Annotated in this window: 56 protein-coding genes (1 of these 56 running past the window's edge); 29 read left to right on the top strand and 27 right to left on the bottom strand. The window is 64.5% G+C overall.

The genetic code is table 11. The features are described 5' to 3' along the window. The 6 genes from BLV04_RS08420 to BLV04_RS08395 all read left to right on the top strand — a co-directional run. On the top strand, positions 1-392 hold the 3' portion of the coding sequence (locus BLV04_RS08420) for an LPS-assembly lipoprotein LptE (RefSeq protein ID WP_245731801.1). The gene continues 166 nt to the left of window position 1, outside the view; the window shows 392 of its 558 coding nt (coding positions 167-558); its start codon lies off the left edge, out of view; its stop codon occupies positions 390-392. Between the two features lie 25 nt (positions 393-417). Then, a complete protein-coding gene (holA, locus tag BLV04_RS08415) occupies positions 418-1,452 on the top strand; it encodes a DNA polymerase III subunit delta (RefSeq protein ID WP_093030006.1) in 1,035 nt (344 codons plus the stop codon). A 200-nt stretch (positions 1,453-1,652) separates the two neighbouring features. Continuing rightward, positions 1,653-2,927 (top strand): glutamate-5-semialdehyde dehydrogenase, encoded by a 1,275-nt coding sequence (locus tag BLV04_RS08410; RefSeq protein ID WP_093030004.1) that lies wholly within the window; start codon positions 1,653-1,655, stop codon positions 2,925-2,927. Positions 2,928-2,985: 58 nt separating this feature from the next. Further along, a complete protein-coding gene (nadD, locus tag BLV04_RS08405) occupies positions 2,986-3,615 on the top strand; it encodes a nicotinate-nucleotide adenylyltransferase (RefSeq protein ID WP_093030002.1) in 630 nt (209 codons plus the stop codon). Positions 3,616-3,759: 144 nt separating this feature from the next. Continuing rightward, positions 3,760-4,116, top strand: coding sequence for a ribosome silencing factor (rsfS, locus tag BLV04_RS08400; protein ID WP_093030000.1), 357 nt, complete (start codon positions 3,760-3,762; stop codon positions 4,114-4,116). Between the two features lie 10 nt (positions 4,117-4,126). Further along, positions 4,127-5,092 (top strand): helix-turn-helix transcriptional regulator, encoded by a 966-nt coding sequence (locus BLV04_RS08395; protein ID WP_093029998.1) that lies wholly within the window; start codon positions 4,127-4,129, stop codon positions 5,090-5,092. Positions 5,093-5,227: 135 nt separating this feature from the next. On the opposite strand, the gene BLV04_RS08390 is transcribed toward BLV04_RS08395, so the two are convergent. Further along, positions 5,228-5,674 carry a DUF29 domain-containing protein gene (locus BLV04_RS08390; protein ID WP_093029996.1) on the bottom strand — a complete coding sequence of 149 codons (447 nt, stop codon included), beginning with the start codon at positions 5,672-5,674 and terminating at the stop codon, positions 5,228-5,230. Between the two features lie 123 nt (positions 5,675-5,797). Between BLV04_RS08390 and BLV04_RS08385 the strand changes: the two genes are divergently transcribed. Next, positions 5,798-6,337 (top strand): dihydrofolate reductase, encoded by a 540-nt coding sequence (locus BLV04_RS08385; RefSeq protein ID WP_093029994.1) that lies wholly within the window; start codon positions 5,798-5,800, stop codon positions 6,335-6,337. Here BLV04_RS08385 and BLV04_RS08380 read toward each other — a convergent pair. Both BLV04_RS08380 and apaG read right to left on the bottom strand, forming a co-directional pair. Further along, entirely contained in the window at positions 6,313-7,170 is an 858-nt protein-coding gene (locus BLV04_RS08380) for a symmetrical bis(5'-nucleosyl)-tetraphosphatase (protein WP_093029992.1), read from the bottom strand. The two genes, BLV04_RS08385 and BLV04_RS08380, sit on opposite strands and share 25 nt — an antisense overlap. Before the next feature lie 26 nt (positions 7,171-7,196). Beyond that, positions 7,197-7,571: a Co2+/Mg2+ efflux facilitator ApaG/CorD gene (gene apaG, locus BLV04_RS08375; RefSeq protein ID WP_139191884.1), complete on the bottom strand. Its 375-nt coding sequence runs from the start codon at positions 7,569-7,571 to the stop codon at positions 7,197-7,199. Positions 7,572-7,729: 158 nt separating this feature from the next. Between apaG and BLV04_RS24855 the strand changes: the two genes are divergently transcribed. Further along, a complete protein-coding gene (locus tag BLV04_RS24855) occupies positions 7,730-7,897 on the top strand; it encodes a hypothetical protein (RefSeq protein WP_175534544.1) in 168 nt (55 codons plus the stop codon). A gap of 120 nt (positions 7,898-8,017) precedes the next feature. After that, positions 8,018-8,953, top strand: coding sequence for a Gfo/Idh/MocA family protein (locus BLV04_RS08370; protein ID WP_093029988.1), 936 nt, complete (start codon positions 8,018-8,020; stop codon positions 8,951-8,953). A 386-nt stretch (positions 8,954-9,339) separates the two neighbouring features. Here BLV04_RS08370 and BLV04_RS08365 read toward each other — a convergent pair whose 3' ends face one another. Both BLV04_RS08365 and BLV04_RS08360 read right to left on the bottom strand, forming a co-directional pair. Then, entirely contained in the window at positions 9,340-9,654 is a 315-nt protein-coding gene (locus BLV04_RS08365) for a type II toxin-antitoxin system HicA family toxin (RefSeq protein WP_281241828.1), read from the bottom strand. Between the two features lie 75 nt (positions 9,655-9,729). Continuing rightward, positions 9,730-13,200, bottom strand: coding sequence for a class I SAM-dependent DNA methyltransferase (locus BLV04_RS08360; protein ID WP_093029984.1), 3,471 nt, complete (start codon positions 13,198-13,200; stop codon positions 9,730-9,732). A 181-nt stretch (positions 13,201-13,381) separates the two neighbouring features. On the opposite strand from BLV04_RS08360, the gene BLV04_RS08355 reads away from it, so the two are divergent. After that, positions 13,382-14,158: a L,D-transpeptidase gene (locus BLV04_RS08355; protein WP_093029982.1), complete on the top strand. Its 777-nt coding sequence runs from the start codon at positions 13,382-13,384 to the stop codon at positions 14,156-14,158. 60 nt (positions 14,159-14,218) lie between these two features. Here the strand turns inward: BLV04_RS08355 and BLV04_RS08350 are convergent, their stop codons facing one another. The 4 genes from BLV04_RS08350 to BLV04_RS08335 form a co-directional block, all read right to left on the bottom strand. After that, the gene (locus BLV04_RS08350) at positions 14,219-14,749 is read right to left on the bottom strand and encodes a hypothetical protein (RefSeq protein WP_245731799.1); all 531 of its coding nucleotides are present in this window, start codon (positions 14,747-14,749) and stop codon (positions 14,219-14,221) included. Between the two features lie 1,138 nt (positions 14,750-15,887). Further along, positions 15,888-16,859: a 4-hydroxythreonine-4-phosphate dehydrogenase PdxA gene (gene pdxA, locus BLV04_RS08345; protein WP_093029980.1), complete on the bottom strand. Its 972-nt coding sequence runs from the start codon at positions 16,857-16,859 to the stop codon at positions 15,888-15,890. Further along, complete coding sequence (locus BLV04_RS08340; protein ID WP_093029978.1) at positions 16,856-18,211, bottom strand: peptidylprolyl isomerase; 1,356 nt, start codon at positions 18,209-18,211, stop codon at positions 16,856-16,858. Before BLV04_RS08340 ends, pdxA begins: the two co-directional genes overlap by 4 nt. Next, on the bottom strand, positions 18,192-20,777 hold the full coding sequence (locus BLV04_RS08335) for an LPS-assembly protein LptD (protein ID WP_093029976.1): 2,586 nt from the start codon (positions 20,775-20,777) through the stop codon (positions 18,192-18,194). Before BLV04_RS08335 ends, BLV04_RS08340 begins: the two co-directional genes overlap by 20 nt. Positions 20,778-20,967: 190 nt before the next feature. Here BLV04_RS08335 and BLV04_RS08330 point away from each other — a divergent pair, with 190 nt between their 5' ends. After that, positions 20,968-21,963: an aminoglycoside phosphotransferase family protein gene (locus tag BLV04_RS08330; protein ID WP_093029974.1), complete on the top strand. Its 996-nt coding sequence runs from the start codon at positions 20,968-20,970 to the stop codon at positions 21,961-21,963. 47 nt (positions 21,964-22,010) lie between these two features. On the opposite strand, the gene BLV04_RS08325 is transcribed toward BLV04_RS08330, so the two are convergent. After that, on the bottom strand, positions 22,011-23,138 hold the full coding sequence (locus tag BLV04_RS08325) for a S1C family serine protease (RefSeq protein WP_093029972.1): 1,128 nt from the start codon (positions 23,136-23,138) through the stop codon (positions 22,011-22,013). A gap of 256 nt (positions 23,139-23,394) precedes the next feature. On the opposite strand from BLV04_RS08325, the gene BLV04_RS08315 reads away from it, so the two are divergent. The 6 genes from BLV04_RS08315 to BLV04_RS08290 all read left to right on the top strand — a co-directional run bounded on the left by BLV04_RS08315 (position 23,395) and on the right by BLV04_RS08290 (position 28,259). After that, positions 23,395-24,147 (top strand): Nif3-like dinuclear metal center hexameric protein, encoded by a 753-nt coding sequence (locus BLV04_RS08315; RefSeq protein WP_093029969.1) that lies wholly within the window; start codon positions 23,395-23,397, stop codon positions 24,145-24,147. 178 nt (positions 24,148-24,325) lie between these two features. Continuing rightward, positions 24,326-24,919 (top strand): ubiquinol-cytochrome c reductase iron-sulfur subunit, encoded by a 594-nt coding sequence (gene petA, locus BLV04_RS08310; protein ID WP_093029967.1) that lies wholly within the window; start codon positions 24,326-24,328, stop codon positions 24,917-24,919. Then, positions 24,919-26,163: a cytochrome b gene (locus BLV04_RS08305; RefSeq protein WP_093029965.1), complete on the top strand. Its 1,245-nt coding sequence runs from the start codon at positions 24,919-24,921 to the stop codon at positions 26,161-26,163. The genes petA and BLV04_RS08305 overlap by 1 nt, the downstream gene beginning before the upstream one ends. After that, positions 26,160-26,888, top strand: coding sequence for a cytochrome c1 (locus BLV04_RS08300; protein WP_093029963.1), 729 nt, complete (start codon positions 26,160-26,162; stop codon positions 26,886-26,888). Before BLV04_RS08305 ends, BLV04_RS08300 begins: the two co-directional genes overlap by 4 nt. Positions 26,889-27,099: 211 nt before the next feature. Next, positions 27,100-27,735, top strand: coding sequence for a stringent starvation protein SspA (gene sspA / locus BLV04_RS08295; RefSeq protein WP_093029961.1), 636 nt, complete (start codon positions 27,100-27,102; stop codon positions 27,733-27,735). A gap of 11 nt (positions 27,736-27,746) precedes the next feature. Further along, positions 27,747-28,259 carry a ClpXP protease specificity-enhancing factor gene (locus tag BLV04_RS08290; protein ID WP_093030323.1) on the top strand — a complete coding sequence of 171 codons (513 nt, stop codon included), beginning with the start codon at positions 27,747-27,749 and terminating at the stop codon, positions 28,257-28,259. Positions 28,260-28,294: 35 nt separating this feature from the next. Here the strand turns inward: BLV04_RS08290 and BLV04_RS08285 are convergent, their stop codons facing one another. Continuing rightward, complete coding sequence (locus BLV04_RS08285) at positions 28,295-28,609, bottom strand: DUF3301 domain-containing protein (protein WP_093029959.1); 315 nt, start codon at positions 28,607-28,609, stop codon at positions 28,295-28,297. A gap of 129 nt (positions 28,610-28,738) precedes the next feature. On the opposite strand from BLV04_RS08285, the gene BLV04_RS08280 reads away from it, so the two are divergent. Both BLV04_RS08280 and BLV04_RS08275 read left to right on the top strand, forming a co-directional pair. Further along, positions 28,739-29,119, top strand: a complete 381-nt coding sequence (locus tag BLV04_RS08280; RefSeq protein ID WP_139191883.1) for a hypothetical protein — start codon at positions 28,739-28,741, stop codon at positions 29,117-29,119. 187 nt (positions 29,120-29,306) lie between these two features. Further along, positions 29,307-29,633 (top strand): DMT family transporter, encoded by a 327-nt coding sequence (locus tag BLV04_RS08275; RefSeq protein ID WP_093029955.1) that lies wholly within the window; start codon positions 29,307-29,309, stop codon positions 29,631-29,633. A 273-nt stretch (positions 29,634-29,906) separates the two neighbouring features. On the opposite strand, the gene BLV04_RS08270 is transcribed toward BLV04_RS08275, so the two are convergent. After that, on the bottom strand, positions 29,907-30,974 hold the full coding sequence (locus BLV04_RS08270; protein ID WP_093029953.1) for an AI-2E family transporter: 1,068 nt from the start codon (positions 30,972-30,974) through the stop codon (positions 29,907-29,909). Between the two features lie 8 nt (positions 30,975-30,982). After that, positions 30,983-31,423 (bottom strand): hypothetical protein, encoded by a 441-nt coding sequence (locus BLV04_RS08265; protein WP_245731798.1) that lies wholly within the window; start codon positions 31,421-31,423, stop codon positions 30,983-30,985. A gap of 185 nt (positions 31,424-31,608) precedes the next feature. Between BLV04_RS08265 and BLV04_RS08260 the strand changes: the two genes are divergently transcribed. Next, positions 31,609-32,814 (top strand): TraB/GumN family protein, encoded by a 1,206-nt coding sequence (locus tag BLV04_RS08260; RefSeq protein WP_093029951.1) that lies wholly within the window; start codon positions 31,609-31,611, stop codon positions 32,812-32,814. A 38-nt stretch (positions 32,815-32,852) separates the two neighbouring features. On the opposite strand, the gene BLV04_RS08255 is transcribed toward BLV04_RS08260, so the two are convergent. Beyond that, on the bottom strand, positions 32,853-33,437 hold the full coding sequence (locus tag BLV04_RS08255; RefSeq protein ID WP_093029949.1) for a YqiA/YcfP family alpha/beta fold hydrolase: 585 nt from the start codon (positions 33,435-33,437) through the stop codon (positions 32,853-32,855). A gap of 50 nt (positions 33,438-33,487) precedes the next feature. Further along, positions 33,488-34,465 (bottom strand): hypothetical protein, encoded by a 978-nt coding sequence (locus tag BLV04_RS08250; protein ID WP_093029947.1) that lies wholly within the window; start codon positions 34,463-34,465, stop codon positions 33,488-33,490. A 304-nt stretch (positions 34,466-34,769) separates the two neighbouring features. Here BLV04_RS08250 and BLV04_RS08245 point away from each other — a divergent pair, with 304 nt between their 5' ends. Further along, complete coding sequence (locus BLV04_RS08245) at positions 34,770-35,513, top strand: spermidine synthase (RefSeq protein ID WP_342721897.1); 744 nt, start codon at positions 34,770-34,772, stop codon at positions 35,511-35,513. A 136-nt stretch (positions 35,514-35,649) separates the two neighbouring features. Next, positions 35,650-35,784 (top strand): hypothetical protein, encoded by a 135-nt coding sequence (locus tag BLV04_RS25860; protein ID WP_281241823.1) that lies wholly within the window; start codon positions 35,650-35,652, stop codon positions 35,782-35,784. A gap of 93 nt (positions 35,785-35,877) precedes the next feature. Here BLV04_RS25860 and BLV04_RS08240 read toward each other — a convergent pair whose 3' ends face one another. From BLV04_RS08240 to thiD, 11 genes are all read right to left on the bottom strand, one after another. Then, entirely contained in the window at positions 35,878-36,618 is a 741-nt protein-coding gene (locus BLV04_RS08240) for a sulfite exporter TauE/SafE family protein (RefSeq protein WP_245731797.1), read from the bottom strand. Positions 36,619-36,827: 209 nt separating this feature from the next. Then, positions 36,828-38,021, bottom strand: coding sequence for a 2-methylaconitate cis-trans isomerase PrpF (gene prpF, locus BLV04_RS08235; protein ID WP_093029943.1), 1,194 nt, complete (start codon positions 38,019-38,021; stop codon positions 36,828-36,830). Between the two features lie 29 nt (positions 38,022-38,050). Beyond that, positions 38,051-38,398 carry an endonuclease domain-containing protein gene (locus BLV04_RS08230; RefSeq protein ID WP_245731809.1) on the bottom strand — a complete coding sequence of 116 codons (348 nt, stop codon included), beginning with the start codon at positions 38,396-38,398 and terminating at the stop codon, positions 38,051-38,053. A 154-nt stretch (positions 38,399-38,552) separates the two neighbouring features. Beyond that, complete coding sequence (gene acnD, locus BLV04_RS08225) at positions 38,553-41,159, bottom strand: Fe/S-dependent 2-methylisocitrate dehydratase AcnD (RefSeq protein ID WP_093029941.1); 2,607 nt, start codon at positions 41,157-41,159, stop codon at positions 38,553-38,555. Between the two features lie 142 nt (positions 41,160-41,301). Further along, positions 41,302-42,456 (bottom strand): bifunctional 2-methylcitrate synthase/citrate synthase, encoded by a 1,155-nt coding sequence (prpC, locus tag BLV04_RS08220; protein WP_093029939.1) that lies wholly within the window; start codon positions 42,454-42,456, stop codon positions 41,302-41,304. Positions 42,457-42,578: 122 nt separating this feature from the next. Then, entirely contained in the window at positions 42,579-43,463 is an 885-nt protein-coding gene (prpB, locus tag BLV04_RS08215) for a methylisocitrate lyase (RefSeq protein ID WP_093029937.1), read from the bottom strand. 232 nt (positions 43,464-43,695) lie between these two features. Beyond that, positions 43,696-44,382 (bottom strand): GntR family transcriptional regulator, encoded by a 687-nt coding sequence (locus BLV04_RS08205; protein ID WP_093029935.1) that lies wholly within the window; start codon positions 44,380-44,382, stop codon positions 43,696-43,698. 135 nt (positions 44,383-44,517) lie between these two features. After that, positions 44,518-46,413: a propionyl-CoA synthetase gene (locus BLV04_RS08200; RefSeq protein WP_093029933.1), complete on the bottom strand. Its 1,896-nt coding sequence runs from the start codon at positions 46,411-46,413 to the stop codon at positions 44,518-44,520. Between the two features lie 498 nt (positions 46,414-46,911). After that, the gene (hemL, locus tag BLV04_RS08195) at positions 46,912-48,195 is read right to left on the bottom strand and encodes a glutamate-1-semialdehyde 2,1-aminomutase (RefSeq protein ID WP_093029931.1); all 1,284 of its coding nucleotides are present in this window, start codon (positions 48,193-48,195) and stop codon (positions 46,912-46,914) included. Beyond that, positions 48,192-48,827 (bottom strand): thiamine phosphate synthase, encoded by a 636-nt coding sequence (gene thiE, locus BLV04_RS08190; RefSeq protein WP_093029929.1) that lies wholly within the window; start codon positions 48,825-48,827, stop codon positions 48,192-48,194. Before thiE ends, hemL begins: the two co-directional genes overlap by 4 nt. Beyond that, the gene (gene thiD, locus BLV04_RS08185; RefSeq protein WP_093029927.1) at positions 48,824-49,615 is read right to left on the bottom strand and encodes a bifunctional hydroxymethylpyrimidine kinase/phosphomethylpyrimidine kinase; all 792 of its coding nucleotides are present in this window, start codon (positions 49,613-49,615) and stop codon (positions 48,824-48,826) included. Before thiD ends, thiE begins: the two co-directional genes overlap by 4 nt. Before the next feature lie 226 nt (positions 49,616-49,841). Between thiD and BLV04_RS08180 the strand changes: the two genes are divergently transcribed. From BLV04_RS08180 to erpA, 6 genes are all read left to right on the top strand, one after another. Next, positions 49,842-50,006 carry a rubredoxin gene (locus tag BLV04_RS08180; RefSeq protein ID WP_093029925.1) on the top strand — a complete coding sequence of 55 codons (165 nt, stop codon included), beginning with the start codon at positions 49,842-49,844 and terminating at the stop codon, positions 50,004-50,006. A 143-nt stretch (positions 50,007-50,149) separates the two neighbouring features. Continuing rightward, positions 50,150-50,635, top strand: a complete 486-nt coding sequence (locus tag BLV04_RS08175) for a DUF5063 domain-containing protein (protein ID WP_245731796.1) — start codon at positions 50,150-50,152, stop codon at positions 50,633-50,635. 81 nt (positions 50,636-50,716) lie between these two features. Continuing rightward, positions 50,717-51,094, top strand: coding sequence for a HesB/IscA family protein (locus tag BLV04_RS08170; protein ID WP_093029920.1), 378 nt, complete (start codon positions 50,717-50,719; stop codon positions 51,092-51,094). Positions 51,095-51,203: 109 nt separating this feature from the next. Then, a complete protein-coding gene (gene argC, locus BLV04_RS08165) occupies positions 51,204-52,235 on the top strand; it encodes an N-acetyl-gamma-glutamyl-phosphate reductase (protein ID WP_093029918.1) in 1,032 nt (343 codons plus the stop codon). Positions 52,236-52,327: 92 nt separating this feature from the next. Next, positions 52,328-53,089 carry a DUF6776 family protein gene (locus tag BLV04_RS08160; protein ID WP_139191882.1) on the top strand — a complete coding sequence of 254 codons (762 nt, stop codon included), beginning with the start codon at positions 52,328-52,330 and terminating at the stop codon, positions 53,087-53,089. Positions 53,090-53,226: 137 nt separating this feature from the next. Continuing rightward, on the top strand, positions 53,227-53,577 hold the full coding sequence (erpA, locus tag BLV04_RS08155; RefSeq protein ID WP_093029914.1) for an iron-sulfur cluster insertion protein ErpA: 351 nt from the start codon (positions 53,227-53,229) through the stop codon (positions 53,575-53,577). Here erpA and BLV04_RS08150 read toward each other — a convergent pair. Beyond that, on the bottom strand, positions 53,574-53,840 hold the full coding sequence (locus BLV04_RS08150) for a hypothetical protein (RefSeq protein WP_139191881.1): 267 nt from the start codon (positions 53,838-53,840) through the stop codon (positions 53,574-53,576). The genes erpA and BLV04_RS08150 overlap by 4 nt on opposite strands. 197 nt (positions 53,841-54,037) lie before the next feature. Here BLV04_RS08150 and tyrS point away from each other — a divergent pair, with 197 nt between their 5' ends. Further along, a complete protein-coding gene (gene tyrS, locus BLV04_RS08145) occupies positions 54,038-55,246 on the top strand; it encodes a tyrosine--tRNA ligase (protein WP_093029910.1) in 1,209 nt (402 codons plus the stop codon). Positions 55,247-55,391 lie beyond the last annotated feature (145 nt).

Genomic DNA, 55,391 nt, shown 5'->3' with positions numbered 1-55,391 from the left:
ATCCGGTCTACATCCAGGCCGCCGGCAACTCGCCGGTACGCGCAGCCCTCGTCGATCAACTCGCGGGCGGCGACGTCGCCCTGGCGGCCACGGCGGGCGAGGCGAACCTGATTCTGCGGATCCTCTCGGAGAGTCGGTACTCGCAAGTGGTGGCCGTCGACTCGGGCGGTCGCGTCCTGGCCTACGAGCTTCACTATCTGGTGAGCTACGACGCCGTCACGCCCGACGGGGCACAGAAGGTGCCGGGCCAGTCGCTCGATCTGATCCGCAACTTCGACAATCCGGATGTTGAGGTCCTCGGCAAACAGCTCGAAGAGGAGCTGATCTATCAAGATTTCGCGCGCGACGCCGCAGATCGGATCCTGATGCGTCTGCGTGTGACGCTGCTCTGATCTGACTCGCCCGGACCCCGAGCCCATGCGCCTACGCTTCAACCAGCTCCAAGACGCCTTGTCCCGCGGCCTGGCCCCGCTGTACCTGGTCTGCGGCGACGAGCCCTACCAGCTCGGCGAGGCGGCGCGTCTGATCCGCGAGGCGGCCCGCCGTCAGGGTTTTACCGAGCGCGAGGTCCTGGATCAGGACGCCGCATTCGACTGGCACGCCTTGGCCGCCTCGGCCGATGCCATGTCGCTCTTCTCGTCGCGCAAGTTGATCGAGCTGCGCATCGGCACGGCGAAGCTCGGCAAGGACGGGGGTGCGGCGGTGCGCGCCTATTGCGATCGGCCCTGTCCGGACAATCTGCTGCTGATCATCGCGCCCGAGCTGGATCGCAAGGAGCTGCTGAGTCAATGGGCCAAGCGGGTCGAGTCGGTTGGTGCGCTGGTGCAGGTCTGGCCATTGAAGGGTCGGGAGCTGGTGCAGTGGCTCGGACAGCGTCTGCAATCGGTCGGGCTGCAGCCGGGGCCGGGCGTGGCCGAGCTGCTGGCCGAACGTGCCGAAGGCAACCTGCTGGCGGCGGTGCAGGAGATCGAGAAGCAGCGTCTGCTGCGCGACCCGGGGCCGCTCGCGCTCGCCGACCTGCTCGGAAACCTTGCCGACAGCGCCCGTTTCGACCTCTTTTCGCTGACCGACGCGGCCTTGACCGGAGACCGCGCGCGCACCCAGCGGGTGCTCACGGTTCTGCGCGCCGAAGGAACCGCGGACGTCCTGGTGCTCTGGGTCCTGGCGCGGGAGCTTCGGACCCTGGCCGAAGCGGCCGGGGCGCGGGCGGGCGGCGCGCGTGCACCGGGTGCGGGGGATGCGCGTATGCCGCCGCAACGTCTTGCGGCAATGGAACGCGCCCTGTCGCGTCTCTCGCCGACCCTGCTGCGCGCGCTGCTCCATCAGTGTTCGCTGATCGATCAGTCGATCAAGGGGCTCGCCGTCGGCGATCCCTGGCACCGCTTGGCCGTGGTCGCCGATGCCTTGGCCGCCGGCGGCTTTCGGGCCGGTCGGCCGGTTCCGCAGCGCTGAGACGGGTTCGGCCGGGTCTTCTCGTGTCCACGCAGCGGCCGCTTCCGTCTGATCTATAGCCCCTTTTCGGCTATACAGACCCCGGGCGGCGTCTTACACTGATTCCGAAAACCGCGCCGGCTCCAACGGTCGTCAAGTCTGCCGGGGCCGATCCCATCCAAAAACATCGCAAACCGCGCCGAGCGCGGTTTAGGTCCGAGATGAGCGAACGACAGATCACCGATATCGACGCCTACATGGCTGACCTTGGACGCCGCGCCCGTGCCGCATCGCGCGGTTTGGCGCGGGCGACGACTCGCCAGAAGAACGATGCACTGTCGGCGATCGCCAACGCGATCGATGCCCGGCGCGGCGCCATTGTCGCGGCCAACCGGATCGACCTCGAGCAGGGTGCGGCCAAGGGTCTGGATGCCGCGCTGCTCGATCGGCTCGAGCTGACCGAGGGGCGTATCGACACCATGATCGAGGGCCTGCGCCAGATCGCGGCCCTGCCGGATCCGATCGGCGCCATCACGGATCTGGATTACCGCCCGTCCGGCATCCAGGTCGGGCGCATGCGTGTGCCGCTGGGTGTCGTGGGCATCATCTACGAGTCGCGGCCCAACGTGACCGCGGATGCCGCCGGGCTCTGTCTCAAATCGGGAAATGCGACGCTGCTGCGCGGGGGATCGGAGGCCTTCGAGTCGAATCAGGCGATCGCGGCCTGTATCGGGCAGGGGCTGGTCGAGGCCGGTCTACCCGCCGACGGCGTGCAGGTGGTCGCCACGACCGATCGTGCGGCGGTCGGGGCCATGATTGCCATGCCCGAGTTCGTCGACGTCATCATCCCGCGCGGCGGCAAGGGTCTGATCGAACGGATCAGCCGCGATGCGCGGGTCCCGGTCATCAAGCATCTCGACGGCATCTGTCATGTCTTCATCGACGCCGATGCCGATCCGGACAAGGCGTTCGCCATCGCCATGAACGCCAAGACGCAACGCTACGGCACCTGCAACACCATGGAGACCCTCTTGGTCGACGAGGCCGTCGCGGCGACCATCCTGCCGCGTCTGGCGAGCGCTTATCGGGAGAAGGGTGTCGAGCTGCGGGGCTGCGCGCGCACCCGCGAGATCCTGCCCGGGACGATTGCCGCGACCGAGGCCGACTGGGACACCGAGTACCTGGCCCCGATCCTCGCCATCCGGGTCGTCTCCGGGCTCGATGCCGCCATGGATCACATCGCCGCGCACGGCTCGGCCCATACGGATGCGATCGTTACCGAGGACTACAGCCGTGCTCGACGCTTCCTGCGCGAGGTCGATTCGAGCTCCGTCATGGTCAACGCCTCCACGCGCTTTGCCGATGGGTTCGAGTACGGCTTGGGAGCGGAGATCGGGATCAGCACGGACAAGTTTCATGCGCGCGGCCCGGTCGGGCTCGAGGGTCTGACCTCGGTGAAGTTCGTGGTGCTGGGCGACGGCGAGGTCCGCACCTGATGGCCGAGGGACCGAGTGGGTTTGCGGATCGTGCCGCTGCTCGCGCGTCGACGCCTTGATGATCGGCATCCTCGGCGGCACCTTCGACCCCATCCACTTCGGACATCTGCGCCCGGCGCTCGATTGTCTCCAAGCTCTCGGCCTGGACGAGATCCGGCTTGTTCCGCTCAATGTCGCGGTGCATCGTGCACCGCCGGTCGCCCCCTCGGCGCAGCGCCTGGCCATGTTGGAGGCCGCAATCGTCGGGCAGCCGGGATTCGTCGCGGACGCCCGCGAGATCGAGCGGCCGGGCGGCTCCTACACCTACGACACCCTGGTCTCGCTGCGCGCCGAGCTGGGTCGAGAACGCCCCTTGTGTCTGCTGATCGGCGCCGACGCCTTTGCGGGCTTTCTGGACTGGCATCGCCCGGCCGACATCCTGGACCTGGCGCATCTCGTGGTGATGCGGCGCCCGGGTGCGTCCGACGCGCTGGATCCTGCCCTGCAGGCGTTCTGCGCGGGGCGTATCCGGGACCGGGCCGGCGACTTGGCAGAGACGCCGGCCGGCCGCATCCTCTTTCAGGATGTGACTCAGATCGATGTCTCGGCAACCCGTGTGCGCGAGCTGATCCGACAGGATCTAAGTCCCCGCTGGCTCCTGCCCGATGCGGTGATCTCGATCATCGCGGCGGAAGGTTTGTATCGGTAGGCCGGAGGCCCACCGAATTATATATTTTTTAATATCTTAAACCGCGCCAGCTCCAGCGGTCGTCAAGTCCGCCGGGGCCGATCCCATCGAAAAACATCGCATACCGCGCTGGGCGCGGTTTAATTCAAACGCAGAGGAGATCGCATGCAGCTTGAGACACTTCGGGAACTGGTCGTCGAGACCTTGAACGACATGAAGGCCCGCGACGTCGAGGTGATGGACGTGCGGGGTAAGACCGCCATCACGGACTATATGATCGTCGCCTCCGGCACCTCGGATCGGCATGTGAAGGCCATCGCGGAGACCGTGGCCTACAAGTCGAAGGAGGCGGGCGAGACCCCGCTGGGGATGGAGGGCGTCACCGAGGGCGAGTGGGCGCTGGTGGACCTCAACGGGGTCGTGGTGCATGTCATGCTCCCCAAGGTGCGCGACTTCTACAACCTCGAAAAGCTCTGGGCCGCACCGGCTGCCGTCGCGAAGGTCGCCGCCGTTCCCGTTTAGGGCCGACCCGGTGGACCGCTTCGACCGGATCTTCGAGCTCAATCGCATCCTTCAGGCGGCTCGACATCCGGTCTCGCGGCAGCGATTGGAGGAGGCGCTCGAGTGCTCGCGCGCGACCATCAAGCGGCTCATCGAGGACATGCGTCTGCACCTGAACGCCCCGATCGTCTACGACCGGGATCACAACGGCTACAAATACGATCTGGCCGACGGCGCGATGTACGAGCTGCCCGGTCTCTGGTTCAACGCCTCCGAGCTGCATGCCCTGCTGACGGTGCAGCAGCTCTTGACGAGCGTCGAGCCCGGTCTGCTCGACCCGCATCTCAAGCCGCTGCAGAAACGCATCGGCGATCTGCTCGAGCTGCAACGCCCGGGCTTCGACGGGCTTTCGGCACGGGTGCGCATCATGCAGGTGGGCGCGCGTCGCGGCGGTCGACATTTTCAGACGGTCGCCGGCGGCTTGGCGCAACATCAGCGGCTCTGGATCCGCTATTTCAATCGCGGCGACGATCGGCACAGCGACCGCGAGGTCTCGCCCCAGCGTCTCACCTACTACCGCGACAACTGGTATCTCGACGCCTGGTGCCATCTGCGCGAGGGTCTGCGGACCTTCGCCCTGGATGCCATCGAGGCCGCGCGTCCGCTGTCCACGCCTGCCTTGCCGGTGGCGGACGAGGATCTCGATCGACACTTCGCCGTCTCCTACGGGATCTTTGCCGGTGCACCGCAGCAGACGGCGGTGCTGCGATTCAGCCCCGAGCGCGCCCGCTGGGTCGCGAAGGAGCACTGGCATCGGGATCAGTCGGGGCGTTTTCTGGAGGACGGGCGCTACGAGCTGCGTATCCCCTACAGTCATGCGCACGAGCTGACGATGGATGTGCTCAGGTATGGGCCGGATGTCGAGGTCGTCGAGCCGGCGATCCTGCGCGATCTGGTCCGGAGTCGCCTCGCCGCGGCGCTGGCGCGGTACGGCTAAACCGCGTCCGGAGCGAAATGCATCGTTTTTGGATTGGAGCTGCCTCGGCCGGATCCTTGAGCGTCGGAGGTGACGCGGTTTAGGATTATTTATGGAAAAGGAGCCATCGTCGTGATTCGGCGACTGAAGTCGCCCCTACATGGCTTTCGGTTCGTTGCCCGGTCCCTCGTCGTTCAGGATCTGCTCGATGGTGAAGGGGCAGACCGGCGGGAATGTCTCCTCGGCGAGGCCGGTTTCGCGGGCCGCCTCTAGGATGGCATCGCCATACGCGTCAAGGACCGCTTGTTCCAACTTCGCCTTGAGACTCGGGTTCTGTGCGAGGTGCCGATGAAGACGTCGGCGCTGCTCCTTGATCGTCAGTGTCCAACTTCGACTGCGCCGATTGGGCTGGAATTGCCACTTGAGCAGATGCGTAAACAGCCGTGCGAGTCGGTTTTCAAGCTCCCGCAACTCGCTCTTGCCCATGCTCTCGATCTCCTCGGCGATGTGTTCAATGTCGGCCTGGTCGATCCGTCCGCTGCGCAGGAGCGCGGCTTGGGTGTTGGCCCAAGCATAGAAATCAAGGTCGTAGGTGCTCTGCATCTGTGTCCTCCGCGAATGGCTGCAGCGTTGCGGGTATGATGAGGTGCTGTCCGGGAAAGGAGCAACCGGCGTGTAGGTGCGAATGTATTCGCACGCCCAGCCCTTCAGACAAGATGATCCGCCATGACATCGACCGAACGCCAAGCTCCACCCCTCAGCCTGGTTGCCGCGATCGCGGACAACGGCGTGATCGGTCGGGAGAATCGCCTGCCTTGGCATCTTCCGGCCGACCTGGGGCATTTCAAACAGCTCACGCTCGACAAGACGATCGTCATGGGGCGACGGACCTGGGAATCCCTGCCCGGGGTCTTGCCGCGCCGACGCCACATCGTCCTCTCACGTGATCCGGCCTTTCGTCCGGAAGGCTGCCTCGTGGTGGATTCTCTGGATGCCGCGATCGAGGCGGCCGGGCCGGTGGCCGAACTGTTGATCGTCGGAGGGGCGGCGCTCTATGCCGAGGCGCTGCCGCGCGCCGACGGACTCTATTTGACATTGGTACATGCCGCTATCGAGGGCGATGCCTGGTTTCCGCGCTGGGATCCGGCGGATTGGGTCGAGGTAAGCCGGGTCGAGCGTCCGGCCGACGCGGGCAACGCGCATGCCATGACCTTCTTGGAGCTTCGCCGCGTACCCGCGCTTCACTCCGATCCGGGCCGCAGATAGCCAGCGCAGTCGATCTGGATGGGTGTGATCGACCTCTTTTCGTCTCCGTCTCCGGCGCCGTCGATCCGGATCGCGGTCAGCGCGCCGCCCCAGAGACAGCCGCTGTCCAGCCCCCAGACGTTGTGCTCGGCGAGATAGCCGATGGTGGACCAGTGGCCGAAGATGATCCGGGCGTCGCGGGAGCGCCGATCCGGCATCCGAAACCAGGGCAGACGCCCCGCCGATTGGCTGCCGATCTCGCCCTTCTCGCCCAACGCAAGTGCACCGTCGGACGCGCAGAACCGCAGTCGGGTCAGGCAGTTGGTGATGAAGCGCAAACGGTCCGTGCCGGTGAGATCGGGTGACCAGCGTTTCGGTTTGTTGCCGTACATCGCCATCAGATAAGCGCGGAAGTCCGGGCCGCGCAGGGTCGACTCCAGCTCCTGCGCGCAGGCCTGCGCGTCCGCAAGGCTCCATTGCGGCGGCAGACCGGCATGGATCATCGCGAAGCCGACGTCGGGATCATGGTGAAGCAAGGGGCGATGGCGCAGCCAGTGCAGGAGCGCGTCGCGGTCCGGCGCCCGCAGCACCTGGTCGAGCGTGCTCTTGCCGGCGTGCCGGGTGTTGCCCTCGGCCAGCGCAAGGAGATGCAGATCGTGGTTGCCGAGGACCGTGACGGCGCAATCGCCCAGATCGTGCACGAACCGCAGAACGGCGAGCGATTCCGGCCCGCGATTGACCAGGTCGCCGACGAGCCAGAGTCGGTCGACGCCCGGATCGAACCGGAGCCTGTCGAGCAGTTGCCGCAGCTCCCGATAGCACCCCTGGATGTCGCCGACGGCATAGATGGACATGGCCGCGTCGGTCCCGGCAGTCCGGCTCAGTGAATGGTCATTGCGGAGGCCAGCGAGAAGGCGGGGATATCGGCATCGAAGCGGGTTCCGTCGTCGCCGATCATGCCGTAGCTGCCGTGCATGCTGCCGATCGGGGTGGCGATGATGGTGCCGCTCGTGTACTCGAAACGCTCCCCCGGCTTCAGGTGCGGTTGCTCGCCGACGACACCCTCTCCCCGGACCTCTTGGGCCTTGCCGTCCGCGTCGGTAATGATCCAGTGCCGATCGAGCAGGCGTGCCGATTGGCCGCCGTGATTCTCGATCACGATCGTATAAGCGAACACATAGCGACCTTCGTCGGGGGAAGACCGCTCCGGTTGGTACTGACTATTGGCCGAAATCTTGATCGAAAACTCTTTCACCTGAACCTCCACGTCGCAGACAAGCGCATCGGATCGCGTGATAATACACATGGCCCCGTCGCGCGATCCAGGCGCATCGGAGCCCCTACTCACATTTCGGTGTCCCGCAAGAACAGCGAGCCACGCAACCACAGTCGCAACAACAGGTCGGCTTGCCCATGCGTCCCAAGTCATCTCCTCCGAAGCCCGATCTCGTGGTGTTGGTGATCGCTTTTGCGATCATCGGGATGGCGGCGACTTTGGCGTACCAGATCGGACTCTACTCGGGTGTCGAGCGCACCCCGATCGCCAAGCAGGCGGTCGCGCCGAACAATTTCGGCGGCTGAAGACGACCGCTTTCCGGGAGGATCGACGCGACATCAACCGATTCTCGGGAGGGAGCGCCGCACGCCGACGGCCTGTCCCGGAGAATCTCCGAGGCTCAACAACGCATCCGGTAGCAGCCTATGTCCGATAAACTCCGCGTCGCCGTCATCGGTGTCGGTTATCTGGGGCGCTTCCATGCCCTGATCTATTCGCGCATGCCGGATGTCGAGCTGGCGGGCGTGGTCGACGTCGACCCGGCCCGCGCCGCGGCGGTCGCCGCCGAGGCCGGATGTGCCGTCTATGCGCGGATCGAGGAGGTCATCGGACGGGTCGACGCGGTCAGCATCGTGGTCCCGACGACTGCGCATCTGGAGGCGGCGGCGCCTTTCCTCTCGCGTGGGATACCCGTTCTGCTCGAAAAGCCGATCGCGGCGAGTCTGGCCGACGGGATCGAGATCGTCCGCCTGGCGCGCGAGCATCATGCACTCCTGCAGATCGGTCATGTCGAGCGATTCAACGCAGGGGTCATGGCGCTCGCGCAGCGTATCCACGCGCCTGTATACATCGAGGCCCAACGGATGGGCGGATTCACCGAGCGTGCGACCGATGTCGACGTGGTCTCCGATCTCATGATCCACGACATCGACATCATCCTCTCGTTGGTCGGCGGCCGGATCGCGAACATCTCCGCCGTGGGCGCATCCGTGCTGACGGATCACGTGGATATCGCGAGTGCCCGACTGGAGTTCGACCAAGGCACCGTCGCAAACGTCGTCGCCAGCCGCGTCTCGGAGAAGACCACGCGCCGGATCCGGGTCTTCCAACCCGGCAGCTACCTCTCGCTCGACTTCATCGAGCAGACCATCGATATCGCCGCCCCCCGCACGACCGCCGGAGCGACACGCCCGGAGATCACGCGCGAGCGCATCAGTGTCGAGCCGGTGAAGCCGCTGGATCTGGAGCTCGCCGAGTTCGTGCGCTGTATCCGCGAGGGCTCCCCGCCGCTGGTGGACGGGCAGACGGGCTTGAACGCGCTCGAGGTCGCCCTGGAAGTCCGCGCCCGCACCGGGCACTAAAACTAAACCGCGTCCGGCTTGACATGCGTCGGGATTCTTTAGCCGCTGCGTCCGAGCCATCAATGGGCGCTGCAGCAGAAGCGGTTTAGGAATTCATTGTTTTTAAGATCATTTTGATTTTAGTTATGCCGTTCGAAGGGCTTTTTGGGCTGCCGTCGCCGATGCCGTAGGTTTTTGCCAAGTGCCAGTCCGGCGGTGCCTTCGGGTTCCGCGACCAGTTGCAGGATGCGATTCAACTGCTGGATCCGCCCTTCGACACCTCCTCCAAGCCCTGGCGAAACGCCGTGGCGCCGAACGTCTCCATCACGTCTCGATACGCTCGATCAGGCGCTGTTGTTCGTGTTCGATGCCCCGAACGGCAAGGGCAAGGCGGTTGTGCGCGTGAACTACAGCGGACATCTTAGGCGATTTCCGGAGCCTCTTGTCCCCGACCATAGCGACCTCGTCGCCTGGAACGACGCCCCCCGGCGCACTGTGGGTCGGACTTGAGTCCGATTCGGCGGTATCGCCATCCTGATGCGTTCTTGTCGGGCTGAAGCCCGACCCACAGTTGATATGCGGTTTCCCGGAAATCGCCTAGGCGCCTCTTTGCGCGGGTGCGGCCGATGAAAGTTGGCTTTACGGCCGTCTTTCTCGAAGGTGACGGCCGATCCGCTGCCTTCGATCACCAGGCAGCCGACGGCGACCAGCAGCGCTTCGATCCGCGACCACTCCAGGTCTAGTCCACCATCCGCTTCGATGCCGACCTGCCGGAGGCGTTGAAAGCCCGCGGGCCGTCAGCCCGCCGCCCGGTAACGATCGTTCGCGCGCTCGGCCCTGCCGAGATCCTCCAGCGCGGCCAGGGCTTCGACGATCAGGGGCGTGGTTTTCGCGGGGTCCTTGAAGCGGGCGGACAGTTCTTCCAGCGTCAGGGTCTGACCGCCGAGGCCGTCGAGCACGGCGGCGATCTGTTCGCGCATGCCTTTCGGCCAAGTCAGTTTGCGGACCTTGACGGCGGACGTCGCGGCGGTGGTATCGGAGGTGCTCACGTCGGCGGCGATCTGTTCGGGCGCGGCGGCGCCGGGATTCTGGTAGTCCGGGCGCAGCCAGCGGATCCGGCCGCGGGATTCCTCCGCGGCGCGCTCGGCGTTGAGCTCGACGAGGCGGCGCAACAGCTCTTCTTCCGCTTCGGTCTGGGCGGCGGGCTTGTCCGGCAGGGGTGTGGTGGCACCGGGCAGGCCGACCAGTCGCTCGGCCAGATCGTCCCAGCCATAGGCGGCGAAGACGGCGCGGTCGAGGTTGTCGTGCAGCTCGCGCAGGAGCGACACCAGCCCTTGCGTATGAATGGTCTTGTCCTTGGCGGTCAGCTTTGCGCCGGCGCGCAGTTTTTCCAGCAGGTTGTACATCCCGGTCAGGGTGAGCTCGGGATGGGCGGCCTGCCGGCGCTTGCGGTGGGCGTCGAGCTGTTCGGCGAGTGCACGGATGGTCGTCTGTTGCTCGGGCGTGGCGTCGGGGAAGGGAAAGGTCTCGAAGCAGCGGGTTTTGTTGTAGCGCGGATCGTTGCCGACACCGAGGCGACCGCCAGCGGCCAGCGCCCAAGCGACATGCAGGCGGCTCGACAGTACGCCGAGAATCGCGGCATCGTCGCTGGCGATGTTTATCAACATGTTGTCGGGCATGATCTTGGCGTCGAGAAACTGGAAGGTGCGGTGCTTGGCAGTCTCGACGGTCGCAATGTGGCGCGGCAGGCCAACGAGTTGCTTTCGCAGTTCTTGCCGAGGCTTTCCGAATATCCACCACAAAGCGGCATATCCGGCGCCGTCCTTGGTGTTTCCTTTCGCATCGCGCTCCGGTTTGACCCGCTCCAGTACCCATTGATAGACCGCCGGGAATTGAATGCGCACCTCATCGGCGGTCAGCCCGAAAAGATCGATGAGCATGGCGCCCCGGGGCGACTGGGTGAGATCACGGCCATTGCGATAGTCGCGGATATGCCGTTCCAAACCAGCAACCGAGCCAAGACCGAGTTGTTGGGCTTCCTCCGGCGTAACAATGAAACCGGCCCCATGCAGCTTGACGCCGGGCGAGCTGATGTTGAAGGTTGATCGCAGTGGCTGTGCCGACGCTACATTCGCGCCGGTTTTCAAATCGGCAAACATCCGTCCCTGGCGTTCCTGCAGCCTGAGCTCGATCTCATCCTGATCGCCGTTGATCTCCTCGCAAACCTGAAGCAAGCGGCCTTCCTGTTCGCCTTCCGTCCCCACGGTCATCGCAATCCGCACCTGCGCCCCATCCGCCGCATCTACCCAGGGATGATCGGGAATGGCGAAAGCGAGCGACAGCGGATTCTTGGCTTCGAGTTGCGCCTGAATCACCCGCCGATTGAAGGTCTGCCGAATCGAGTTGGTGGTGATGAAGCCAAAGCGTTTGGCCGCTCCTGCGCGGGCCTGTTCGGCGGCGATGTGCCACCAGTGCATGACGAAATCCGCGGACTCCGGCACCTCCGGCCAGGTGCGACGCACGGCGTCCACATAGCCATCGCCCAGGGCGCGACGCATGGTGGACGCACCGATGAACGGCGGATTCCCCACGATGAAATCCGCCTGCGGCCATGCGGCCTTGCGCGGGTTGAGATAGCGAAGCTGTTCGACCTGCGCCGTCTCGTCCGGGATCTTCTCGCCGGTGATCGGGCTGGTCTTGAAGGTGATGCCGTCCCAGCGCGTCACCGGCTGGCCGTCGGCGTCGCAAACCACTTCCACGGCGTCGTAGTCGATCAGGGCGTCGCGGTTTTCGATGTTGTGGAAGTCGCGCAGCACCGGCTCGGGCGGGTTGACCTTGCCGTAGGTGCGAAAGTGCCATTGCAGATAACCGATCCAGAGCACGATCTCGGCGATGCGCGCGGCGCGCGGGTTGATCTCCAGCCCGATGAACTGATGCGGATCGACGGTGAGCCCTTCCAGCTCGAAGGAGCCGGATTTGACCAGGCTGCCGAGCACTTCCAACACCTCGCCTTCCAGGCGCTTCATGTGCTCCAGGGCGACGTAGAGAAAGTTGCCGCTGCCGCAAGCCGGGTCGAGGACGCGCGTCCGGGACAACTGGTGGAGAAAGGCGCGGATCTCGGCCACCGCCTCCTTGATCTTGCGCTTCTGCCGGTAGGCCAGCGCGGCGGCCTGAACCTCGGCCCATTCGGCGCGCAACGGCTCGATGACGGTGGGCAGCACCAGCCGCTCGACATAGGCGCGCGGGGTGTAGTGGGCACCGAGCTTGTGACGCTCGCGCGGGTCGAGGGCGCGCTCCAGCAGGGTGCCGAAGATGGCCGGCTCGACCGAACGCCAGTCGGCGCAGGCCGCGTGAAGCAGCAATTCGATCTGCCGCGCGGTGAGCGCAATGACCCCGGAGTCGGCGAAGAGTCCGCCGTTGAAGCGCAGGACCTCGGCGTCGAGCGCAGGCGAGAAGCCGCCTGCGTTCATGGTCTGCCACAGGCTGCGCAGTTGCGGGCAGAACGACTCCGGCTTGGCCTTCAGCCGCTCCAGCAGCTCGACAAAGCTGCGCTCCGGCAGCAGACCCACGTCCTCGGCGAACATGGTGAAGAGACAGCGCATGAGAAAGGCGGCGACCGGCTCGGGGGCGTGTCCGTCGGCTTCGAGCGATTTGGCCAGGGTGGCGAGCCGGTCGGCGAGGGCGCGGGTGATTTTGCCGGCGTTGCGGGTGGGGTCGAGGCTGAGCGGATCCAGCCAGAGGGTGCGCAACAGCTCGCGCGTTTTGGGATCGCGCAGTTGCTCCAGGCGGATCGTGTGACGGCGCGCGTCCGGGAAGGCGACATAGTAGCCGCCCGACCGGCTGAACTCCGCGTAGAGCGTAAAGGTTCGGCCGACATCGACGACGACGATAAAGGGTGGGCGGCCCTCTTCGGGCGGCAGCAGACGGGCGTAGTTCTCGGATTGGTTCCGCGCCTTCACGATGGCCGCGTCCCAGCCGCTGCTGCCGGTCTGCTTGCCGGTGTCCTTGCCTTCGAGGATGAAGCAGCCGCGCCGGTAGAGGTCGGAGGAGCGCGCGGTCCGGCCGCCGTCGGCGGTGGGTTCGGTCAGCTTGCGCTCGAAGACGTAGCCGTTGTCGCCGACCTTGGCGCCGGACGGGTCGGGCTGAGGCAGATCGAGCAGGGTGCAGAGCTCGGTGATGAACATCTGCAGGTTGGCGCGCTCGTTGCCGCCGTAGCTGGTCCCGCCGCCCCAGCGCTTGATGAATGTCTCGACGGTTTGCTCGACCATGCCCGCTGCTCCCTGGACGCGAAAAGACCGCGATTATAGGCCGGGCGTCCCTGGAAAGCCGCCCGTCGTCTCATCCGAGTGATGGACATACGCCAAGCAGGGTATTCGCGACAAACTCATTGACCACGGGCACTGCATCGCTGGATCATGCGGAGGATCTGCCGTAGGGGAGGGTTTGGAAATGGGTGCAATAGAGCTACCAGCAACCGGCGGCCAGCGCCGGGCGCGCGGTCGTAACGGGATGCAGGCATTCAGTCTGTGTTGCGTTCTGTTGATTGTCGGGTGCGGCCCGCGCCTCGCTACGAAGGCGGACGACGCCGCTCAGCTGCTCAACCCGATGCTCAATGCAAGCTATACGCAAGAGGCCGAGGTTCCGTTCGTGATGGAACCAAAAACGGCCAGGCCATTGAGCTCCGGACGGGCCAACTTTGGGTCGGAGAACGCATCGCGCAGGACACGGGAGACGGCGGATTGGGTGGTCAGCTCAAGAGACAATCTCAACATGCCGTTCGCGATTGTCGATAAGGTCAACGCGAAGGTCTATGTCTTTAGCTCGGACGGACAGCTCAAGGGCGCGGCTCCCGTGCTGCTGGGTATGGGGATAGGTGATGACGTCGCCCCCGGCATCAGTGACATGCGGATGTCACATATCCCCCCCGCGGATCGTACAACCCCCGCGGGTCGTTTCCTGACGGCTATGGGCCGCAATTCCCATGGCAAGGAAATCCTCTGGCTGGACTACAAAAACGCCATCTCCATGCATCCGGTCGTGACGAGCATACCCGAGCAGCGCCGGCCGCAACGCCTGGCCAGTCCATCGCCGCTCGATAACCGTATTTCCTATGGCTGCATCAATGTTCCACCGGAATTCTTCACGGACGTGATACATCGCCTGTTTGCCGGGACGGCCGGCATCGTTTATGTCATGCCGGAAACGAAATCGCGCCCGGCGCTGTAGCTGGTGTTTCGGGATTGGAACAACCTCGGCAGCCTCTGTGACTGTCGGGGCGGGCGCGGTTTAATCGATTAAAACGTGTAAATTCGTTTTGCAGAGCTCGTCGATTGAGTGCGGGGTCGAATTCAGGCGTGCGAACGGCGGTTTCCAGGCTTTCTTCTTGTCGATCCAGCTTGCCAAGGGCATGACCATCGGCAGATGGCCGTTCGGACGATACCAGGAGTCAACGCTCCAGGGACGTCCGCTCGCGTTATCGATGATGACGGCCGTCCAGTGAACCGCCGTGAGATCGAAACGACTGCGCACTTTTGGCGATGCGACCGTCCAGCCGGGTAATTCCCGAATATCCCGAAGAATATGCAGATACGTCGTGGTGTTGCTGGCGCTATCGACGCAATCCATCCGCCCCTCGACTCCCGCCTCGAAATCGTTGATGGCAAGGTCGTTGGCCAACAACGGCTGATGCTTTTGTGCCAGCAATTGCATTTGCCAGATGCCGATACGCACATGCTGTAATCTATCGTGAAGACGTGTGCCCGGACAAACCGCCATATGGCTTTTTAGAAGTGCCATGTCGGTGGGAGTGAAGGTCATGGTCTGTCTGCGCGCACATGACCAGTTAAAGCAAACTCGCAGCGTGACGGACCCGTCCGGGTCGATCACGTACTCCGGTGGAAGTGGACTCGAAACCGACGATTCCCGAGCGTTATCTAAAATCGGATGTGACGATGCGGCGCCGACCAAACCTGTATGGCTGACGAGTAGAGTAAAGAAGCCGATCACGGCGGGCCGGAAAAGCATAAAGGTCACTATAAGAGTGCACAGAGGCTCTCGCCAACATGACGCTGAATGGCTTTATGCATCACCCGGGATTCCACCCTAGACGTTCGCTGTCAACTTGAAGTTGTCAATTTCAAAGTTGACAGCAAACACGATGGAAGCCGGGAATTTATCAATTGCGATCTGGTTTTGGCTCATACATCGGCGCGGCGGCGGCCGGCGCTGGCTCGTGCTTCGAGGCTGTGCTGCACGCCGAGAGCAGCAGCACCAAAGTGACGGTGATAAGAAGAGCGCTTGTAGAGATGTTGTTCATCTGTCGTTACCTGTTTTGGTTTTTATTGGAAACTCACGCTACTGAAAATACGGCGGCGATGTCGATGCTTGACTGCCGGCATCACCCACACAAATCCGTTTGTCTGTACACGACCAGCTCGGCATCCAATCTCAATGCCTGGCAATCAGTCTAGCCGTCAACGCGCCGTTTGTCAGTACGATGATGCACGTCGGACGCGCGCACCCAGCGGAGCCGTTGCAGACCGAAATCAGATCCGCGTTACCCGAGTCGCCGATCATGGCTATCCCTGGCTGATTCAATGGCTCTCTTACCGCGGCACCCACCACCGCGACCTGCATCTGCGCGGTGCCAAGGAAAAATGCGCCAGGCGACACCACATGTGCGGTAGCGTCCGGAAAGGGCGACCCCGCCGTCGTAGACTGCGGACGACATCAGGCAAACGTCCCGCCGGATTCAACCGGGTTGCCTCTGCCCAATCGCTGGATGGTCGAATCCGTCGAAGACCGTGTTTCGCAGGTCAAGGGTTTAATCCGCGAGCGCCGTAGAATCGCCCTTGCATACCGACGCAGCCAGAGTGACGTCGACTGTGATCGCCTGGCACGGCTCGATCGCGAGCTTGCCGGACACAACATCGATATTCCAGCTATCCAGCACCGGTTAGAACGCGGCCCTAATCAGAAATCGGGCCATGCTGACTGCAGCCATCAAGCTCCCGAGATCTGCCCGATTCGTCCCGGCCAGATCCAATGCGGTGCCGTGATCCACCGAGGTGCGGATGATCGGCAGGCCGAGCGTGATGTTCACCGCCTGACCGAATCCGAGGTGCTTGAGCACCGGCAGGCCCTGATCGTGGTACATCGCCAAGACCGCATCGGCGTCGGCGAGCTTGTCCGGGACGAAGGCGGTGTCCGCCGGCAAGGGCCCGCTCAGATGCCATCCCAGTCCTCGCAGTGCGTTCAGGACGGGCTCGATCACCTCGATCTCCTCGCGTCCCAGGTGACCGCCTTCGCCGGCGTGCGGGTTCAGCCCGCAGACCAGGATACGCGGCTCGGGGATCCCGAATCGGCTCGACAGGTCCCGATGGAGGATCCGGATGACGTCGGTGAGGTGCTCCGGGGTGATGGCGGCACTCACATCGCGCAGCGGCAAGTGTGTCGTGACCAAGGCCACACGCAGGCCGGGCGTGGCGAGCATCATGACCGGCTCGGCGCCGCAGCGCTCGGCGAGAAATTCGGTGTGACCGGTGAAGGGCAGTCCGGCGTCGTTGATGACGCCCTTGTGCACCGGGCCCGTCACCAGGGCTTCGAAGGTGCCCTCCAGGCAGGCGTCGCAGGCAATGCGCAGCGTGTCGATCACGTAAGGCGCATTGGCGGTGTCCAGGCGGCCCGGGGTGACCGTTTGCCGCAAGGCGACCGGCAGGACGGCGAGGTGTCCGGGCTGTGCCGGTGGGACCGCATCACCGGGCCCGAAGCGGTCGATGTGCAGCGGGAGCCCGAGCCGCCGGGCACGCTCGGCCAGAAGATCCGGGTCCGCGATTGCGACGATCGGCGTGTCGGACGACTCCTGCGCGAGCCGTACGACCAGATCCGGACCGATCCCGGCGGGCTCGCCGGGCGTGAGCCCAATCACTGCTGAGCGTCCTCGTCGAGTCGGATCTCCACATAGGCCTCGTCGCGCAGTTGGCGCAGCCACTCTTCGGTGGCCTCCTCGGCCTTGCGACGCTGCAACGCCTCGCGGGCCTTAATTCGCATGAACTCGCCCTCCTTGTCCTGGTTGCGGCGCTCGATCACCTGGACGATGTGCCAGCCGAAGGGGCTCTGGAACGGCTCGCTCACGCCGTTCGGAGGCAGCGCGTTCATGGCTTCCTCGAAGTCCGGGACGGTGTCGCCGGGATTGACCCAGCCGAGGTCGCCACCCTTCAGGGCGGAGCCGGTGTCGTCGGAATTGGAGCGGGCGAGGGTCGCGAAGTCTTCGCCCCCGACGATGCGCATGCGCAATTGCTCCAGACGCCGTTTCGCGTCGTCGTCGGAGACCAGCTCGTTGGTTCGGACCAGGATGTGGCGGGCGTTGGTCTGCACGACATCGGCCGGGGTGGCGGCCTTGATCTCGTTGAGCTTGATGATGTGATAGCCGCTGGGGCTGCTCAGGGGATCGCTGATATCGCCCTCGGCCATGGTGAAGGCGAGCTCGCTTACCAGACTCGGCACCGCGCCCATCTCGAACCAGCCCAGATCGCCGCCCTGCAGGGCGTTGCGCCCGTCGGACTCGGCGGCGGCGACCTTGGCGAAATCCTCGCCCCCGCGCAATCGCGCAACCAGGCGGGCGGCCTTGGCCTCGGCGGCTTGGACCTGGGCCGGGGTCGCGTTCTCGGGCAGGGCGATCAGGATGTGCTGCAGCCGGACTTGCTCGCGCTCGATGAGGCGGCTCGACTCGCGTTCCAGAAAACGGTCGATCTCCTGATCGGTGATTTGGATCTTGTTGACCACCTCCTGGTTCTGGAGACGGCTGGTGACGATCTGTGAGCGGGTGTCTTCGCGGAAATCGGCGAAGCGAATCCCCCCGGCCTCGAGCGTGGCCTGCAGCTCTTCGAGACTCAGCCCGTTGCGCTGGGCGATGTTGGTCAGTGCCTCGTTGAGTGTCGCCTCCTCGACCTGAATCCCCAGGTCGCGTGCGCGTTGTGCTTGCAGGCGTTTGAGGATGAGCCGGTCGAGCACCTGTTTTTCGAGCTGGGGGCGCGGCGGCGGCGGTGTGCCTGCCTTCTGCATCTGCGGAAGGATCAGGTCGATTTCGGTGTCGAGCTCGCTGCGCACGACGACATCGTCGTTGACCACGGCGATGATGGCGTCCAGCTCTTGGATGGGGGTCTGGCTCGCCGCCGGCGCCGATGCGATCAGTAGGCAGGCGAGGAGTGAGCCGACAGCGACGCGGCGGCGGCCGGCGCTCGCCCGATGATGTCCGCGGCTAGTCCGTGTGATAACCATAGATGCCTCGTTCCAGGAGTTTGTCGATCTGGTTTCCGAATGAGCCGAGTCCGGCAAGCTCGACCTGCAACATCAGGCTGGTGTTGCCGCTGTCGTTGCCGGTTTGCAGATGTTGGCCGAGTACCCGCAGACGCCAGCAACAGCGGCCGAACTCAACGCCGGCGAAGGCCTCGACGGTTTCCTCGTTGAGCATCGAGTAGAGCCAGCGCCCGACCAGCTTCACCTGCGAGCCGATCGGTACCTGCAGCGAGACGTCGGTGTCCTCGTAGCGCAGGTCCGGCTGGTCACCGTAATTGAAGCGGTAGGCGAGGTTCAGGCGGCTGCCTTCGGTCGGCGCGTATCTCAGTTGCAGGACTCGCTTCTCCCAGGGTGCTTCGGTGTCGTTGGGGTTCCACTGCAGGCTCGCCCGCGCGCTCCAATGGTCGCTGATCCGGGCCGCGAATTCGCCGGCGACGGAGGATTGGACATCGTCTTCCACCGAGTCGCCGGTCAACTGAACGCGACGATCCTCGAAGAAATAGATCTGACCGACACTCGCCCGGAAGAGCTCCTGTCCGGTCTGGTTGGCGATGGTGCGCGAGGTCAGGCCCAGCGTCAGCCGGTTCTCGTCGCCGATCCGGTCGTAACCCGTGAAGCGGTTCGGACGAAACAGGCTGGCGAAGGTGAAATCCAGCGGGGTGGTGTCGAACAAGGGTGCGTTTGATTGGTCCTCGAACGAGGTCAGCACATAGTAGATCCGCGGCTCCAGGGTCTGGAGTGTCGGGGTGCCGAACCAGGCGGTATCGCGCTCGAAGACGAGCGTGCCGTCCAGATCGAAGCTGGGGATCGCGTAGGACTGGCGCGACGGCAGATTCTCGGCCTGGTCGACCAGATCGTAGCCGGTGTAGTAGAGACGCGCCCGCGGGATGATCTGTCCGAAGCTGCGACGCATCGGCATGCGCAAGGTCGGGACCGCGACCAGTCGATTGCCGTGGACTCGGCTCCCGTGGTCGAAGAAGTCGTACTGACCGTTGAGGCTGTATTCGATCAGGTCGTTCCAGCGTTGCGGATAATAATCCAGCTCGACGTGCGGCATCTGCCCGTAAGGGCGATTCGCGGGCGCGATGGCGGCGTCGATCGTCTGAAACTGCTGCACGCGCGTAAGTGCGCGCCACCCCTCGCCGGCGTAATAGATGTCGCCGCGCTGTACCAGGTTGCGCAGGCTCGTGGCGTCCAGGCGATTGCCGAAGTCCTGCAGGTACTGATCATCCGAGACCGATGCGAAATCGATCGCGCTCGACCAGCGCGGGCCGAGCCGCCCCGTTTGCTCGATGCGCACGGCACCGCGCGTGCCTAGCTCGGTGGCCCGGCGGTCCTCGGGCAGGACCTCCGCGTTGATCTCCACCTGTTGAAAGCGATCGAGGTAGCGCAGCTGGGTGCCCATCATCAGGCCGCGTGTGCTCATGATGCGCGGGGTGATGGTCGCGTCGATGTTCGGGGCGATGTTCCAGTAGTAGGGGATGCTGATGTCGGTGCCGGTCGTGTTGGACGAGCCGAAGCTCGGGATCAGAAAGCCGCTGCGGCGCCGATCATCGATCGGAAAGAAGATGTAGGGGGTGTAGAGCACGGGGATCTTGCCGATGCGGATTCGGGCATGATGGGCGTAGCCCATCCCTGTTTCCTGGTCGAGCTTGAGATCGCGCGCCTTGATGGACCAGTCCGCGTTGCCGGGCGGGCAGGTGGTGTAGGTGATGTTGCGATAGCGGCTCTGCTGCTCGGAGAGGATCTCGGCCTCCTCGGCGGTGCCGAGCAGGTTTGCGCTGCCGGAGAGCCGATAGCGTGCCGTGCCGATCGTACCCTGCCGGGTCAGGACGTTGTAATCGGCTTTGTCCCCTTGGATGCGCAGTCCGGGCGTTTCGAGGAAGACATCTCCGCTCGCGTCGAGCCGGCCGCTGCGCCGGTCGTAGGTCGAGAGATCCGCGACCAAGTGTTGATCGGCTTGAACGACATCGACACCGCCTCGGAGCTGAATGACCTCGGTATTGCGGTCGTAGTCGACACGATCGGCAACGATCTGTACCGGGATGCCCGCGGTGCCCGTCGGGGCCGCGGGGCCGGTGAACCCGGCCGCGCCGGAGCGGGGACCACAGAACTCCCAGGGGAGATCGGCATGCAGTCGCGGGTCCCAGGCGTCCGGCAGCTCAAGTAAGCGCGGTGCGAATTCGACGGCCGGTGCCTCGGTCTGCAGATCGTCGGGCGACACGAGCAGCGGCAGCACCTCGGCGGAGTCGCCCCGCGGATCCGGGCGGTCGAGATCCTGCAGCATGCCGCCCTGCGGATCCGGTATCAGAGGTTGCAGCGGCGGCAAGGTTACGGGGACGGCGACGGTTGCGACGCTCGATGTCGGCGCGCTCGGATCACCGATCGCACCATCGGGCGCGCCCGTCGGCTCGCCCGGCAGGTCGGGGGCCGGGTTCGGACTCGCGGCGGCCTCCGGGGCAGCGGTCGTCTCGCCCGCCGGGCGATCATCGGCGCCCGCGGTCGCGGCGACGGCACAGAGGATGATGGCCAGTGAAGCGAGGCGCACGTTGGATGTCAGGTCGACTCAAGCCGGCGGCGGTCCAAGGTCGGGGTCTCGGATCGGTGGACGGGTTCGCATGAACCTGCAACCATGGCACATCTGTAGAAGCTCAGCAATCTTGAACCTGTCGCGGGCCGGTCGGTCCGCGGCGCCGACGCGACTGATCGGGGTGTCCGTGTCTGATCGATATGAATCGATGCGCCGCTGGGCGGCAGGGGTCTTGGGGTCGGAAGACTTCGAGCTTCAGCCCGCCTCGTCGGATGCGAGTTTTCGTCGCTATTGGCGGCTCTTTCATGCCGGTAACACGCGCGTGCTGATGGATGCGCCCCCGGACCTCGAGGACTGCGGACGTTTCGCCGATCTATCGCGACGGTTTCGCGCGGTGGGTCTCAATACGCCCGAGATCCACGCGGAGGATCGCGCCGAGGGCTTCCTCATGCTGACCGATTTCGGCGATCGGGTGTATCTCGGCGAGTTGACCGACGACACGGCCGACCGGCTCTACGGCGACGCACTGAGCGCCTTGGCGATCATCCAGGCGTGCGGCCCGACGGATGGCCTGCCGAGCTACGACGAGCCCTTTTTGCGCCGGGAGCTGGGTCTGTTCAGCGAGTGGTTTCTGGGGTCGTTGCCGGGTTTCGTGCTCTCGCCGGACGAATCCGCCGCGCTCGCGGTGGTGGAGGATCGGCTCGTGGCGAACGCCTTGGAGCAGCCGCGGGTCTGCGTCCATCGCGACTATCACTCGCGCAACCTGATGCTGACCGAGGCGGGCAACCCCGGCATCCTCGATTTTCAGGACGCGGTGGTGGGGCCCGTCACCTACGACCTGGTCTCCCTGCTGCGCGACTGCTACATCGCCTGGCCGGTCGAGCAGGTCACCGACTGGGCCTCGGGCTATTTCCACCTTGCGCGTCGGAGCGGCGTGCTGCGCGAGGATGATCTCCCCCGCTTTCTGCGTTGGCTCGACCTCATGGGCGTGCAACGTCACCTCAAGGCCTGCGGGATCTTCGCGCGGCTGAATCGTCGCGACGGCAAACCGCACTATCTCGCCGATATCCCGCGCACCTTGGGCTATGTGCGCGAGGTGTCGGGCCGTTATCCCGAGCTCGAGGGTCTGTCGCGTGTATTGGATACGCGTGTCCTGCCGTCGTTGGACACCATGGTCGCCACGGCGTCGGCCGCCGCGGGCTGACGCCCGCTCGAGCGGTGCCTGTCCCGGCAGGGGCCGCCGCGGTCGGATCACTCGGCGGGCGGCGGACGGGTGTCGGTGGTGGCGCGCGTGAAGATACGCTCGCTGCCGCGCCAGACCTCCAGGCTCAAGGCGGCATGCGGACCGGCGCCGGCGACTGCGTCGAGCAGATCCTGCACCGTGGCGACGTCCCGGTCGTCGATCCGGGTCACCACGTCCCCCGGACGCAGACCGGCCTGTGCCGCCGGGCCGTCGCGCAGGGTCGATGCGACCAGCACCCCGTGTCCCGCGCGCAGACCGAATGATTCGGCCAGCTCCGGGGTCACGCTGCGCCCGCTCAGACCGATCCATCCGCGCGTGACCTGCCCCTGAGAGGCGAGCGCGTGCGCAACATCGATCGCGATCTCGGACGGGATGGCGAAACCGATTCCTTGCGCCGTTCCGGTTTCGGTGAAGATGGCGGTGTTGATGCCGATGAGCTCGCCTTGTGCGTTCGCGAGTGCGCCGCCCGAGTTGCCCGGATTGATGGCGGCATCGGTCTGGATGAAGCTCTCGATGTCGGTGATGCCCAGCTCGCCGCGCCCGGTCGCGCCGACGATCCCCATGGTGACGGTCTGACCGACCCCGAAGGGATTGCCGATCGCCAGCGCCAGGTCGCCCACGCGCAGGCTCCGGGAGTTTCCGATCGGCGCGACGGGCAGCCCCTGCGCATCGGCCTTGAGCACGGCGAGGTCGGTATCCGCATCGACCCCGACGAGTGCTAGCTCGAGCGAACGCCCGTCGGCGAGCACGGCGCGGATGCGATCGGCGTTCTGCACGACATGGCGATTGGTCAGAATGAAGCCGTCGGGCGAAAGGATCACCCCCGAGCCCAGTCCGGTGCGGGAGGCGGCTGCCCCGGGCGGTCCATGGTGGAGTCCCGGATAGGTCGGCAAGGTCGGTCGCGGCGGCCCGTGCTCGGTCTGTGTCGCGAAGATGCTCACGACGGCTGGCGCGACGCGCGACACCGCCCGGGCAAAGCTCGGCATGTCGTCGCGCAGGTGCGCCGCCGCGCCCCCGGTGTCGTGGTGCGGCGATGGGTCCGATCCCGGCGGGGCCAGCAAGAGCGTCAGTGCGGAGCCTGCGGCCCCGCCGATCAGGGCCGCAATCAGAAGGGTGGTTGGACCTGTCTGGATCATCCGATTTAAGCTAAGCAGCCTTGGCATGAGTCCGACGACGGAACCGCGGAATCGGCCCTTCGCCTTCCCGTAAGTCTAAACCAAATCCATCGCGTCTCGAGCGTTTACGTCGGTGCGGCGGTGACCTCCGCGGGGTCCGCGGAGACCCTTGCGAATGCGGCGAAGTTGCGGATTGCCCATTTTCCGCTGCACCGCCGACTCCGGATTTCCGATCATCCGACGTCCGGGAATCCCCGGCCGTCGCAGGAGCTCGAGCATGGTCGATCCTCTCTCTTTAGTCGCCTACTGCGATAGTTTTCTTGCTTCGGGCGACTTCGACGACTTCGCTCCGAACGGTTTGCAGCTCGAAGGCGAGCGTCCGATCACTCGGTTGGCCAGCGGCGTGACGGCGTGCGCGGCATTGATCGAGGCCGCGAGCGCATGGGGTGCGGATGCAATTCTGGTCCATCACGGGTGGTTCTGGAAGAGCGAGGCACCCTGCCTCGTCGGGATAAAGGGACGGCGCGCAAGGCGATTATTCAAGGCCGGGGCCAGCTTGATCGCGTATCATCTGCCGCTCGACGCGCATCCGCAGGTCGGCAACAACGTAGCCTTGGCGTCGCACCTCGGATGGGTCGATGCCAAGCCCGTCGCGGATCGCCGAGGACTTTTGTGGTCCGGGCGTTTAAGGCTCGGATGCTCGCCGGAGGCCCTCGCTGCTCACGTCTCGGAACGACTGGGGCGCCCCGCGACCTTGATCGCCGCGGGCCGCGAGCGGATCGAGCGGATCGCTTGGTGTACCGGCGGCGGGCAGGGCTACATCGAGCAGGCCGCCGCGCTCGGCGTCGATGCCTACGTGAGCGGAGAGATCTCGGAGCAGACAACCCACGCGGCGCGCGAGCTCGGGATCGCCTTCGTCGCGGCAGGGCATCACGCGACCGAGCGTTACGGGGTTCAGGCTCTAGGCGTGCACCTTGCCGAACGGTTCGGGCTGGAGCATCGGTTCATCGAGATCGACAATCCGGCCTAGGCCGAGATCGGCTCGGGGTTCGGCTGCTTTGCCTTGACCGATCCGGCCGGAATACAAGACAATGCCCGGTCGATTTTAGAGAGAATCGGCATATTCTGATCTTCCTTTCATGACCATGCGTGAGCCGCCAGCCGATAAGCTGTTCATGGGGCTCGCGCCAGCCGGGGGTTAGTGGCTTATGAGCGCACAAGGCGTGAACAAAACCAGGCGGCGTGTGCTTGTCGCCGCGACCAGCGTGGTCGGAGCCGTCGGAGCCGGCTTCGCCCTCGTCCCATTTATTGCGTCGATGAACCCGAGCGCCAAGGCGCGTGCCGCGGGTGCGCCGGTCGAGGCCGACATCAGCCAGCTGGAACCGGGCGCGATTCTGCGCGTCAAATGGCGCGGTAAACCGGTTTGGGTCGTCAGCCGTACACCGGAAATGCTCGAGGCACTGCCGACACTTGACGGCCAGTTGGTCGATCCGGCATCCGGCGTGCCGCAGCAGCCGGAGTATTGCCAAAACGCGACGCGCTCGATCAAGAAAGAGTATTTCGTCGTGATCGGGATTTGTACGCATCTGGGCTGCTCGCCGACCTTTCGGCCGGAGTTCTCGCCCGACGATCTGGGCGGTGGATGGCGCGGTGGGTTCTTCTGTCCCTGCCACGGCTCCAGGTTCGATCTTGCCGGCCGTGTCTTCAAGGGTGTTCCGGCCCCCACAAATCTGGTGATTCCTGTGCATACCTACATCAATGACACCACCATTTTGGTCGGTGAGGATCGAGGAGCGGCTTGATGAGCGCAGAAAAGTCCGAGAACCTCAGCTGGATCGATAAGCGATTCCCGCTGACGGAGACCTGGAAAGCACACCTTTCCGAGTATTACGCCCCGAAGAATCTCAACTTCTGGTCGTTTTTCGGCTCGCTGGCGATCCTCACGCTGGTGATCCAGATCGTTTCCGGGATCTGGCTGGCGATGAGCTACAAGCCGTCCGCGGTGGAGGCATTCGCGTCGGTCGAATACATCATGCGCGATGTCGAGTGGGGGTGGTTGATCCGGTACATCCATTCCACCGGCGCATCGGCCTTCTTCATCGTCATCTATCTGCACATGTTCAGGGCCTTGCTGTGGGGTTCCTACCGCAAGCCGCGCGAGTTGCTGTGGATCATCGGTGTCGTAATCTATCTGGTGATGATGGCGACCGCCTTCTTCGGCTATCTCCTGCCTTGGGGGCAGATGTCGTTCTGGGGTGCGCAGGTTATCGTGAATCTCTTTGCGGCCGTTCCGGTCGTCGGCGACGATCTCGCGGTCTGGGTGCGCGGTGACTATGTCATCTCGGATACGACGCTCAACCGATTCTTCGCCTTCCATTTCCTCTTGCCGTTCGTTTTGGCGGCCTTGGTGTTCCTGCACATCGTTGCACTGCACCATGTCGGGTCTAATAACCCGGACGGGATCGAGATCAAGGAGGGTCCGAAAGGCAACCGCTGGAGCGACAAGGCGCCGGCGGACGGTATCCCCTTCCACCCCTATTACACGGTCAAGGATACCGTCGGGGTCGTGGTTTTCCTCGCGATCTTCTCGGCGATCGTCTTCTACGCACCGACCATGGGCGGACTCTTCATCGAGGCACCGAACTTCCAGCCGGCCAACCCCTTCCAGACCCCGGCGCACATCGCCCCGGTTTGGTACTTCACGCCCTACTACGCGATGTTGCGGGCGGTGCCGCCGATGTATGGATCCCAGTTCCCGGGCGTGGTCGTGATGTTCGCGGCGATCCTGATCCTCTTCGTGCTCCCGTGGCTTGACCGCAGCAAGGTCAAGTCGATGCGCTATAAGGGGCCGATCTTCAAGGTCATGACGGGGCTGTTCGCGATCTCCTTCGTCGTCTTGGCCTGGCTCGGACTGCAGCCGGTGGATCCCTTCCTGACGCTGTTGTCGCAGATCTTCACGGCCATCTATTTCGCGTACTTCCTGCTGATGCCGATCTACAGCTCGATCGACAAGACCAAGCCCGTTCCGGAGAGGGTGACCTCATGAGAAAGCTGATCATTGCCACCTTGGTTCTGTTGCTGCCCGCCGTGGGATTCGCCGCGGGCGGCCATGTCGAGTTGGAGAAGGCCGACATCGATCTGAACGATCAGGCATCTCTCCAGCGCGGAGCGAAGTATTACGTCAACTACTGCATGGCGTGTCATTCGCTCAGTCATATGCGCTATTCACGCATGGCTGAAGATCTGGGTATCGACGATAAGTCACTGCGCGAGAACCTCTTGTTCGGTGACGCCCAGCCGACCGACATGATGAAGAACTCGATGCGGCCTGCCGACGGCGAGGTCTGGTTCGGCACGGCGGTGCCCGACCTCACGCTGGTGACGCGTTGGCGGAGTCCGGACTGGGTCTATACCTACCTGAAGAGCTTCTACGCGGACCCCGCTCGGCCTTACGGCGTGAACAACGTAATTTTCCCCTTGGTGGGTATGCCTCACGTCCTCGGTGATTTGCAGGGTGTGCAGGAGGCGATCGTCGAAGAGCATGCCGGTCACGAGCCGACCATCGCCGGCGTGCAGCTCGCGCAGCCCGGAAGTCTGGCCCCCGAGGAATACGACAACATGGTGCGCGACATCACCGCGTTCCTCACCTATGCGGGCGAGCCGAGCCAAACGGAGCGGCGCAGGATGGGTATCTATGTCCTGCTGTTCCTCGGCCTCTTCTTCATCGTGGCCTTTGCGCTGAAGAAGGAATACTGGAAAGACGTCCACTAGTCGCTGCGCACCGCATCGGCCTCGATTCGTCGAGGTCGATGCATGTCATCTTCGTTTGACGGGTCGGCCGGACGCGGTTGCTTTCGGCTCGACACTCCCGATTCACTGTTCTACAGACGAGCGCAATGCTCAAGGCAGCTGACCCGGACGGTCGGCGATACCTGTTCCTCGGGCCCGACCGGGCTTTGTCCACATGCTGGAGAAGGGAAGAATGGCTGTGGCTGCGAGTAGACGATCCGTGATGACGCTATTTTCCGATCCCACCTGTCCCTATTGCCACCGTGTCCGGATGGTGCTCGCCGAGAAGGGTATCGCGGTCGACGTGGTCGATGTCGATGCCAACGACCTGCCGGCAGAGGTGATGGACTTCAACCCTTACGGGACCGTCCCGACGCTTGTCGATCGGGATCTGCGGCTCTACGAGTCGCGCATCATCATGGAGTATCTCGACGAACGCTTCCCTCACCCTCCTTTGCTGCCCGTCGACCCGGTCTCGCGTGCCAGCGCGCGGCTGTTCATGTATCGCATCGATCACGATTGGTACACCCTGATGGGTCGGATTCGAATGGGGAGTCCGGAGGAAGCGGAACAGGCACGCAAGGAGTTACGCGAGAGCTTGGTCGTCACCGCACCGGTCTTCGGTGCCCATACCTTCTTCATGAACGACGAGTTCTCTCTGGTCGACTGCTGCATCGCGCCGCTTCTTTGGCGGCTGCCGGTCCTGGGTATCGAGCTGCCGCCCCAGGCCGAGGCGTTGCGAGTTTACATGCGACGCATCTTTGCCTGCGATGCCTTCCGTAAGAGCCTCACCGAGGCCGAGAAGGAGATGATCGCTGACCTGTCCTGATGGAGGGCCCGATGGAGAGCGAGACCGACACCATGACATCGACGAAGCCTTATCTGATCCGGGCGATCTACGAGTGGATCCTGGACAACGATATGACGCCGCATTTGGTGGTGGATGTCCGTTATCCCGGCGTGCAGGCACCGAAGGAGTTCGTGGAAGACGAGCGTCTGGTGCTCAACCTTTCGCCGAGCGCGGTGCGCGCTCTGGTCCTGGGAAACGAGCAGATCGAGTTCAATGCGCGATTCGGCGGCGTGGCTCGCGACGTTTACTTTCCCGTCGAAGCGGTGCTGGGCATCTTCACGCGCGAGAACGGTCAGGGGATGGTCTTCCCCGAGCTGGCCTACCCGCTTCCCGGTGAGCCCGAGCCGGACTCCGCCGCGCAAGTCGAGCAGAAGCGAAGCAAACCACGATCGGTCGGTCGGCCTCGGGGCGTCCAGAGTCCCCAAGGGCCCCAAGGGCCCAAATCGCCTTCAGGCAAAGGAAAAGGCAAGGGCGGCGGTCCGACGCTGAAGGTCGTCAAGTAAGCGCCGATCACGGCTTTTGCCGCTTCTGGCGCGGTTCACGCGTCCTGCGCCTGCGCCGGTAAACCGAAACTCAGATCCTCGAGAGTCATTCCCCGCATCACCAGATAACCGCTGCGGCGTCCGACGCCCTCTTCGCTGAAATCGAAACGATAGACGCGGCGCAGCCTCACGCCTTCCGACCGCCAGGCCAGTCCGAGTCGTCGCAAGGCGACCGTTTGATCCAGAAACTGCAGCTCGCGTTGACGACAGGCGGTCTTGCAGATCTCGGTCGCGATCTCGCGCGCACGCATGGTGTCGAGCCAGAACCAGCCAAGCAAGAGCAGAAAAAAGACGGCGAGCAGATTGCTCATTCAAACAACTCCTCCAGTGTAACGGGCGGCGTGCGAGACGACGGGCGCACGCAAGTGCTGCAGGCAGCTGCGTGCGCACCGGCCGCCTGAGTATACTGTCTGCCCTTCGAGAACATGGGAGCGACCGGGATGAAGAGACCTATTTTATCGGCCGTCATCGTGTTCTTGACCGCCACGGGTCTGATCGCCTGCGGCCGGGACCAAGCACCGGTCGAGGACGCCGCCGCGCCGTCCGCAGAGGGGTCGAGAATGCTCGACCAAGCGGTCGAGGCGGCAAAGGATGCGGCCTCGGAGGCGGCGGCTTCAGCGATGGAGAAGGCCGAGGCGGTGCGAGATCGCGCCGATAGGGAAGCCAAGGAGATGATCGATCAGGTCAAGAGCTTCCTGGCGGAGGATAAGGAGGAGATGGCGCGTGACCTGATGGACAAGCTGTCCATCATGAAGGATTCGCTCTCCGACCCATTGCGTGCCGAGAGCGAGCGTCTCGAGGCCATGTTCTCCGACGCTTAAGCCGCCGCCGCACCCGTCCGGGCAGCACCCCTCCCGCGCGGGCCGGGCGGGTGTCCAGGGCTCTCGTTGTTGCCGCGGGTGCGCAGCCCCGATGTCCCCCCGGGGCGGCGCGGATCGTTTCATTCACCATCACTCGAGACTCGGCGATCGCTGCACCCTCGTGTGGAGATGTCGGTCGGAATCGCTCATGGCTTGGCTGTATCTCGTCATTGCCGGTATTTTCGAATGGGGTTGGCCCGTCGGCCTGAAGCTCGGGGTGACGGATTCCGGTCTGCGCTGGGGCTGGATCGGATTCGCCGTCTTTTGCATCGTGGCGAGCGGGGCCTGCTTACTCGTCGCGCAGAAGAGCATTCCGATGGGAACGGCGTATGCCGTCTGGACGGGTATCGGCGCCGTCGGGGCCTTTGCCATCGGGATCGTCCTCTTCGCCGAGCCGGCCACCCTGCTGCGCTTTCTCTTCGTGGGCATGATCGTGCTGGGCATCGTCGGGTTGAAGCTGGTCTCCGGGTCTTAAACCGCGCTGAGCACCCTATGCGATGTTTTTGGATGAGGTCGGCCCCGGCGGACTTGCCGATCGCCGGGGCTGGCGCGGTTTAAGATATTAAAAAATATAATATTTTTAACCGCGTTTCCGCTGAGGGTTGTGGAAGCGCCAAACGTCGCGCTCACTCGACAACGAGCATCTCGCTCCGGGCGCGGTTTAGAACCGAGCCTGAACGCCGGCGGTGCGCCGGTGCGTGCGTCTCCGCTAATCCTCCGCCTCGCCGAGAAGAACCTGCCGGCGCATTTAATCGAGAGGTCCTATCGTGCGGTTTCGATGCGGCTCTCTGATCTCGGGCCCCAGCATGACGGCAATCGGACGTGTTTGCGGGTTGGCGTCCAGCGCGATCTTGAGCGACATGGTCAGGGGTACGGAGAGAAACATGCCGACCGGTCCCAGTACCCATCCCCAGAACACCAGCGAGACGAAGACCACCAAGGTGGAGAGTCCCAGGCCGTACCCCATGATTTTCGGCTCCAGGATGCTCCCGACCAAGGTGTTCACCACCAAATAGCCCACCGCAACAAGCAGTGCACTCTGTAGGTCGATCTGAACGAGTGCGAGTAATACCGCCGGAACCGCGGCCAGGATAGAGCCGATCGTGGGAACGAAATTCAGTAGGAAGGCGATCAAGGCCCAGAGGACCGCATAGTCCACCCCGAGGATCGTCAGCCAGGCCCAAAGGATGAGGCCGGTTCCCAAGCTGGTGAGGCTCTTGATCCCCATGTAGCGATTGATGCTGTCGAGGACGACATGCATCCGTTCGGTCGAGGTCTCGGGCGAGGTGAGTGCGGCCCGCAGCTTGGCCGGCAGCCCGGCTGCTTCGAGCAGCATGAAGACCACGGTCAGCAGGATGAGAAAGGCATTGGCGAGCACGCCGCTGAGCCCCGACACCAGATCGCCCGCCATCCCCAAGACTCGCGCGGGATCGATATAGGTTTGCAGGGCCTCGCGCGAGGTATGGAGGCCGACGCCGTCGAGCCATCGCGCGAGGTCGTCGACGAGCAGCTTCAGGCGATCCTGGTACTCCGGGAGGCTGGCCTTGAAGCCGTCGAGCGACCCCGCGACCAGGATCGCGAGAACACTGCCGAGACCGGCGATCGCCAAGACCACCAGCAGCATCGCGGCCCAGTTGGGTGCGCCGCGACTGCGCAGCGTGCGCAGCGGCGGGGTTGCGACCACGGCGATGAAGACGGCGAGCAAAAAGGGCGTGACCAAGGACGACGCCGCCCGCAGGCCCGCGACCACGACGATAAAGGCCGCTGCCGCGATCAGGAAGCGCGTGGCAGGACCGAATAGGGGAGGAGGGCCCATGCGTCGCGCTAGCGGGTTGCTCTACCCGTTCCGATCGGCGTGAATCGGGGTAGGCCCGAATGCAGCCACCAGGTGTTGGTGACATCGTCCCAGCGCCAGACCTGTCGGTCGGTGAGCTGTTTGACGACCTGGGCGTCCTCGAACAGGTAGTCGATCGCAACCACCTGAACGGCGCTCTCGTCGGCCTGGATGACCGGCGGCTGGGTCACGTCGTAGCCGGTCACGCGCAGCTCCTCGAAGGTCTCCGGGAGCGCTCCGGTCTTGCGTTGATCCGGATGCAGAAAACCGAGCGCCGTCTCGTAGTAGCCCCAACGCAGGGCGGATTGATAGCCGTGGGTGGCGGCCTGGAGCGCGACGGCGCGACGGTCCTTCTCCACGACTGCACAGCCGCCGCTCGACAGGCTTATCAGGAGCAGGGCGAGGATCGGCAGGTGGCTCGAGCGCGTCATTCTCCCCGGCGCCAGCGTCCGTTGCCTTGAACCTTTCCGTTGAGCCATTGCGTCCTCGAAGATCGAACTCATGTGCGGACACATGATAATCCAAGCCCCGGGCGCGACCAACGTCGGGGCTCGCTCCTGGATCTGCGGTATCATTCCGGACCGAATTCCCCGCCCCTGACCGATCCTCAAAAGCGATGTCTGAATCCATCGAGCCGAAACGCGAGATCTCCGTTGCCGATGTACGGCTCACGCTTCTCGGAACCGCCCACGTCTCGCGCGCCAGCGAGGAAGAGGTCCGCGCCCTGCTGCAGAGCGGGGAGTACGACGCGGTGGCCGTAGAGCTGTGTCGCAGTCGTTTCAGTGCCTTGATGGATCCCAAGTCGCTCTCGGAGATGGACCTCTTTTCGGTCATCCGCCAGCGGCGCGTCTACATGGTGGTCGCGAATCTCGCCTTGTCGGCCTACCAGCAACGTCTGGCCGATCAGTTCGGGATCGAGCCCGGTGCGGAGCAGCGCACCGCGGTTCGCGTCGCCAAAGAGATGGGTCTTCCGGTCCTGTTGATCGATCGGGAGATCGGCGTCACCCTGAAACGCATCTCGGCCAATCTCGGCTGGTGGAAGCGCTATACCCTCTTCACGGGGCTCTTGGCCGCGATGCTGACCTCGGAGAAGGTCAGCGAGGAGGAGATCGAGCGGCTCAAGGAGGGCGACGTCCTGGAGACGACATTTGCCGAGTTTGCTCACGATCGGCGGGATTTGTTCGTGCCCCTGATCGAGGAGCGCGACCGCTACATGGCCGCAAAGCTGCGCAGCGAGCCTGTGCGGGCTGGCGTGAAGCGGGTCTTGGCCGTCGTGGGTGCCGGACACCTGAAGGGCATCGCCGAGGCGTTGGAGACGGACGCCGCTGACCCCGCCGCGGTCACGCGAGCGCTCGAGGATGTGCCGCCGCCGAGCCGTTGGCCGCGGATCCTGTCATGGGGTCTAGTCGCCTTGATCTTGGGTGGTTTTGCCTTCGGCTTTTCTCAGAGCACCACCTTGGGGTGGGGGCTGGTCGCGGCCTGGATCGTCATCAACGGCGGTCTTGCGGCTTTGGGTACCTTGCTGGCCGGCGGGCACCCCTTGACGGTGGTCGCGGCGTTTCTCGCCGCGCCGCTGACATCGCTGAATCCGACCATCGGCGCCGGTATGGTCACGGGTGCGGTCGAGATTTCGATGCGCAAACCCCGGGTCTCGGATTTCGGTCGGCTGCGTCTCGATGTCGTGACCTTACGGGGCTGGTGGCACAATCGTGTCGCCCGGGTCTTTCTCGTGTTTCTTTTCAGCACCCTCGGCTCCGGGATCGGCACCTACGTTGCCGGCTTTCATATCGTGGATCAATTGTTTCGTGCCGGCGTCCCCTGACGTCTTGCCCACGGATCACAAAGGCTCGCCGGCGGGAATCAGTGCCGTGTCCGGTCGAGGTGGCCCCGGATCGTCTCGATCGCCTCGTCGAGATGTTGAAACGCATGATCTCCGCCGTCCCAGACCATGAGGCGGCCACACCCTGAATAGATGCGCTCGGCGATGCGGGTATCGATGACCTCGTCTCCGCGCTCCAGGAAAAGGGTGCTCGGAGTGCCGTCGCATGGATCCGCGACGCCGTAGGGTCGGGTGCTTTCGATCAGGTCCTCGCTGACCCGATAGTGCTCCCCGTGGGCCGTGGTCATGATCTCGCCGATGTGATCTCGGAAAAGGCTCCAGGGTGTGAGTGCCGGATTGATCATGTACAGATGCGAGAATCGAAATCGGCGGGCCAGGTATTGGCCGTAGAAGCCGCCCATGGAGCTGCCGACCACGGCCGGCTCGAGGCCTTCGTGTCGCCCGAGAAGCGTGGCGAAAAAGTCCGATAAAACGGCGACGGCCTCCGCCGGACGGTGCGCCGGGTAGTCGATGGCGACGACCGGATGCGGGGCCAAGCGCTCGCGAAGGCGTTGGGCCTTGTAGGATCGGCTCGAGCTGTTGAGTCCGTGAATGTAAACGATCATCGCGTTTAAGTCGTCGCGGGACAAGGTGTTTGAAGTCGGGGCCCTCGCCTCTAAACCTCAAGGAGGTCGTCCTGGAATGAGGCGGGCGGGGGACGCGTCGTCTCTGCCTCGGTCGCGCTCGCAGGAGCGCCGAAAAAAGTCAGTCGAAACAAAAGGCAGCGATCGATAAACTCGCGTGTGCTTTTGGGCATCGGTACCCGTGCGCGTACGATCGAGCCGATCAGCTCGGTTCCGTCACGCAACAGTGCGACAGCGTCCATCGCCTCGCGCGTGGCCGTGGCGCTCGCGTTGCAGGGCAGCACCGGGGCCATTCGACCGAGTCGATCCATCGCGACCGCGAAGGTCGGCCAGACATCGAAAATCGCCGGATCGGTGCGCAGGATCTCGCACTTGCGTTTGGCTGCGTCGGCCAGCGCGTCGATCTTCGGATCGATATCGGTCATCTGGCGACTGCCCGCAAAGGTGTCTTTCAGGACCGTCGCGATGCGATCGATGTCGCGCATGGTCATGGCGATCTTGAGGTAACGGCTGTCGTAGAAGTCCTCGATCGTCATGGAAAACGCCTTGAACGGCTCGCCCCAGAGCTCGTCGATCCCCTCGTCTCCGCTGCGATGCCGGACCATCTTTCCGAGCTCCAATGCGTCCACCAGGCAATCTCCGCATTCACGCATCAGGCTATTGTCGGGGCCGATCTCGACCCCGGCGGATTGCAGGTCGACAAGGCAGGTGAAAATGTCCGCGGCCCGATTGAAGAGCGCGCCGGCCAGCATGGCTCCGTTGACCCGCCTGCGCTCCGGATCGGTTTCCGAGGTATAGGCCGCGCGTGCCTCATCGAGCCGAGAGCCCGGGATGTTGATGCCGTGCTCGACGTGATTGAACAGACGTCGGGTGAGCGCTTGGATCAGGCGTCGTTTGGTCTCGAGCGTATCGCCGGGCGGCTTGTAGGACTTGATCCAGTAGCCGTCGTAAAACACGCGCTCCTCGTCGAAGACGATGCGCCGCGTGCCGTTATTGGGTTGTGTGGGCATGCCTGGGTCGGTGTCCTGGGCGGGTAAGAGGATTGATACCGGTTTTCCGCCGGGTGCGCAATCGTGATCCTCGATCCGGCGCCTCCGGGCCGTGATGGCGCACCCCGAGGTGTATACCAAGCTCACCTATGACCTCGAGCATCGCTGGACTATAGTGGCGCTCTCAGCCGCACACGCAGTGACCTTATCGATCCCGGTTTCGTGGGGTTTCTCGCCGCCGGGGTGATGAGCGTCGCGTGATGTTCAGGTCACTATCGAATCGTCTCACCGAGGGAATATGCGAGCGAAGGACAAGATTGCATCCATGATTACGACACTCTTCATATGGGGTCTCGCTGGGGCGCTGTTCGGCGCATTGTTCGGCGGTCTCTACCAGGTCCTCTCCTTTCTCGGGCTTGCGGGCTGGCAGCCGTTGGTCATCGCGGCGGCGGCAGCAGCGATGACGACATCGGCTTTCTACAGCGCGATGCCCGTGGCACTGATGGGTGCCATGGCCGGTGTCCTGGCGTCTATCGGGTATCTGATCGTCAGCGGGCAGAGTGTAGAGCTCTTGTGGATCGCCGGGACGGCGGGCGCGGGCGGGGTTCTCGCAGGCGTTTTCTATGCCTGGATGATCACCGGCGGAGGGCGGCCGCTCGCCGAGACCCTCACTGGCCTGGTTGCGGGCTTAGCGGCCGGCGGCATCATGGCACTCGTGTTCGCTTCCCTGGGTATCCGGTTCAGCATGTTCGTGTTGTCGGCGGGCGTCGTGGCGTTGGTCGGGACCTTCTTCCAGGTCTCCGAACGCTGGTTGGTCGCGCACAGCGCACGCTGGTTTCCGGCGGTCTTGTCGGCCCCCGTAGTCGCCGGACTGATCGCCGCCGTGGTCGGGGCAAGCGTGTGGATCGTCGGCGGTACGACCTCGACCATGTTGAGCAGCAACGCGCAGGATTCAGCGAGTCAGATCCTCGGCGCTGTCCCGCCCGGGTTCCTCGGCGGCATGCTCGGCGGAGCCGTGACGGGCATGCTGTTGCAGATCCTCGGTTTTCGTCCGGAGCAGCCGCACTGAGCGGCGTGGCGGTTGCGATTCGGCCGATCGGAAAGGGTATAAATCCACATGTTTTTTGTGATAATGGGCCCGCAACCTCAAGCAGGAACGGGTTGTGTGGCTTCGACATTCCCTCAATCATGCTGGAGGAGACCAGATGTTCGCCGTTCTTATTGCAGTCGCCATCGGAATCGTCATCGGCTGGAACTGGCCGCAGCCGCCTTGGGCCAAGGATATTCAGGACCGTGTCGTCGAGACATTCCAGTCCTTTACCAATAAGGGTCCCAAGTAATCTACAGAGCCGGATCGGCACCGGTCTCGACCCGGGGCGACAGGGCATGCGGCGTCGATGCCGTGGGCCTGTCGTTCGCCGGTGCCGTCGGCGTCAGACGGAGTCGAGAATCAGCAACACGGCGATCGCCCAAAGCGCCCGGTTCAACCAGCGCCGGTAGGTTACCTGATCGAGCCGGCGGCGCACCCGAATGCCGATCCACAACACGGCCAGTACGGCAGGCAGTGCAAAGAGCGCGAGCTGGATGATGGTCGGATCCAGTGCGTCCTGCAGCGCGAACCCCGTCAGTTGACCGCTCTTGCTGGTAATGAAGCTCAGGTTGAAGGTTGCGACCATCAGACCCGGATGCATCCGGGTGTAGAGCGCGAAGGCAACCACGATGGGCGAGAAGACGTTTACCAGCCCGGCCAAGAGGCCCATCCCCAACCCCAACAGCGCAAGCCCCCAGTGCGGGATTCGATGCTCGGGTCCATCGCCGCGCTTGCGTTGCAGGATCAAGAAGGCGATCAACACTGCGGCCAGCAGCAGCCGAAAGGGCTCCGGGTCGACGCTCAGCAGGATCCGCGTACCGATCAGGCTACCGACCATCGTGAAGACCGGGATGGCCCAGAAGCGGCGCAGTGCTTCGAGCCAGCGTCGCTCGGTGGCGATGCTGACCAGGTTGATGGCGATGGTCGGGATGAGCGTCAGGAGTACGGCCGTGCGCATGTCCATGACGAGCACGAGCAGCGGCGTGGCGACCAGGGGGAACCCGAACCCGAAGGCTCCGTGCACGAAGGCGGCAATCAGGAGGATCCCGATCGCCGCCAGATCGATCAATGCGAACGTGTCCAAGATTCCAATCGTCTCCTGCGGTTTCCGCGTTCGCGTTTAGTTTAAATGCGGTCGCCTGGTTTCCCAGGGCAAAAAAAGCCCGGCGTGTGCCGGGCGAATCGTCTCATGAGAGACGAGGAGGACATCGGTGTCGAGCGTCCGCCTCGCAGAGGCGGACGCTTGCGAAATGACCGGGACGGCTTACGAAGCGGACACCTCTCTGATCCAGTCTAAAAGGCGTCCCCGGGTACCCGCACCCAGCCTTCCATCAATACCCGGGCGCTGCGGCTCATGATGGCCTTGGTCACGGTCCAGTCGCCATTGACATGACGGGCCTCGGCGCCGACGCGCAGTGTGCCCGAGGGGTGGCCGAAGCGGACCGCGGTGCGCTCTCCTCCCCCGGCAGCCAGGTTGACCAGGGTGCCGGGGATGGCTGCGGCGGTGCCGATGGCCACAGCGGCCGTCCCCATCATGGCGTGGTGCAGCTTGCCCATTGAGAGCGCGCGTACGCACAGATCGATGTCGCCTGCGGATACCGACTTTCCACTGGAGGAGACGTAATCGGCCGGCGTGGCGACGAAGGCGACCTTGGGGGTGTGCTGGCGGGTTGCCGCCTCGGCAACCTCCTTGATGAGGCCCATCCGCAGCGCGCCATAGGCGCGGATGGTTTCGAACATCCTCAAGGCATCGGCATCGCCGTTGATGGCGTCCTGCAACTCGGTACCGGTGTACCCGATCGCCGCCGCATTGACGAAAACGGTCGGGATGCCGGCATTGATCATGGTGGCCTCGAGCGTCCCGACACCGGGGACCTCGAGGTGATCGACCAGGTTACCGGTCGGGAACATGGAGCCGCCGCCCTCGCCGTCACCCTCGTCGGCAGGGTCCAGGAACTCCAATTGCACCTCGGCGGCCGGGAAGGTCACGCCGTCGAGCTCGAAATCACCCGTCTCCTGCACGGCGCCGTCGGTCATGGGCACGTGCGCGATGATGGTCTTGCCGATGTTGGCCTGCCAGACGCGCACACGCGCCATGCCGTCCCGCGGCAGCCGGTCAGGATCGATGAGGCCGGCGCCGATGGCGAAGGAGCCAACCGCAGCCGAGAGGTTGCCGCAGTTGCCGCTCCAGTCGACGAAGGCCGTGTCGATGGACACCTGGCCGAACAGATAATCGACGTCGTGATCGGGTTTGCTGCTCTTGGACAGGATGACCGTCTTGCTGGTGCTGGAGGTCGCCCCGCCCATGCCGTCGATCTGTTTGCCGTAGGGGTCCGGGCTGCCGATGACACGCAGCAGCAGGGCATCGCGTGCCGCACCCGGCACTTGGGCGGCCTCGGGAAGGTCTTGCAGGCGGAAGAAGACGCCCTTGCTGGTGCCGCCGCGCATGTAGGTGGCGGGAATGCGGATCTGGGGAACATTAGACATGGGCTTGATATCTCAACTAATTGCTCGATTCACTCCCCTCTCCCCTCTCCCCTCGCGGGAGAGGGGCCGGGGGAGAGGGGGGAGCAGACTGCTCCAGCGCCTCTAAGGATGCTCGACAACACCGCCTCCGGATTCTGCAGGATGTCATGGTTCCAAAACCGTATGACCCTGAAGCCTTGCTCCCCGAGCCATGCATCACGCACGGAATCACGATCACTCGCGTTGCGCTGGCCGCCGTCGGCCTCGACGATCAACCGGGCGCCAAAGTGCACGAAATCGACGATATATGGGCCGATCGGTTGCTGGCGACGGAACTTCTGTCCATCCAGGCGATGGGCGCGTAGATGACGCCAGAGCAGTTGCTCGGCGTCCGTCATGGTTTGGCGCAGGGTTTTGGCGAATTGGCGTTGGTCCATTCTCACCCCCCTCTCCCCAACCCCTCTCCCGCGAGGGGAGAGGGGCTTTTTTGCGCGGTTTTCCGGGAAGCTCGGCTGAGCCATCTCCCCCTCTCCCGCAAGGGGAGGGGCTTTCTTATGCCGCTTTGCTGGATTCCAGGAAGTCCTGGGCGAAGCGCTGCAGCACCCCGCCGGCCTCGTAGATCGCCAGCTCTTCCGCGGTATCGATGCGACAGGTGACCGGCACCTCCACACGTTCGCCGTTCCTGCGCGTGATCACCAGGGTCAGGGTGGCACGCGGCGTGCGCTCGCCGACCACGTCGTAGGTCTCGCTGCCGTCGATCCCGAGCGTCTTGCGGTCGACGCCGGGCTTGAACTCCAGCGGCAGCACGCCCATCCCGACCAGGTTGGTGCGGTGGATGCGCTCGAAGCCCTCGGCGACGATCGCCTCCACCCCGGCCAGCCGCACGCCCTTGGCGGCCCAGTCGCGCGACGAGCCCTGGCCGTAGTCTGCACCGGCGATGATGATCAGCGGCTGCTTGCGGCCCATGTAGGTCTCGATCGCCTCCCACATGCGCATCACCTTGCCTTCCGGCTCGACGCGGGTCAGCGAGCCCTTCTTGACCTGGCCGTCGACCACGGCCATCTCGTTGACCAGCTGCGGGTTGGCGAATGTGGCGCGCTGGGCGGTCAGGTGGTCGCCGCGGTGGGTGGCGTAGGAGTTAAAGTCCTCCTCCGGCAGGCCCATCTTGGCGAGATATTCCCCGGCCGCGCTGTCGGCCATGATGGCGTTCGACGGGGACAGATGATCGGTGGTGATGTTGTCCGGCAAGACCGCCAGCGGACGCATGCCCTTCAGTGTCCGCTCGCCGGCCAGCGCGCCTTCCCAGTAGGGTGGACGGCGGATGTAGGTGCTCTGCGGGCGCCAGTCGTACAGCGGACTCTTGGCCTCTTCCACACGGCCCAGATCGAACATCGGGATATAGACCTGCTTGAACTGCTCGGGCTTCACGCAGGCCGCGACGATGGCGTCGATCTCCTCGTCGCTCGGCCACAGGTCTTTGAGGGTGATGGGGTTGCCCTGCGGGTCATGGCCCAGCGCATCTTGCTCGATGTCGAACCGCACGGTGCCGGCGATGGCGTAGGCCACCACCAGAGGCGGCGAGGCCAGGAAGGCCTGCTTGGCATAGGGGTGGATTCGGCCGTCGAAGTTGCGGTTGCCCGAGAGCACGGCGGTGGCGAAGAGGTCGCGGTCGATGATCTCCTGTTGGATCTTCGGGTCCAGTGCGCCGGACATGCCGTTGCAGGTGGTGCAGGCGTAGCCGACGATGCCGAAGCCGAGCTGCTCCATCTCGGCCAGCAGACCGGCCTCTTCCAGATACAGCTTGGCGACCTTGGAGCCCGGCGCAAAAGAGGTCTTAACCCAGGGCTTGCGCGTCAGACCCAGTGCGTTGGCCTTCTTTGCCACCAGACCGGCGGCCACCACGTTGCGCGGGTTGCTGGTATTGGTGCAGCTGGTGATGGCGGCGATGATCACCGCGCCGTCCGGCATCAGGCCCTCCTTCTCTTCGGCCAGTGCCTTGTCCAGATCCACCGCGATGCCGCGCTCGTGCAGTGCGCTGGTCGGCAGGCGGCGATGCGGGTTGGACGGGCCGGCCATGTTTCGCTCGACGGTGGACAGATCGAACTCCAGCACGCGCTCGTATTCGGCCGTGGCCAGCGCATCGGCCCAGAGGCCGGCGGTCTTGGCATAGGTCTCGACCAATGCGACCTGCTCCGGCTCGCGGCCGGTCAGCGTCAGATAGTCGATGGTCTGCCGGTCGATGTAGAACATGGACGCGGTCGCGCCATACTCCGGACACATATTGGAGATGGTGGCGCGGTCGCCGATCGTGAGGCTGGCGGCACCCTCGCCGAAGAACTCGACATAGGCACCCACTACGCGCTCCTTGCGCAGGAACTCGGTCAGGGCCAGCACGATGTCGGTGGCGGTGATGCCCGGCCGACGCTTGCCGGTCAGCCGCACGCCGATGATGTCGGGCAGGCGCATCATGGAGGCGCGGCCGAGCATGACGGTCTCGGCCTCCAGGCCGCCGACGCCGACGGCGATCACGCCGAGTGCGTCGACATGCGGGGTGTGGCTGTCGGTCCCCACGCAGGTATCCGGGAAGGCGACGCCGTCGCGGGCCTGGATCACCGGGGACATCTTCTCCAGGTTGATCTGGTGCATGATGCCGTTGCCGGCCGGGATCACGTCGACGTTCTTGAACGCGGTCTTGGTCCACTCGATGAAGTGGAAGCGGTCCTCGTTGCGCCGGTCTTCGACGGCGCGGTTCTTCTCGAAGGCCTCCGCGTCGAATCCGCCGTATTCCACGGCCAGGGAGTGATCGACGATCAGCTGGGTCGGCACCACCGGGTTCACCTGTGCCGGGTCGCCGCCCTTCTCGGCGATCGCGTCGCGCAGTCCCGCCAGATCAACCAGGGCGGTCTGGCCGAGGATGTCGTGGCAGACCACCCGCGCCGGATACCAGGGGAAGTCCAGATCCTGGCGGCGCTCGATGAGCTGACCGAGTGCATCGGCGAGAGTGGCCGGGTCGCAGCGGCGCACCAGGTTCTCGGCGAGCACGCGCGAGGTGTAGGGCAGCTTGGCATAGGCGCCGGGCTGGATGGCGTCGACGGTGGCCTCCGCGTCGAAGTAGTCCAGAGCGGTGCCGGGCAAGGGCTTGCGATAGGCGCTGTTCATGATCGGTGCACTGTTTTGGGAGTGGAGACGTCGCCGGACACGCCGTGGAGCGCGGGTGGCGATGTGATGTTGCGATAAAGACAGCCGGGCATGAACGCCGCTGGACCGCGGCGTTCCGATCTGGACCCCGAACCCCGGCCGCTCAGCGCTTCTCGATCGGCACCCAGCTCAGGTTCTCCGGCCCGACATAGTTGGCGCTCGGGCGAATGATCTTGGCGTCGATGCGCTGCTCGATAATGTGCGCCACCCAACCGGTGGTGCGCGAGATGACGAAGATCGGCGTGAACAAGGGGGTCGGAACACCCATCTGCGCGTAGGACACCGCCGAGAACCAGTCGAGGTTCGGGAACATCTTTTTGATGTCCCACATGACGGTTTCGAGGCGGTCGGCGACCTCGAACATGCGCATGTCCTCGTTGGATTGGGATAGACGACGTGCAACCGTCTTGATGACCTCGTTGCGCGGGTCGCCGGTGGTGTAGACCGGGTGACCGAAGCCGATGATGATCTCTTTGCGCCCGACCCGCTCGCGGATGTCGGCCTCGGCCTCGTCGGCGCTGAAATAGCGGCTCTGGATCTCGCAGGCGGCCTCGTTCGCGCCGCCGTGCTTGGGTCCGCGCAGTGCGCCGATCGCGCCCGTGACGGCGGAATAGATGTCCGAGTTGGTGCCGGCGACCACGCGTGCGGCGAAGGTCGAGGCATTGAACTCGTGCTCGGCATAGAGGATCAGCGAGGTGTGCATGGCGCGCACCCACTCGGCCGAGGGCGACTTGCCGTGCAGCAGGTGGAGGAAATGTCCGCCGACCGACTCGTCGTCGGTCTCGACCTCGATGCGCCGGCCGTTGTGGGCGAAGTGATACCAATAGAGCAGCATGGAGCCGAAGCTGGCGACCAGGCGATCGCCGATGTCGCGTGCCGCGGCGACCGGCATGCTGTCCTTCTCGGGCTCCAGCGTGCCGAGCAAGGAGGCGCCGGTGCGCATCACGTCCATCGGGTGCGCCGAGGGCGGGATCTGCTCAAGTGCGGTCTTGAGCGCCGCCGGCAGGCCACGCAGCGAACGGAGCTTACGCTTGTAGGCCGCGAGCTCGGCGGACGTCGGCAGATGTCCGTGGATCAGCAGATAAGCGATCTCTTCGAACTCGGCCTGGTCGGCGAAATCGAGGATGTCGTAGCCCCGATAATGCAGATCGTTGCCGGTGCGCCCGACGGTGCAGACGGCGGTGTTGCCTGCGGCGGTGCCGGACAGGGCAACGGATTTCTTGGGTTTCGGCAGTTGGCTCTCTTGGTTCTCGGCCATCGTGTTCTCCTCGATCGGTGATGTTGGGGAGCTTCCTGCCTCCTGCCTCCTGCCTCCTGCGATCAACGATCAGACAGGGGTGTTCATGCTGGAAGCAGGGGGCCGGAGGCTGGCGGCTTCTTTCAATCCTTGCCCTGCGTAAACAGCTCATCGAGCTTTTGCTCGAAGCCGTGGTAGTTCAGAAAGTCGTAGAGATCCATGCGGGTCTGCATGGTATCGACCACGGCGGCCTGGGTGCCGTCGCGGCGGATCGCCTCGTAGACTTTGAGGGCGGCCAGGTTCATGGCGCGGAACGCCGACAGCGGGTAGAGCACCAGCGAGACGCCTGCCTTGCCCAGCTCGGTGGTCGTGAAGAGCGGGGTGGAGCCGAACTCGGTGATGTTGGCCAGGACCGGGACCTTCACCGCAGCGATGAACTGCTCGTATTGGGCCAACTCGGTCATGGCCTCGGGAAAGATCATGTCCGCGCCGGCCTCCACGCAGGCGACGGCGCGCTCGATGGCCGAGTCGATCCCCTCGACGGCCAAGGCATCGGTGCGGGCCATGATGACGAAGTCGTCGGTGCGGGCATCGACGGCCGCCTTGATGCGGTCGACCATCTCCTCCTTGGAGACGATCGCCTTGCCGGGGCGATGACCGCAGCGCTTGGCCGCGACCTGGTCCTCGATATGGCATCCGGCAGCGCCGGCCCGGTTCATCAGTCGGACGGTGCGGGCGATATTGAAGGCGCCGCCCCAGCCGGTGTCGGCATCGACCAAGAGGGGCAGGGCGCTGGCGTCGGTGATCCTGCGTACGTCCTCCAGCACGTTGTCCAGGCTGGTCATCCCGAGATCCGGGATTCCGAAGGAGCAGGCCGCGACACCGCCGCCCGAGAGATAGAGCGCGCGATAACCGGTGCGCTCCGCCATCATGGCGTGATAGGCGTTGACGGCGCCGACCACCTGCAGAGGATGCTCCTCTTTGACGGCAAGCCGAAGCCGGGCGCCGGGCGTGAGAGTTTTGGTCATGCGGGTCATCTCCTTCGAAGTGGAACTTGGTCGAGAGCTGTGAGCTTCTTGGCTATCAGCTATCAGCGTTATTCGGTCTGATCCGATCGGATCGGCATTCATGTGCATCGCTTCCTCGGACACCTGGATTGTTGCTTACACTCCGGAAGCTGGCGGCTGGCGGCTGGCGGCTGGCGGCTGGCGGCTGGCGGCTGGCGGCTGGCGGCTGGCGGCTGGCGGGGCTCCGCACAGCTCAACGCTCGACGGCCAGCCGGCGCTCGATCGCCCGTCGCGAGGCGCGGATATGCCGGCGCATCAGCCATTCGGCCAGCTCGCCGTCGCGCTCGGCGATGGCGTCGGCCACCAGCTCATGCTCCTTGAGCGCATCGGCGGCCCGGTCGCTCTTCATCCCGAACTGGCAGCGGTACATGCGCGCGAGGTGGTAGAGGTCGTTGCAGAGGATGTCGATGAGGCGCCGGTTGCCGCTGCCCTGGACGATGCGAAAGTGGAAGTCGAGATCGCCTTCCTCCTGGAAATAGGTCTGCCAGTCGGCGCGAGCCACCTCGCGCCTGTGTTGCTCCAGAAGGGCTTTTAAGTCTGCGATGGCCGCATCGGACATGCGTTCCGCGGCGATCCGCGCGGCCATGCCTTCCAGCGCCTCGCGGATCACATAGATTTCCAGGAGCTCATCGTTCGACAGGGTGATGACCCGCGCGCCCAAGTTCGGGCGGCGTTCGACGAGATTGGTGGATTCGAGCCGGCGCATGGCCTCGCGCAACGGGCCACGGCTGATCCCGTAGCGGGCCGCGAGCGCGGGCTCGCTGATTTTGCTTCCGGCGGGGATCTCGCCCTCGACGATTGCCTGGCGCACCTGGCCGAAGACGCGATCGGCGATCGTCGAGGTCTCCTCGTCCAGGGAGTCGGCTGTGGCGGATGTCATAATTGTCGACACTTGATCCGGTGATGGTCTTAATTTAGACCATTATCCGGAGGTGTCAAGTTTAAGTGTCGACATAATGTCGCGCTTGGGTCGGTTTGCGAACCCCGACCCCGGCGGTTGAGCGGGACGGCCGGATCAGGCGTGCCGGGCGTACCCGATCGTGCCCAAGGCGGTCTCGATCTCTTCCAGGATGGCGGGGTCGTCGATCGTGGCGGGCATGCGGTAGTCCTTGCCGTCGGCGATCGACTTCATGGTGCCGCGCAGGATCTTGCCCGAGCGGGTCTTGGGCAGGCGCTGCACCACGACCACGGTCTTGAACGCGGCGACGGGTCCGATCTGATCGCGGACCAGATTCACCAGCTCTTTGGTGATGGCGGCATCTTCGCGCGAAACGCCCGATTTAAGCACCACAAGCCCCACAGGCAGCTCGCCCTTGAGTTGGTCGTGCGCCCCGATCACGGCGCACTCGGCCACATCCGGATGAGAGGCCAGTACCCCTTCCATCGCCCCCGTCGAGAGTCGGTGACCGGCGACATTGATGATGTCGTCGATACGGCTCATGACGAAGAGGTAGCCGTCCTCGTCCAGATAGCCCGCATCGCCGGTGAGGTAGTAGCCCGGCTGCGCCGAAAGATACGATTGGATGAAGCGCGCGTCGTTGCCCCAGAGTGTGGGCAAGCAGCCGGGCGGCAGCGGTAACTTGATCATGATGCGTCCGATGTCGCCGGGCGCGACCGGGACGCCCTCGTCGTCCAGGACCTGAATGTCGTAACCGGGTACGGCGCGGGTCGGCGAGCCGGGTTTGACCGGGAGCTGCTCGATGCCCAGACAGTTGGCGGCGATCGCCCAGCCGGTCTCGGTCTGCCACCAATGGTCGATGACCGGGATGTCCAGGATCTTCTGCGCCCAGCCGAGTGTATCCGGATCGCACCGCTCGCCTGCAAGGAAGAGCGCGCGCAGGCTGCCCAGATCATAGCGCCCGAGGTGCTCGGCTTTCGGATCGTCGCGCTTGATGGCGCGGAAGGCGGTGGGCGCGGTGAAGAGCACGGAGACCTTGTGCTCGGAGATCACGCGCCAAAAAGCCCCGGCGTCGGGCGTGCCGACCGGTTTGCCCTCGTAGACGATCGTGGTGCAGCCCGCCAGCAAAGGCGCGTAGACGATGTAGGAGTGCCCGACCACCCAGCCCACGTCGGATGCGGCCCAGAAGACCTCGCCGGGCTTGACGTTGTAGACGTTCTCCATGCTCCAGGCCATGGCGACCGCGTGACCGCCGTTGTCGCGCACCACGCCCTTGGGTTGGCCGGTGGTGCCGGAGGTGTAGAGGATATAGAGCGGGTCGGTCGCGGCAACCGAGACACAGGCGGCCGGCTCGGCGGCGGCGAGCGCCTCGGCCCAGCCGAGGTCACGTCCCGCGATCAGGGTGCCGGGCTCCTGCTCGCGTTGCAGGATGATGCAGTGCTCAGGCTTATGCTCGGCCAGATTGATGGCCGAGTCGAGCAGCGGCTTGTAATGGACGACCCGGTTCGGCTCTATGCCGCAGGATCCGGCGACCATCACCTTGGGCTTGGCGTCGTCGATGCGGGTGGCCAGCTCGCGCGCTGAGAAACCGCCGAACACCACCGAATGGATGGCGCCGATACGGGCGCAGCCGAGCATGGCGACTGCCGCTTCCGGCACCATCGGCATGTAGACGATGACCCGATCGCCCTTGGTCACGCCGAGCGCCAATAAGGCGCCGGCGAAGCGCGCAACCTGATCCTGCAGCTCCGCATAGGTGATCACCGTCTTGGAGCCGGTGACGGGGCTGTCGTGAATGATGGCGGGTTGATCGCCCCGTCCGGCGGTGACGTGCCGATCCACGGCGTTGTAGCAGGTGTTCAGCATTCCGCCCGCGAACCAGCGATTGAATGGCGGGTTGGAGCTGTCCAGGACCTTGTCCCACGGCCGATCCCAGTCGATGAGCTCCGCGGCTTCGGCCCAGAACGACTCCGGATCCTTCATCGACCGCTCGTAGACAGCTTCATAACCCATGATGATTTCCTCGGTTGGTGAGCGATGGCCTTCGCTGAGACCGGAAGGCTTCTGCGTATTTGCTGCGATGCAACACTAGTGCGACCGACCCAAATTTGCAATCGGCACTCGGGCTTTGACCGGGCCGCGCGCTGAATGCGCGCGGCCCGGTCAAAGCCCGAGGATATTCGTGTCATGCGGCGCGAGCCAGGCTGTCGAGTCGCGAAGTCGGACGTGCTGGAATGAGTGAGTGATCCCGCGCACCCCGGTATGGACCGAGATTACCGGGACCTCGGGGCGAGGAGGATACGGACAGATGCTTAACGGTGCGGCAGTTACACCTGGGCCGTTGGAATGGGATTCTTGACTCGATCAATCGCCGAGCGTCGCATGCTTGGCGCGGTTCAAAAGCAATTTCCTAAACACCTAAACCGCGCTGACTCCGGCGCTCGTGGGTCGCACGAGGCCGAGCCGACACACCGACTGCGCATGTCTCACCGGGCGCGGTTTAGCAGCGGTTTAGTGGGCGATGAGGGCAAAGCTCTCCTCGGCCGCATCCAGCGTCGCCTGGATCTCGGCCTCGCCGTGCGCCATCGAGACGAAACCGGCCTCGAACGCGGACGGCGCCAAATAGACCCCACGCTCCAGCATGGCGTGGAAAAAGGTCTTGAACTGGTCCTGATTGCAGGTCGTTGCCTGCGCGTAATTGGTGACCTTCTCGGCGGTGAAGAAGAGCCCGAACATGCCGCCGGCCTGATTCGTGCTGAAGGGGATCCCCGCGGCATCGGCGCGTGCCTGCAAGCCCGCGAGGAGCTGGGCCGTGGTGGCGCTGAGGCGGTCGTAGAAACCGGGTTCGCTGAGTAGCTCCAGGGTCTTGAGGCCCGCTGCCATCGCGATCGGGTTGCCCGAGAGTGTGCCGGCTTGATAGACCGGCCCGAGCGGGGAGATGCGGGACATGATCTCGCGCTTGCCGCCGAAGGCGCCCACCGGCATGCCGCCGCCGATCACCTTGCCGAGCGCGGTGAGGTCCGGTGTGACGCCGAACAGCTCCTGGGCGCCGCCGCGCGAGACGCGGAAACCGGTCATGACCTCGTCGAAGATGAGCACAGCGCCGTATTGGTCGCAGATCTCACGCAGACCTTCGAGGAATCCCGGCACGGGCGGGATGCAGTTCATGTTGCCGGCAACCGGCTCGACGATGATGCAGGCGATCTCGCCGCCGATCTCGGCGAAGGTCTCGCGCACCTGCTCCAGGTCATTGTAGGCCAGGGTAATGGTCAGCTCGGCCAAGGCCGCGGGCACGCCGGGGGAGCTCGGCTCGCCGAGTGTCAGTGCGCCCGAGCCGGCCTTCACCAGCAGCGAGTCGACATGGCCGTGGTAGCAGCCCTCGAACTTGATCACCTTGTCGCGACCCGTGTAGCCGCGGGCCAGACGCAGTGCGCTCATGGTCGCCTCGGTGCCGGAGCTGACCATGCGCACCATGTCCATGCTCGGGACCAGCTCGCAGACGCGGTCGGCCATGGTCGTTTCGAGCTCGGTCGGGGCGCCGAAAGAGAGGCCCTTTTGGATGCGCTCCTGCACGGCCGCGATGACCTGCGGATGGGCGTGGCCGAGGATCATGGGGCCCCAGGAGCCGACATAGTCGACATAGCGCTTGCCGTCGGCGTCGACGGCATAGGCCCCGGAGGCGCTCTCGAAGAAGACCGGATCGCCGCCGACGCCGCGAAACGCGCGTACCGGCGAGTTCACGCCGCCGGGGATATGGCGCTGCGCGGCTTGGAAGAGATCATGGGATCGGCTCATCGGGGGTCTCCGTCGACAAAAAGTGAGGCATAGGCGCGCGCCGCGGCGGCGAGGTCCGGCTGCGCAAAGACACCGGTCACGACCGCCAGCATCCGGGCGCCCGCCGCGATCAATAGCCCGCCATTTTGTGGCGTGATCCCGCCGATCGCAACCGCGGGAATTCGAAGGCTGTCGCGTGCGGTGCTCAGAAGCCCCAAAGAGGCCCGTACCGCATGCGGTTTGGTGGCCGAGGGGAAGAAGCTCCCAAAGGCGACATAGCTGGCCCCGGTCCGCTCGGCGGCCTGCGCGAGGTCCATGTCGTCGTAGCAGGAGACGCCGATGATGGCGTCTGCTCCGAGGCGCCGACGGGCCGCGACGGGGTCGCCGTCGTCGCGGCCGAGATGCACCCCGTCGGCGCCGATCTCCGCGGCGAGGACCACATCGTCATTGATGACGAGCGGGACGCCCGCGGCACGGCAGACGCCGAGCAAGGCGATGGCCTGGTCGCGTCGAAGCTGCCGACCCGCGCCCTTATTGCGGTATTGGACGAGCCTGGCCCCACCCGAGATGGCCCGCGCGACCTGTTCGGCAAGTGCGTCGTGGGGCGCTGCGGTGTCCGGGGTGATCAAGTAGAGTCCATCGAGGTGCGTCATGGGTCGAGTGCGTAAAGGCGATTGGGTGTCAGCTGACAGCGGCCGGTCCGGAGCGCCCGATCGAGGCTCTCCCAGGTATAGGCTTGGGCCTCGGCGACGGCCTCCGGCATTGCCGCCCCGAGCGCGAGGCGGGCGGCGATCGCGCTCGCCAGCGTGCAGCCCGAACCGTGATACTCCCCGGCCAAGCGCGGCCAGTCCAGGCGTTGTTGGAGTCCCTCGGCGTTGAACAGCCAATTGGTGACGTCGGTCGTGTCGTCGTGCGTGCCCGTGATCAGGATCCATCGTGCGCCGAGCGCGAGCAGGCGCGACGCGCAATCGGACGGGTCGATGGCGCCGGTCAGGGTCTGCGCCTCCGGCAGATTCGGCGTGACGAGCGCGCTGCGGGGAATCAGGCTCATCCGCAATCGATCCAGCATGGCCGCGTCCGCGACCCGCTGCCCGGCGCCGCTGGCGAGGACGGGATCGAGGACCACCGGAACGCCGGGGTTTTCGTCGATCAGCGTGCCCAGTAGGTCGATCAGCGGGGCGCTGCCGATCATCCCGATCTTGAGTGCGCTCGGGGTGCAGTCGCGCAGCAGGGCGCGACACTGCCCCTCGACATGCTCCGCGGCTTGCGGGTAGACGCGCGAAAGCCCGCAGGTGTTCTGCTCGGTCAGCGCGCTGATGACGGTGACCGGAAAGGCGCCCGCGGCCCGTACGGCCTCGGCGTCGGCGAGGATGCCGGCGCCGCCGCTCGGGTCGTGTCCGCCGACGCAGAGGACGACGGGTCGATCGTTGATCCTGCTCATGGGATTCAGTCTCGTCTGTGTAGCCGAGGTGCGGGGCCGGATTGCCCGCGTTCGAACCCGCCGCGGCGTCCGTTCCGCGGAGGTCTCAAGACGATTCGCCCGAGCTTCGTTGAAATCCGAGTCGGCCCGCCCGACCATTGGAGCGATTAAACCCCGATGCGCTCATGGATGTCGATCCCGACAAACCCCGCGCGCCGGGGTCCGGGAACTGCGACGGAGCGATTCGATGAAGACCTATATGTGCGTGATCTGCGGCTTGATCTACGACGAGGCCGAGGGCTGGCCGGACGACGATATCCCGCCCGGGACGCGTTGGGACGATGTCCCGCTCAACTGGAAGTGCCCAGAGTGCGGCGCCGGGAAGGACGACTTCGAGATGGTCGAGGTCTGATGTATCGCGAGCTTGGAGATCCGACGACGCCGAGCGGTGGAGCGACGGCCGCGTCCGAGCGGCTGCAAGGGCTCGGTAGTTCCCGCGCATTGCGGATTTTCTCGTCTACACTCCTTGACATGGACGCGATCGCGGAACGACAGGTGAGCGGACTCGAGGGCCTTGAGGTTGCCGGGCTCGCCAGGCGGTATTGTGATCTTATCGAGGCGTCTATCGACGCGCATCGTCGGCATTGGCTGGGGGATGTCGCGAGCCTGCTGCCGCGTCTACAGGCAGCCATCTCCTCGGTGTCGGCCCCGGTTTCGGGCGTTGTTCCGATGAGCGTGGTGGATCTCGATGCGCGCTTCGAGCTGTTCTGGCGCCTGCGTCGGCTGCTCGCCGATCGCGACGGCTATTGGCTGGAGTTCGATCGGGCCAGCGAGGGTGCCGACGGGATGACCGGGAGCTTGGCGGACGATCTGACCGATATCTATTGCGAGCTGAAATCCGGACTCGGACTCTACGCTTGTTACCCCGAGCGCGCTTTGAGGGGCTGGGCCTACGGGTTCGATCGTCACTGGGGCCGACATCTCGTCGATGCCGAGCGCCACCTCGCCCTGCTCGCCGCGCAAGGTCGGCTCGAGCTTTGACCCTTGATCTTGCGGTAGTATAATGGTCGGGTTTTCTGCTAACCTCATTCGCTGAATCGATTTGTCAAGAGGCCGAGTCCTATGTCCGCGGTGTTGAATGAAATGGAGCTGACGCTGACCGCGCCGGCTCAAGCGAAGATGGCCGATCTGTTCGAGCAAGTCGACGACAACGTGCAAGGCGTGCGCGTGTTTGCGACGCCCGGCGGCTGCAGCGGCATCAGCTTCGGGATGACCTTCACCGATGCCATCAACGACGACGACGGCGTGTTGGCCTACGACGGCTTCAAGGTCGTGGTCGACGACGGTACCTTGCCCTATCTGCGCGGTGTGGAGATCGACTTTGTCGATCAAGGCGACGGCAATGCGACCTTCGTCTTCAACAACCTTCCGCAGGTCGGCGGTGGTGGTGGCTGTGGCTCTTGCGGATCCTCGTCGTCCTCGGGCGGCGGCTGCTCCTGATACTGAAAGCCCGGCGTCGCCTCGAAACGAGAAGCGGCTTTTGCCGCTTTTTTCGTTGGGCCGATAGAGGTTCGCATTCTGCTTTTCGCACGTTCGGAGTCGAGTGGGTATGGTGAGGGTCGGAATCGTCGGCGGCACGGGTTACACGGGTGCGGAGCTCTTGCGGATCCTGGCAAGGCATCCGGCCGCAGCGATTGCGGTCATTACGTCGCGGACCGAGGCCGGGGTCGCTGTTGCCGAGATGTTTCCGCATCTGCGGGGGCGGCTGGATCTCGAGTTCACGTCGCCCGACGAGGGTGCGCTGGCTGAATGCGACCTCGTCTATTTCGCCACGCCCAACGGAACGGCCATGAAGGCGGTGCCGGATCTGCTCGCACGGGGCGTGCGCGTGATCGATCTGGCTGCCGACTTTCGGCTGAAGGATCCGGTGCTTTGGGAGACCTGGTACGGCATGCCTCATGCCTGTCCCGAGCTTCTGGACGAGGCGGTCTACGGGTTGCCGGAGCTGAATCGGGATGCGGTGCGTGGCGCGCGACTGGTGGCGAATCCGGGTTGCTATCCGACCGCGGTGACGCTCGGATTTCTGCCTCTGCTCGCCGCCGGAGTGGTCGATCCGAGCTGGCTGATTGCGGATGCCAAGTCCGGCGTCAGCGGTGCCGGGCGCAAGGCGTCGACGGGTCTGTTGATGGCCGAGGTCGGCGAAAGCTTCAAGGCCTACTCGGTCGGGGGACACCGGCACGCGCCCGAGATCGCTCAGAACCTCGAACGTTTCTCCGGTTCCACCTTGAATCTGACCTTCGTTCCCCATCTGGTACCCATGATCCGCGGGATCGAGGCCACGCTCTATGCGCGCTTGATCCGATCCGATGTCGATCTCGACGACCTCTTCTCGACCTATTACGCGAAGGAGCCTTTTGTCGATCCGATGCCGGGAGGATCGCATCCCGATACCCGCTCGGTGCGCGGCGCGAACCTCTGCCGGATGGCGGCGACGCGCCAAGGTGACTCAGGTGTTGTCGTGGTCCAGTCCGTGATCGACAACCTGGTGAAGGGTGCTGCGGGGCAGGCGGTTCAGAACATGAATCTGATGTTCGGCATCGACGAGTCGGCCGGGCTGGATGCACTGGCTCTCCTGCCATGAGGCCCGGGTCCGTTTGAGACCGAGGGAACAGGGTAAGCCGATGCCGAAACGGTCCAGGTCTCGGATCGTCGGTTCGGGATCGTACGAGCCCGATGCCTGACTCATTGCGACGCCTCTCCTACCGGCTGCTGGCGGGCGGTTTCTATGCCGTTCTTTTGGCCGCGGCACTCTGGACGGGATTCGAGCTCGGCCAAGAGCGCGTGACCTCGCTCATGCAACCGGAGCTGGCTGCACTCGATGCGGAGCGGCTTGAGCTGGTGGCGGAGCGCGATGTGTTGCGCGTCGATTTGGCCGTGGCGTTGCGCGAGCAGGTCATAGCGGAGCGCAGTCGTCAGATCGACCGGGAGACGGCGCGTGCCCTGACCGAACAGCTCAAGGAAGCGCAAGACGCACGCTTGGACCTGAGTCGGGAGCTTTTGTATCTCAAGCGACTGGTCCAAGAAGGCGACCGAGGTGCGATACGGGTTCATGATTTGCGCCTCGTCTCCGAAGGACGTCCCAAGGCGTTCCGCTACGCCTTCACGCTGACCCAGGTCGTGCCGGGATTCGCTGAAACCACAGGCCACATTCGGTTCGAGATCGAAGGGCGGGGTCCTGGCGGTGCGGTGACCCTGTCGCTCGTGGATCTCCCGAGCGCGGAGCCGCGAGCCCTGCCGATCGCGCTGGAGTATCTTCAAAGTCTGTCGGGGGTCTTCGAGCTCCCCGACGATTTCGAGCCGACCGGTCTTGTGATCGGGGTCGAGCCGTCCGACGACCGCTTGATACCGACGTCGGAATCCTTTCCCTGGGCGCCGACGCCAGAGACGCCCTCGCCAAGCGGGTCGCCCGAGGAGGCGTCGTCTCGAGGTTCTTGATGCGGCTCGATCCGAATCGCCGAATCCAGAGGCGTCGCTCGTGGTCTGGCTCGCCGACCAGCCCTGTGCGCTTGAAAAAACCAACGAAGAGCATAGGATAAGGATCCTGAACTACTCAACTCAAGAGCCGACCTGCTATGACGACCGAAGTTGCCGCTGATTTACCGCTGGTTTTCACCACCTCTGCCGCATCCAAGGTGGCCCAATTGATCTCCGAGGAGGGTAACCCCTCGTTGATGCTGCGGGTCTACATCCAAGGCGGAGGATGCTCGGGTTTCCAATACGGCTTTACGTTCGATGAAGAGGTTCAGGACGGCGACACCGAGGTTGTCACGGACGGCGTCACCTTGCTGGTTGACCCCATGAGTCTCCAGTACCTGACGGGCTCCGAGATCGATTACACCGAAGGTCTGCAGGGCGCTCAGTTCGTGATCCGCAATCCCAACGCGACCACGACCTGCGGTTGCGGCTCTTCGTTCTCGACCTAATCCTGTCCCGGTCGCGTCGACGGCTCGGCCGTCGATGTTGATTCCGCAGGCGCCTTCGGCGGAATCGCCAAGGGAACGACGCGCGGGTTGCGCGGCTCGACGGGGGTTCCCTCGGCGGCCGGCTTTTGAGAGAACCACTGCAAAGCGGCGTAGCCCAAGAGCCCGAGCGCGACCACGGCCAGGAGAACTGCGACGATGCGAAGCGTCTTGCTGCGCGCCTTGCGTCGCGGCCATTCCGTTTGTCTAAATTTGTAGTCTCGCATCATGACTCGAATACAAGGCTCGGAAAAATCGAAGTTTTCCAGGTACCTATTAGTGTAGTCCCAAACCCGGTCGACCGACAAGTCGCGACCGGAGGGAGGTGCTCCGAAGACCTCGACGGCTTGTCGCCCCCTTTCCTCCGTCGTAACCTGCTCCGCTTCTATAGCTGACTCCCGACAGGGTTGGACGATCGAACATCATGGAGCAACTCGAACGCTCGCTTGCGCTGATCAAGCGCGGGACCGACGAAATCCTCCTCGAAGACGCGCTGCGCCGGAAGCTGGCACTGGGTCGTCCCTTGCGGATCAAGGCGGGTTTCGATCCGACCGCCCCGGATCTGCATCTCGGGCACACCGTTCTGCTCAACAAGCTGCGTCAGCTGCAAGATCTCGGGCATGAGATCCTCTTTCTGATCGGCGACTTCACGGGGCTGATCGGTGATCCGACGGGCAAGAGCGCGACCCGCAAACCACTCTCCCCCGAGCAGATTCAGGAAAATGCGAAGACCTACCAGGATCAGGTCTTCCGGATCCTCGATCCCGAACGAACGCGCGTCGTCTTCAATTCCCAGTGGCTCGAGCCGCTCGGCGCCGCCGGTTTGGTGCAGCTGGCGGCCCGACATACGGTCGCCCGGATGCTCGAGCGCGACGATTTCGCGAAACGCTACAAGGCCGGACAGCCGATCGCGATCCACGAGTTCCTTTATCCATTGATCCAGGGCTACGACTCCGTCGCGCTGCAGGCGGACATCGAGCTGGGCGGGACCGATCAGAAGTTCAATCTCTTGGTTGGGCGCCAGCTTCAAGAGGCATACGGGCAGGAGCCGCAGGTCGTCATCACCTTGCCGATCCTGGAGGGGCTGGACGGCGTACAGAAGATGTCGAAGTCTCTGGGCAACTACATCGGCATTACGGATCCTCCGGAGGAGATGTTCGGCAAGATCATGTCGGTGTCCGATGAGCTTATGTGGCGCTATTTCGAGCTGCTCAGTACGCGCGATCTTGTCGAGATTCAGGCATGGCGGGACGCGGTGGGTGAAGGTGCGAATCCGCGAGACATCAAGTTCGAGCTTGGTCTTGAGCTCGTCGCGCGATTCCATGACGCCGCGAAGGCCCGTGCGGCGCTCGAAGGCTTCGTGGCGCGCTTCCAGCGTGGCGCCTTACCGGAGGAGATCCCCGAGCAGACGCTGCCTACCGGAGAGGGTGGCGTCCTGCCGATCGCCAGTCTATTGAAAGCGGCGGGCCTCGCCGGCAGCACATCCGAGGCGATCCGCCTGATCGGCCAAGGAGCGGTGCGCATCGACGGCGAGCGGGTCGAAGACGCACGACTCTCCTGTGCGGCGGGCAGTCAGCATGTCTACCAGGTCGGCAAGCGCCGCTTTGCGCGGATCCGACTGACTGCGGGTTGATGCTCAACGGAACGCTCGGATGCGACGCGTCGAACAGGTCTTGACAGTCGTCTCGAGTCGTATAGAATGCGCGGCTCGCTGAGGGGAAACCGCGGCGGGGGTGGTCCTGGAGGGGCTGCCGGAGGCAGGGAGAGGTGGTGTTGAG

It is taken from the genome of Thiocapsa roseopersicina (genome assembly GCF_900106925.1).
GTDB classification, from domain to species: domain Bacteria; phylum Pseudomonadota; class Gammaproteobacteria; order Chromatiales; family Chromatiaceae; genus Thiocapsa; species Thiocapsa roseopersicina.
This window is presented reverse-complemented; position numbering and strand designations above follow the sequence as displayed.

Excerpts from the sequence above, each read along its gene's own strand:
- BLV04_RS08385 (WP_093029994.1), top strand. The coding sequence starts at position 5,798 with ATGACATCGACCGAACGCCAAGCTCCACCCCTCAGCCTGGTTGCCGCG.
- BLV04_RS25860 (WP_281241823.1), top strand. The coding sequence starts at position 35,650 with ATGTTCGCCGTTCTTATTGCAGTCGCCATCGGAATCGTCATCGGCTGG.
- petA (WP_093029967.1), top strand. The coding sequence starts at position 24,326 with ATGAGCGCACAAGGCGTGAACAAAACCAGGCGGCGTGTGCTTGTCGCC.
- BLV04_RS08315 (WP_093029969.1), top strand. The coding sequence starts at position 23,395 with ATGGTCGATCCTCTCTCTTTAGTCGCCTACTGCGATAGTTTTCTTGCT.
- BLV04_RS08380 (WP_093029992.1), bottom strand. The coding sequence starts at position 7,170 with ATGTCCATCTATGCCGTCGGCGACATCCAGGGGTGCTATCGGGAGCTG.
- tyrS (WP_093029910.1), top strand. The coding sequence starts at position 54,038 with ATGGAGCAACTCGAACGCTCGCTTGCGCTGATCAAGCGCGGGACCGAC.
- BLV04_RS08180 (WP_093029925.1), top strand. The coding sequence starts at position 49,842 with ATGAAGACCTATATGTGCGTGATCTGCGGCTTGATCTACGACGAGGCC.
- BLV04_RS08170 (WP_093029920.1), top strand. The coding sequence starts at position 50,717 with ATGTCCGCGGTGTTGAATGAAATGGAGCTGACGCTGACCGCGCCGGCT.
- BLV04_RS08355 (WP_093029982.1), top strand. The coding sequence starts at position 13,382 with ATGGGTGCAATAGAGCTACCAGCAACCGGCGGCCAGCGCCGGGCGCGC.
- hemL (WP_093029931.1), bottom strand. The coding sequence starts at position 48,195 with ATGAGCCGATCCCATGATCTCTTCCAAGCCGCGCAGCGCCATATCCCC.
- BLV04_RS08390 (WP_093029996.1), bottom strand. The coding sequence starts at position 5,674 with ATGCAGAGCACCTACGACCTTGATTTCTATGCTTGGGCCAACACCCAA.
- thiD (WP_093029927.1), bottom strand. The coding sequence starts at position 49,615 with ATGAGCAGGATCAACGATCGACCCGTCGTCCTCTGCGTCGGCGGACAC.
- BLV04_RS08290 (WP_093030323.1), top strand. The coding sequence starts at position 27,747 with ATGGAGAGCGAGACCGACACCATGACATCGACGAAGCCTTATCTGATC.
- BLV04_RS08325 (WP_093029972.1), bottom strand. The coding sequence starts at position 23,138 with ATGATCCAGACAGGTCCAACCACCCTTCTGATTGCGGCCCTGATCGGC.
- BLV04_RS08250 (WP_093029947.1), bottom strand. The coding sequence starts at position 34,465 with ATGCCCACACAACCCAATAACGGCACGCGGCGCATCGTCTTCGACGAG.
- BLV04_RS08200 (WP_093029933.1), bottom strand. The coding sequence starts at position 46,413 with ATGGGTTATGAAGCTGTCTACGAGCGGTCGATGAAGGATCCGGAGTCG.
- BLV04_RS08305 (WP_093029965.1), top strand. The coding sequence starts at position 24,919 with ATGAGCGCAGAAAAGTCCGAGAACCTCAGCTGGATCGATAAGCGATTC.
- BLV04_RS08360 (WP_093029984.1), bottom strand. The coding sequence starts at position 13,200 with ATGGTCGAGCAAACCGTCGAGACATTCATCAAGCGCTGGGGCGGCGGG.
- BLV04_RS08350 (WP_245731799.1), bottom strand. The coding sequence starts at position 14,749 with ATGACCTTCACTCCCACCGACATGGCACTTCTAAAAAGCCATATGGCG.
- BLV04_RS08230 (WP_245731809.1), bottom strand. The coding sequence starts at position 38,398 with ATGACGGACGCCGAGCAACTGCTCTGGCGTCATCTACGCGCCCATCGC.
- sspA (WP_093029961.1), top strand. The coding sequence starts at position 27,100 with ATGGCTGTGGCTGCGAGTAGACGATCCGTGATGACGCTATTTTCCGAT.
- thiE (WP_093029929.1), bottom strand. The coding sequence starts at position 48,827 with ATGACGCACCTCGATGGACTCTACTTGATCACCCCGGACACCGCAGCG.
- BLV04_RS08255 (WP_093029949.1), bottom strand. The coding sequence starts at position 33,437 with ATGATCGTTTACATTCACGGACTCAACAGCTCGAGCCGATCCTACAAG.
- rsfS (WP_093030000.1), top strand. The coding sequence starts at position 3,760 with ATGCAGCTTGAGACACTTCGGGAACTGGTCGTCGAGACCTTGAACGAC.
- BLV04_RS08275 (WP_093029955.1), top strand. The coding sequence starts at position 29,307 with ATGGCTTGGCTGTATCTCGTCATTGCCGGTATTTTCGAATGGGGTTGG.
- BLV04_RS08410 (WP_093030004.1), top strand. The coding sequence starts at position 1,653 with ATGAGCGAACGACAGATCACCGATATCGACGCCTACATGGCTGACCTT.
- prpF (WP_093029943.1), bottom strand. The coding sequence starts at position 38,021 with ATGTCTAATGTTCCCCAGATCCGCATTCCCGCCACCTACATGCGCGGC.
- erpA (WP_093029914.1), top strand. The coding sequence starts at position 53,227 with ATGACGACCGAAGTTGCCGCTGATTTACCGCTGGTTTTCACCACCTCT.
- BLV04_RS08330 (WP_093029974.1), top strand. The coding sequence starts at position 20,968 with ATGCGCCGCTGGGCGGCAGGGGTCTTGGGGTCGGAAGACTTCGAGCTT.
- BLV04_RS08285 (WP_093029959.1), bottom strand. The coding sequence starts at position 28,609 with ATGAGCAATCTGCTCGCCGTCTTTTTTCTGCTCTTGCTTGGCTGGTTC.
- holA (WP_093030006.1), top strand. The coding sequence starts at position 418 with ATGCGCCTACGCTTCAACCAGCTCCAAGACGCCTTGTCCCGCGGCCTG.
- argC (WP_093029918.1), top strand. The coding sequence starts at position 51,204 with ATGGTGAGGGTCGGAATCGTCGGCGGCACGGGTTACACGGGTGCGGAG.
- nadD (WP_093030002.1), top strand. The coding sequence starts at position 2,986 with ATGATCGGCATCCTCGGCGGCACCTTCGACCCCATCCACTTCGGACAT.
- BLV04_RS08245 (WP_342721897.1), top strand. The coding sequence starts at position 34,770 with ATGATTACGACACTCTTCATATGGGGTCTCGCTGGGGCGCTGTTCGGC.
- BLV04_RS08340 (WP_093029978.1), bottom strand. The coding sequence starts at position 18,211 with ATGGTTATCACACGGACTAGCCGCGGACATCATCGGGCGAGCGCCGGC.
- BLV04_RS08270 (WP_093029953.1), bottom strand. The coding sequence starts at position 30,974 with ATGGGCCCTCCTCCCCTATTCGGTCCTGCCACGCGCTTCCTGATCGCG.
- acnD (WP_093029941.1), bottom strand. The coding sequence starts at position 41,159 with ATGAACAGCGCCTATCGCAAGCCCTTGCCCGGCACCGCTCTGGACTAC.
- BLV04_RS08160 (WP_139191882.1), top strand. The coding sequence starts at position 52,328 with ATGCCTGACTCATTGCGACGCCTCTCCTACCGGCTGCTGGCGGGCGGT.
- prpC (WP_093029939.1), bottom strand. The coding sequence starts at position 42,456 with ATGGCCGAGAACCAAGAGAGCCAACTGCCGAAACCCAAGAAATCCGTT.
- BLV04_RS24855 (WP_175534544.1), top strand. The coding sequence starts at position 7,730 with ATGCGTCCCAAGTCATCTCCTCCGAAGCCCGATCTCGTGGTGTTGGTG.
- BLV04_RS08280 (WP_139191883.1), top strand. The coding sequence starts at position 28,739 with ATGAAGAGACCTATTTTATCGGCCGTCATCGTGTTCTTGACCGCCACG.
- prpB (WP_093029937.1), bottom strand. The coding sequence starts at position 43,463 with ATGACCAAAACTCTCACGCCCGGCGCCCGGCTTCGGCTTGCCGTCAAA.
- BLV04_RS08265 (WP_245731798.1), bottom strand. The coding sequence starts at position 31,423 with ATGACGCGCTCGAGCCACCTGCCGATCCTCGCCCTGCTCCTGATAAGC.
- BLV04_RS08260 (WP_093029951.1), top strand. The coding sequence starts at position 31,609 with ATGTCTGAATCCATCGAGCCGAAACGCGAGATCTCCGTTGCCGATGTA.
- BLV04_RS08370 (WP_093029988.1), top strand. The coding sequence starts at position 8,018 with ATGTCCGATAAACTCCGCGTCGCCGTCATCGGTGTCGGTTATCTGGGG.
- BLV04_RS08205 (WP_093029935.1), bottom strand. The coding sequence starts at position 44,382 with ATGACATCCGCCACAGCCGACTCCCTGGACGAGGAGACCTCGACGATC.
- BLV04_RS08150 (WP_139191881.1), bottom strand. The coding sequence starts at position 53,840 with ATGCGAGACTACAAATTTAGACAAACGGAATGGCCGCGACGCAAGGCG.
- BLV04_RS08300 (WP_093029963.1), top strand. The coding sequence starts at position 26,160 with ATGAGAAAGCTGATCATTGCCACCTTGGTTCTGTTGCTGCCCGCCGTG.